This window comes from Streptomyces sp. NPDC043853 (genome assembly GCF_056436025.1).
On sequence record NZ_JBWKDJ010000007.1, the window covers coordinates 1 to 56,663 of the forward strand.

Below are 56,663 nucleotides of genomic sequence, written 5' to 3' on the forward strand. Positions count from 1 at the left end.
CCCGCGGAGCGGGTCCCCATGCGCTGCGCGCATGGGAGAGAACCGAGGCGCGTTGCGCCTCGGCGGGCTCGCTTGCGAGCCCAGTGCCGGCCCAAGGGCCGGGGTCCGGCGCGTTGCGCCGGACGGTTCGGGACTCCGCTTCGCTCCATCCCGAACAGAGGCTGCTCTGCAGCCTCAAGGGCCCGCGCACAGCGCAGGGCTGACCCCGTGTCACGGGGTCAGCGGCCTTCGGCCGTTGGGGTGTCCGCTCCGCTCCCACCCCCGGGTCCTTCCGGCTTCGCCTCCAGGACTTGCCCGCTAGCTGCGGGGAGGGTGGCTGGAGTGGTTGGCTGTGCGCGGATCGTCGTTCCGACCGGGTCTGAGAAGGCGGAGCCTGCGCGGGGGTACAGGACCCGCCTTCTCCGGGATCAGCTCTCGCCGCGCATCAGCTCCACGATCACTGACCACAAAGCGCGGGCGCTCAGTGCCACAGCAATTCGCTTCGCCATCTCCGCAGCCAGCCGACTCCGGCGAGATGACTTCCGGTCATCACTCATGCCTGTCCTCCTCCCTGTTCGAGGGCCGTCCCGCCCTTCGAGGCGGGACGTCCCTCCCCCCGTCGGAGAGAGCAGACAACTGCCAGCCTAGTCCGGGGTGTTGGTCCTGTGGAAGCCCGGCGTCACGGGGGAGAGCCAGTCACTGCGTTTGGTCGGTTGGCCCTCCGCTTCGCTGCGGTCAACCGACAGCGCTGCCCGCTGTGCAAGCGTCGCCCTGCCTGCACAGCGGGTGGGGCGACGGTCGGTCCGCTGCGCTTCCGGGTGGGGTCCGTCGACTGCGGGCCAGGCCGGCTGCAGGGGCATTCGGGTTGGGCCCTGGTACATGCTGCATCGTGTGATGCAGCATGTACCATTGGCAGAAATAGGTGATGTGGTCTTGGGAGCTTGGGACGGTTATGGGGAATGCGAGGGCCTACCCGGTCTATCGGAATCTGCTCGGCGACGTAGAAGCGGTCATTGCCGTAGCCGAGCTTTTGGTCCGGTGCGGGGATCTGCGGGCTGATGCGACCGTGGACCTGGATGCCGAGCTGTCTCGGGTGGACGACGTGCGGTGTACCGCAGGGCTGTTCCCGCACACCTTGTTCCCGCACACCCTGTTCTGGGGAGGCGATTCCTATCTTCGGGGTCCGGAACTGCCGCAGGACGATGCCGTGCTGGCTTCTCTGCTGCCGCTGACGGTATCGGTAGAGGCGCGGGTTGCAAGCGACCTTCTCATAAGGGCGCCTGGGGTCCTGTCTCGCGCGACCTGGGGGCAGCTCGCATGGATGGCCCTGTCCTGGCCGGCAGTGCCTGAGCTCGACCTCGAACCCGAGCACGCGCGCACCGGCGTCCAAGCATGCTTCAACATCAACGCCAATCACGAGCCCGCCGACGGCCACACCGTCTACGCCCACGTACGCCCCTCCGAGGGCGAACGAGCACAGCACCTCGCCCAACAGATCCGCCACCACATCGTCGGCCCCTCCGAGCACGGCTGGTAACACGCCTCACGAAAGAAGAGCTGCTCCGTAACGGCATCGCGAAAGGCGTTTAGCAGTGATCCAGCTCCGAGAGCATCAGGTAGACCAGAAATCGGCGTTTCGACAATGGGTAGGATTCCCGGCAAGATCACTGGTGCCACCGCAGGGGGCCCGGGGAACGATCGTCTCCGCGACCGGGTCCGGCAAGACGATCACAGCAGCCGCAAGCGCGCTGGAGTCCTTCCCGGACGGCCGGATCCTCGTCACCGTCCCCACCCTGGACCTCCTCGCGCAGACCGCCCAGGCATGGCGGCTGGTGGGCCACCGGGCCCCGATGATCGCTGTCTGCTCCCTGGAGAACGACCCGGTCCTGAACGAGTTGGGGGTGCGCACCACCACCAACCCCATCCAGCTCGCCCTGTGGGCCGCGTCCGGGCCGGTCGTCGTGTTCGCTACGTACGCCACCCTCGTGGACCGCGAGGACCTCGACGCACCCGAGGGCCAGCGCAAGGTCCGCGGGCCCCTGGAGGCCGCACTGGCGGGCGGGGAGCGGCTCTACGGGCAGCGGATGGCGGGCTTCGACCTCGCGATCGTCGACGAGGCTCACAGCACTGCCGGTGATCTCGGGCGGCCGTGGGCGGCCATCCACGACAACGCCAGGATCCCGGCGGACTTCCGGCTCTACCTCACCGCGACCCCGCGGATCCTCGCGGCGGCCTGGCCGCAAAAGGGCACTGGGGGCCAGGAGGTGGAGATCGCGAGCATGGCCGACGACCCGGACGGCACCTACGGGGCCTGGCTGGCCGAGCTCGGGCTGTCCGAGGCGATCGAGCGGGGGATCCTCGCCGGCTTCGAAATCGACGTCCTGGAGATCCACGACCCCTCCCCCGTCCTCGGCGAGTCCGAGGAAGCGCAGCGGGGCCGGCGCCTGGCGCTGCTGCAGGCCGCCCTCCTCGAGCACGCCGCGGCGTACAACCTGCGTACGGTCATGACGTTCCACCAGAAGGTGGAGGAGGCGGCCGCGTTCGCGGAGAAGCTGCCGGAGACGGCCGCCGAGCTGTACGTCACCGACGCCTCCGACGCCGACCTGGCGGCCGCGGAGAAGCTGCCGAAGTCCTCGATCGACGCCGAGTTCTACGAGCTGGAGGCCGGCCGGCACGTCCCGCCGGACCGGGTCTGGTCGGCCTGGCTGTGCGGCGACCACCTCGTCACCGAGCGCCGCGAGGTCCTGCGGCAGTTCGCCAACGGCATCGACGCGAACAACCGGCGCGTGCACCGGGCGTTCCTCGCCTCCGTACGCGTCCTCGGCGAAGGCGTCGACATCACCGGCGAACGGGGCGTGGAGGCGATCTGCTTCGCCGACACCCGTGGCTCCCAGGTCGAAATCGTCCAGAACATCGGCCGGGCCCTCCGACTCAGCAAGGACGGCTCCACCAAGGTCGCGCGGATCATCGTGCCCGTCTTCCTGAAACCGAACGAGGACCCGGCCGACATGGTCGCCAGCTCCAGCTTCCGCCCTCTTGTAGCCGTCCTCCAGGGCCTCCGCAGCCATGACGACCGCCTCGTCGAGCAGCTCGCCTCCCGCGCCCTCACCAGCGGCAAGCGCAAGGTCCACCTCCGGCGCGACGAGGACGGACGGATCATCGGGACCGGCGGCGAAGGTGACGGCAAGGACCAGGAGGACGACACCGACGCGGCCGCGGAGTCGGCGCTGCTGCATTTCTCCAGCCCGCGCGACGCCGCCACAATCGCCGCGTTCCTGCGCACCCGCGTCTACCGACCCGAATCCCTGGTGTGGCTGGAGGGCTACCAGGCCCTCATCCGGTGGCGGGCCGAGAACGAGATCACCGGCCTTCACGCCGTCCCGTACGACACCGAGACCGAGGTCGGCGTCACCAAGGCGTTCCCCCTCGGCCGGTGGGTGCACCAACAGCGCAAAGCCCTGCGCACCGGGGAACTCGAGGACCGGCGCAAGGAACTGCTGGACGCCCCGGAGGCCGGGATGGTCTGGGAGCCGGGCGAGGAGGCGTGGGAGGCCAAGCTCGCCGTGCTGAGGTCCTACCGGAAGGCCACCGGACACCTTGCACCCCGGCAGGACGCCATGTGGGGCGAGGACGACGAGATGGTGCCCATCGGCCAGTACATGGCCAACCTCCGCCGCAAGGGCGCCAAGAACGGACTCGGGAAGAACCAGGACACCGCCACGACCCGGGCCGCGCAGCTCGCCGCGATCGACAAGGACTGGAACTGCCCCTGGCCACTCGACTGGCAGCGCCACCACCGCGTCCTGGCAGACCTGGTCGACGCCGACGGCCAGCTGCCCGACATCGCCCCCGGCATGCTGATGGACGGCGACGACATCGGCCGGTGGCTCCAGCAGCAGAAGCAGCCGGCCACCTGGGCGCGGCTGCTGCCCGAACAGCAGGCACGGCTGACCGCACTGGGCGTAGGACCCGCCCAGGCGCCGCCTCCGGCCCCGGCGGCCGGGCGTGCGGCGAAGGGACCGAGCAAGGCGCAGCAGGCGTTCCAGCGGGGCCTGGCAGCCCTCGCGCAGTGGGTCGAGCGGGAAGGCGCCCACCGGCCGGTACCCCGCTCCCATGGCGAGGAGGTCACGGTCGAGGGCGAAGCGGAGCCGGTTGTGGTGAAGCTAGGGGTGTGGGTCTCGAACACCAAGTCCCGGCGCGACAAGCTCACCGCCGACCAGCTCGCCGCCCTCGCGCAGCTGGGGGTGGACTGGGCGTAACAGGTTGCCCGGCTCGTCGTTGAGCGGGGAGGTCAGCGAAGTGAAGGCCCCGGGACGTCATCACCCCTGGGGCTTCCGCCCCGGCAGTCTCCCTGCGCTTTCCTGGCGAGCCCGCTCCTCGTCGTCCTCCAGCAGGGTCGTCACCCCGCCCTGCGGGCACCCGCGCGAAGGCCACCGGCTTCGAAGTGGCAGCGCCTGGTTCGGCTACAGCACCATCAGCACCCGCTCCCGAACCCCCATGCCACCACTCAGCGCACACCCCTGACCGAACCTGCCCGTCGTCACGCAACGTCACAGATCAGGGATCTGAACACAGCTACCCGGCTTGAGCGCGCGGTGATCGCGGTGTGTGCCTGGCGCGGCGGTGCCAGCGGGCAGCCCACTGGGCGATCAGTCTCACGTACCGGCGTTCTTCTTCTCCGCGGTCATCACTGCCCCGAGCTTGTGCTGGGTGTCACGGAGAATCTGGTGCAGTTCCGTCGTGGATTTGCCCCAGTCAAGCTCGACGCGCTGCCAGAGCTCAGACGCCTCGCCTTCGTAGGCCCTGGCGAGCTTGTGGAGGAGGGACGTCACGGCGTCGAGCTCCATCCGCAGCCCCTGGGCTGTGGTCTGGAAGTCGGCCTGGGTGGACTGCAGCTGTGCGTAGGTGACTCGGATGGTCATCGGTTTCCCCTGGGTGTCTGGACGGCGGGTGATGTCAGCCGAGCCGGCTGATGATGTCGGAGATGCTGGACTGCGTGTCCAGCTCCGGTCGGCTGTAAGTCACGCCGGCCGCTCCAGGTGCTCACTGACCGTGGTGAGGCACTGGTGAACCCTCTGGCTGTTGGCGTGGATCTGCTCGGCGAGGCTGTGGAACGCAGTGGCGGAGTCGCCCTCCCACAGGTCTCCGATGCCGTGAACCGAGCCCTGCAGGTGAGCGAACATGCCCTTGATGGTCTGCGAGGACACGTCCAGCTTCCGCGCGATGCTGGACAGTTCCTCGCAAGAAAGCGCGTATCCGGCCATTGCCGTCGTCCTCCTGTGCAGGCCGATGGAAGGGCTCGGGACGCCCCAACTTCCCGGCCCGGCGCCGAAAGGCACCAAGGAGACCCTATTCCGGCAGAAACCTCCTGCTCCAACCATGATCACCCGTTCGGCATGGATACCAGCCTTTCGCGTGACCGTGCGGGCGCCCGTCATGAGAGAGGCGGCTCCCGGGCCGGCCCGGCCCCGCCTGCTTTTCGCTGTTGGGCCGGAAGGCCGGCCCGTGCGCGCGATCCGCCAACGGTGCCCCGGCCCGCTCGCCGGCTGGGGAGTTCATCCGGACGGATCGGCCGGGTTCGCAGGCCGGCCAGGACAGCTCCGCGTACGGGCTTCCGGTCTTCACGCGCCGGTAGATGGCTTTCACCCGCGTCAGGGCGTCCTCATGCGAGGGCCGAAGAAAGACCGGCGTATCCCCGCGGCGCCCAAGCGCCGCCGCTCGTCAGGCCGGCGCAACAGCCGGTCCACGGCGGCCGCCAGCGCCACGGGTCGCCCGGAGGAAGCAGCACAGCCGCCTCAACGCGTCCGGTCTGGGCCCTGATACCCGGCAGATCGCTGGCCACGACGAGGACGCCAGCCGCCATCGCTTCCAGGAGCCGGTCAGCTGCTGTCGGAGCGTGTCCTTCTCCGCGGCGACGTACATGGCGTGCTCCTGGCCCTGCGGTGCGGTCGAGGCGGACCCAGTCGGGCATCTCGCGCACGAGGGCGTCCGCGCTCGGCCAGGCCGGCGGAACGTGGACTTCGCGGACGGTGTCGATCAGGTCGGGCAAGCGGCCCTCTCGCCGGGCCTGAGCCAGCTGCGCGGAAAGCTTGCGGTACATCGGCGGCGTGTGCGGCAGCACGCCCTCGGCAGCGAGGCGGTACATCACCTGCCTGAGCGTGACCTTCGTGGGCAGCCGCTCGGCAGTCCCGCGCGGGTCGGTGCGCTGGAACAGGCTCAGCATCGAGCCGGTTCTGGGGTCAGGAGGCGGGTGCTGACGCCCGCGCGATCCGGGCGAGGGTCGTGCGCATGCCGTGGCGGTTCACGGCGATCCGGCGCTCAGGGGTGGTGCCGGCAAAGACGGTGCCGAGGAGGTCGGTGAAGCGCGAGCCGCGCCCGGTACGCAGGTCTTCCCAGGTCTCAGTGACGCGAGTGCCCGTCCCTTCAGCGGCGAAGCGATAGCCCCAGCGGGCGATCGGCAGCCCGAAGACCCCAACGTCGAATGTGAACTCTTCGCCGATGCGCGCGGCCGATACTCGGCCCGTTGTGAACCAGACGAACGGTCCACGCCGGTTAAGACCGACGAAGCGCGTGCCGGTGCGCGCAGGAGTCCGTGCCCACACCCGGCGACACTCCGGGCTCCAGCGGCGCATGTCGGGAAGGTGCGCCACCAGCCGATAGACGACCTCGGGCGCGGCGTCCACCACAACGGACTCCTCAAGATGCCGCTGACGCCCCATCGGTGCCCTCCCTGCTACTCCACCCGAGCTTACTCGCGGGTAGGGTACGCGACCTCCAGCCGTCGCGTGTTCTGCCGGCCTGGGAAGCCGATCACGGCGGCTTCCGCCCGACGTCCGCGCGCCCTCCCGCCGCGCCGCCACCCGGCCGCACAAGGAAGGGCCGCCACCCGGGCGGGTGACGGCCCTTGCATACGTCGCTGCGGCCCCCTTTACGGGGCAGGGGTGAACTCCACCTCCGTGCCGCCGCAGCCGGCCGCGATGTCCAGCAGCCGGACCCGCTCCGCCTCATCGGCCGCCAGGCCCCAGCGGAGCTTGGTCGCGGTCCACTCCGCCCCGTACCGGCACAACGCCTCCGGCGACGGCGGAAGCCACTCCGCCGGGTCCTGGTCAGCCTTGCTGCGGTTCGAGCGGGCCGTGACCGCCACCAGCGAGGCCGCCTGGCCCTGGTCGTTGGCGTACGCCTCCCGGCGCGCCGCCGTCCACGCCGAGGCCCCCGAGTCCCACGCCTCCGCCAGCGGCACCATGTGTTATCCGCACCCTGTTTTTGCTGCCGCTGACATCTGTGACGTGGCGTGGTGGACCGTGTCCTTCCTGTGAGCGCTGCGCTATCCGGTATAGCGGAGAGGTGCCGCTGACAGCGATCACAGATGGGGTGATGGTGGCAAGTACGCAGCGGTTGGTCACGGGGGAAAGGTGTGACGTGGACGGTCATCGGCGAGGACTACCGTGTCGCGGTGCCGGTTGAGCAGTACCTGGAGTACCTGAGATCGAGGGACTGCTCACCCAACACCCTCAAGAGCTACGCGCGGGGCCTCGCCCTGTGGTGGTCGTTTCTGGAGCGGCGGGCGTAGGCGTGGGACGCGATTGGAATTACTGAACTCGGCACCTTCGTCGGACAGTTGCGTCGCGGGAGTGTGGCTGAGGATGTGGTGCCGCTCCATGAGGGTACGAAGGCGGCCGACGCGACCGTGGCGAGCCGGGCTCGCGCGGTCATGGGCTTCTACCGCTATCACGCTGCTCGCGGGGTCGAGGTCGCGGGACGGCTGTACGAGACGGTGAAGGCCCGGCCGGGAGGCTACCTGCCGTTCCTGGAGCACGTGGCGCGCAAAACCGGACGGCGTTCGAGCGTGGTCAAGATCCGTGTACGTGCGAAACCGGTGCCGGTGCTGCTGCCCGACCAGATGTCAACGCTCCGCGAGGCGGAGGCGACCTGGAACTCGTCGGGCGCGGTCTGGTCGGGCGAACTGCGATACCGCCTGCTGTGGACCCTGCTGGAGGAGACCGGGCTGCGTCTTGGCGAGGCCCTCGGCCTGCGGCACCGCGACTGGAAGACCGGCACGGGTACGACCGCGCAGTCGAGGTCGTCCACCGTGAGGACCACCCGCACGGCCTACGAGCCAAGAGCGGCCACCGCCGCGTCTTCATAGGCTCGGCTTTGGACCGCCTTTACGGCGACTGGGTCTGGGCCCTGTACGAGGCCGGCGCCGACGTCGAACTGGACGATTGGGACGACGCGTACATCTTCTGCAACGTGCACCGCGGACGCCGGTTCGCGCCGCTCAGGGCGGAGAGCGTCTACAAGCACCTGGCTGCGCGGAAGCAGCAAGTCCCCGGCCTGCCACCGGACATGACACCGCACTGGTACCGGCACACCCATGCCACAGCCCTGCTGCTGTCGGGCGTTCCCATGCACGTGGTCAGCCGACGGCTCGGCCACGCCGACATCCAGACCACGATCAACACGTACGCCCATGTGACCGAGGACGCCGAGCTGCGCGCGTGTGCGGACTGGCAGAAGGTCACGCAAGCCTGGGAAAAGCCGTCATGAAAGCTGAGCCAATCGTTCACCTGGTAGCCGAGACGGCGGCCGTTCCCTCGCCGCGTACTCCGGAACGTGAGCGGCAGGACAAGCGAGACCCGCGCCTGTCCGTGGCCCGGTTCTTCAGCGAGGAGAAGGCGCGGCGCCAGTGGGAGAGTCTGCCGGAGGAGCACCGGCAGGACCATTTCGACTCGGCCAACATGCCAGAGGACTACGGCGAGACTTTCACCAAGCGGACCAGCGACCGGGAGAAGGGCTGGTATTCCCAGGCGATCAGCTTCCGCGGTCTACCCGAGCCCATGATCTGGGAACTGGCCTGGTGCGTCCATCAGCAAGTTGCCGAGGGATACGACATCACCACAGTGCGGTTCCAGGAACTCAGGCGGGGCTTGGTCCTCGCGATCGCGTACGGCGGGCCGCAGGCACGTTCCGCGAGGTCGCTGACGGCACTCTCCCACGAGGAGTGGGCACGCGAAGTGCAGAGTGCGGTCATGCGAACCGACCCGTCACGGAACGCGAGTCTCGTCACGCATGTGCTGAACAGCGTCAAGCATCTCCAGGACCGCCTGGCCCATGCCTACCACGACGGCGAATGGTGGCGGCTGGACGTGTGGAACCCCGGTCTGGATCGGCGCATCCCGCAGCGCGAGCACGAGCCCTGGGGCCGGTCCGTGGCCAACTTCAGCCAGCTCACGACGGACTGGTTCCGGGAGGCCGCGAAGTGGTGGCTGTCGGTGCAGCTGTCAACGGAGCGGTACGTGTGGTCGTCGGTCAAGAGTCGCCTCGACCGCCTGAAGTGGTTCCAGTGGTACATCGACCAGGCCGGCTGCTCCGGCCCTCAGCTCGTCGAATCCCGGATCAGCTCCGGACCTGGTTGCGCGGATTCGTGGACTCCCTCAACAGTCACATCGCGATGACCGGCCCGAACAAGGGCGGCCAGCTCTCCAAGAACAGCCGCCGCAGCACGCTGGTGACCATCGAGGCCTTCTACCGGTGGATGTACGACAACCGTGCCGAGGCCGTCACGGTGCTCGGAGACCGGCGCTGGGGCGGGCTCGGTATGCACCACTGCGTGCTGTTCCGGCTTGAGGACAAGCCACGGCTCACGAACCGGCCACCTGACGACATGGCGCTGGACGACGAGGTGATCAGCAAGATTGCCGCAGGTTCCGAAGTGCTCGCAGCCCCCGCGGCCGGGGGCGGACTCGACGACCGGCAGACCTTCCACGCGCTCATGCTGCTGATTCGGACCGGCCGACGCATGAACGAGGTCCTGATGATGGAGTTTGAACCGTTGCTACCGCTCCTGTCACCGGGCAAGCAGGAGAACAAAGAGGCGGACGGTTTCGTTGCTCGGCTCGCCTATCAGCAGACGAAGATCACCGGTGGTGACCCGCCGACAATCCCGGTCGACCAGGAGATCGTCGACATCATCCGCCTCCAGCAAGAGTGGGCCCGCGAGTTCATCACCGCCCAAGGCGCCCCGGCGGGAACGGACCCGCGCTATCTCTTCTTGCAGACCAAGAACAACCGGCTCGGGAAAAGGCCGTACGCTTCGGCAACCTTCCACAGCCGACTCGGCGCGCTGACCAAGACTCTGGCCATCACCGACAGCGTCGGCCGCCCCGTCACGATCTCCAAGACCCACACTTTCCGGCACACACGGGCGACGGACCTGATCAACGCCGGCGTCCCGATCCACGTCGTCATGCGCTACCTGGGACACATCACCCCGGCCATGACCATGCACTACGCCAAGACCTTGTCAGTGACGGCCGAGCGCGAATTCCTCCGCTACAAGAAGGTCACGGCCGACGGCCGGACCGCCGAGATGAACCCGAGCGACCTCTACGACCTCCTCCACCTCGACCATCGCGCGGACCGAGTGCTGCCCAACGGCTGGTGCATGCTGCCGCCCCGGCAGGTCTGCACCAAGGGCAACGCGTGCCTGACCTGCGACAAGTTCGTCACCGATGCCAGTCACCGGGACGAACTCCAGCACCAACTTGCCCAGACCGAGGCGCTGGTCGCACGCCGCCAGACGCAGTTCACCGCCCGCCATGGAGAGCCGATGGGCGAGGACAACATCTGGCTCGCCGGCCGCCTCGGCGAGACCCGCGCCCTGGCCAAGGTCCTCGTCGCCCTGAACCAGGTCAGCGTCCACGAGGACGGACAGCTCCGGGCGGTGCGCGGAGCCGGCGCGGCCGACCGCCCCGAGCCGTCATCCACGGCCTCACAGAAGGAACCGACCACATGACACCACTGCCCGATCACCTCCGCCAGGCCACCCGCGCCCGCACTCAGGAGGCAGAGAAGCGGGCCCGCACCGCCCTCACCGAGCTGGCCAAGGCGGACAAGCCGGTCACCTTCACCACAGTGGCCCGCCAGGCCGGTGTGAGCACCGACTTCCTCTATCGGAGCCCGGACCTACGCACCCAGATCGAGCGGCACCGTGCCAAGGCCGGGCCGGCTCCAGTTGGGCCCGAAGTCCCTCAGGGCAGCTCATCGACATCGGCGGCCGTCAGGGCGCTCAGCGCCCGCCTCACCCAACAGCGGCAGATCCACCACGAGGAGGTGACGAAGCTCCGCGAGGCCTTGGAAGTCGCGCAGGGCGAGAACCTGGAGCTGCGCCGGCGCCTGGCCCGTCACGAAAACGATTGAGTGATGGTAGCCCTGGGTGAGGGTCAGCCCACGGACGCACTCCAGCCAGCTCCGGCCGCGACGAGCAAGGCGCCCTCGTGCAAGTCGAGGCTACAGGCAGTAGTGGGCTTCCCCACCTGGACGAGCGGGCCGGGCCCCTGGAACGCGCCGGCCTGGAGGCGGAAGGAGTTCGGCTCGGTGCAGCCGACAGTGCGCAGTCGCCAAGGTCCCGAAGAGCTCTTGTCAGTGTTGGGCGGCAGGGCGAGTTGGAGCTGCGCGGCGGCCGGGCGCTCTGTCTGGTATTCGGTGTGTGCCGCCGTCCAGGTGGCCATGACGAGGGCGGCCTGCGCGGGCGTACCGCACACGGGCTGGCTGTCGGTGAGGGAGGAGACGGTTCGTTCGGGAGCCCGGGGCAGCTCGATGATGTCCGGGCGGCCTGCGCGTTCCCTGAGAGCACCGGCGAACCAGCGGGTGAGTTCCGGGCCGCCCTGGCCGGCCCAGGCGCGGATCACGTCACGGAAGGCCGCCTCACGGCGGCGGGCGCCACGCCGCGACCCCGCGGCCAGGATCCCTTCACCCGCTCCCGAGAAGGCGCGGCACAGCTTGAGCACAGGGACGCGATCGGCACGGGCGGCGTAGCGCACCGAGCGGAGCTCCAGCATGGCCTGGTGCAGGAGTGCAGCGGCAGCGTACGCGTCGGAGCCCAGCTCTCCGCTCGGCGGCCGACGCAGACGGTTCGGCCCGCCGGTACGGGGAGGAGTGAGCGCGTCTGCGCGTCGGCCGGCAGCTGACAGGTGCCATGAGCGATCGTCCAGCCGATACTCGCCGCCAGCGGAGCGGAGCCGGCCGCCCGAGCCCAGGGAAATCCCGATCTCCCGGATTCCGGGGTCCAGGATCGCTCCCCGCGTGTCGGAGAGGTCGAAGGCGATGTCAGTGACGTCATCCAGCCACACGTCCAGCAGGGCAGGTGGCGCGGACTCGTCGACAGTGAACTTGCGGTCGGTGACCAACTGGAGATATGCAGTCAGGCGAGTACCGGCCCGCTCTACCTGCAGGTGGCGGACGGACGCCGTCGCCAGATCGTAGTCGGGGACCAGCTCGTCCACGCTCTGGCGAGTGAGCCGGAACTGCGGTGCCATGACATGGCCGAGGGAGTCGCGGCCTGGCATGTGCGGCTTGGCCGGTGGCAGGAGCGATTCGATGTCGTACCCGGCCATCGCCGCCTGCTCTGTCATCCACACACGCCGCCGCTCGCCGAGACCGGCCATCCACTCCAGAACGGTCGTCGCCCGCCTCTCACGTTCACCGGCACGGGACGTGCTCGCAGCCCAGAACAGCGGAAACAGGTTGTTGTCCCACACATCCGATGCCGCGCGAATGGCTTCCCGGTCGAACAGGCGGACGTCTGCCGCAGCCTCCGCCATCTGCTCCAGTGAGCGGTCCAGCAGTGCTGCCAGCACGGACATGGCCGACGCGGAACGCATGGGCGAGCACGGTGCATCGGACGCTGGAGGGGCAGGTATGACCACATCGTGATCGTCGCACATCCTTGGATGCGCTCATGGAAATACGTCAACGGCATGCCGCTGACGTGGTGAGCAGCTTGAGCTCGAGCTCATGTCGTCGCAGGCGCGGATACCATGTGGTCGATGTCCAGCTTGCCTGCGTCGGTCACGGAGACCTCGTCGTAGTAGGACACCCACATACCCCCACTCAGCGCGCAGCCCGGACCGATCCCGGGGTGGTCAACCGCCTCGGCCAGCAGCACCTCCTTGGGTCGGGTACTGCTGGAGAGAGGTTGCCGGGCCCCGCGTGGTTCGTGCGACTGGTGCCCTGCAGGAGCAGCGGTCGTGGGGTGAACCGGGGCGGAAGAAGAAGTGGAGCTGGAAAGAGCCGGGTCGGGCTGAGGACCCGGAGGGGCTTCCTGCCAGACCATGTCGTCGGTGGTGGCGACGACCGGGTTCTCGCCCAGGGGGGCGGCCGCGGGAAGTTCGTGGTGGCCACGCCGGAAGCGGTGCCGGCGGCGTCGGCGGCGGCGTCGGCCGTGAACGCGGCGCTTCGGACCGCGGCCGCCGCATCCGAACCCGCCGTGGACGCCCGCCTGGCGGCGGCAGCGGCGTTGCCGGCGACTGCCGCCGTCTTGCGCGCGCCAGCGACCGCATCGCGCGCGGTCTGGGCGGCCTGGCGCGCGGCAGTGGCCTGGTCCGCGTTCTTGGGAGCACCCGACTCCAGAGCCTTGGTGGCCTCCCGCCTGACGGCAGCACCGCTGTTGTCCATGACGGGGAACACCGCCGCCCGCAGATCCGTGTCCAATGCCTGGGCGTAACCGTCACGCAGGTAGGCGGAGATCGCCGCATCCCCTGCGGACAAAGCCGCGTCGGCCGACTCGCGGACCGACTTGTCCGCGTAAGGAAGGGCACTGAGGACGGCGAAGCGGTCGTCGTCCGCTTTGGAGACGGGCAACTCATTCGCGAGGAAGGCGGCGACAGCGGCCGGAGGGCCGGCAAGGGCGAGGGCAGCGGCCTCGCGGACCGCCCGCCCACCCGTCTTGTCCGCCCACACGGCCTTGCCCCGATCGGTGTCGGGCAGGCCGTTGCCCGCGGCAGGGTCGCCCTCGGCCGCCGAGGCGGGGCCGGCGGTCAGGGTGAAGATGGACGGCAGGGCGGAGACAGCGGCCGTACCGGCCATGGTGGTGAGCATCCGGCGCCTGCTCCAGAACGAAGGCGAGCTGGGCAACGCCTCAAGCACAGCCTGCCCAAACAGCACCGGGGCCGCGATCAGGCCGAACTCGCCGCCGAGACCCGCCGCTTCTTCTATAGGCGCCAGCGTCAGCCGCACATCGTCCGCGACTACTTCGGCGGCCCGCACGTACGCTACGTCCTGGACGAGAACCCCATGAATTTCTGATCAATACGCCCGGGTGTCACCTGCCCTTATCGGTGCGGGCCGCCCCGGTGGTTCAGCGCCCAGGTCAGCTCGCGGTTGCCTGCACGGGCCGCGTCGAGTTCGGCCTGCGTCTCTTCCAGCTTCGCCGACACCTCGATGTTCGCCTGTTCCAGGCAGGTGGCTTGGCGCCGGACCTCCTCGTGGTCGGCCTGGGCGCCCAGTCCCGACTCACGCCACACGTGCTCGCCCATGAGTTCCGACAGCCTCCTTTCCAGGTGCCGGATCTGCGTGAGGAGCCAGGTGTTACGGGCGTGCGCGTTGGCGAGGTCGGTGTGGAGGGAGGCCAGGCTGACGGGCGGCCACCGGATGTGTCAGCGGCCGGCTGGAGCTCGGCGGCGTGGATCAGCGCGAGCAGGTCGGTGGCGGTAGAGGAAGGTGCGGTCCGCCCCGGCCTGCCGGGCGATGCCGCTCGCGCCGATCGCGGTGCTGTTCTGGGTGGCTTGCTGGATGGCGTTCTTCACGCGTTGGCGGCGGCGGTCACTGCCGGCGCGGCGGCCGTCGACCATGGCGGTGTTCATGCGGTCCTCGTGGTGTGAATGTGAGGTCACCGAGATCGGCTTGGACCCGATCGATCAGCCGGCGCACCCTGCAATGCCTGCTCGAAGGGCTGCTGCCGCCAGTTCCCTGCCTGGACCGGTCGGGCCGGTCACGCGGGGGCTACAGCACTATCCTGCCGTCGGGAAAACCGCAATGCGACTGTCATACCGGCCCCGTAGAGTCCGCCTGTTCACAGGGGAGGGACTCTAGTTCGATGAAGGTCAGCAGAACGGCCCGTGCGGCCATCACCATAGGGCTCGTAGGGATTACCGCTGGATGCGCACGGGGCGGATCCGGGACGGAAGACACAGCCGCGGCAAAGTGGGGCGGGACGACCAGCTACGGATCCGCCGAGCAGCTGCCTGAACGCATGGCTCCGGACGGTACGGCGATAGTGGTCGGGAATCCCGCAGCCCGTTCGACGGTGCAGGTCTATGAGGACCCGCGCTGCCCCGTCGTCGAGGAGTACGAGCAGACCGGCGGCGCAGAACTCCAGGAGCTCCTGCTCGAGGGGGAGATCAAGGCCGAGTACACCCTCGCCTCCTTCAAGGACAACCGGCTCGGCGGCGACGGCTCGAAGCAGGCCGTGAACGCATTGCGCGCCGCGCTGGAGAAGGGGAAGTTCGTCGAATACCACAAGGTGCTCTTCGAGAACCAGCCCGCCGTCGAGAGCAGCGGCGGGTTCACCGCCGAACGTCTGCTCAAGCTTGCCGAGGAAGTCCCCGGACTCCGCGACGAGGCCTTCGACCAGGCCGTCAGGACAATGAAGTACCGCTCGTACGTCACCGCCTCCCAGGAGGCCTACCGGCAGACCGGCGACGATCCGATCGGCCCCGGCACACCCACGATCGTCATCAACGGCCACACCATCGACCGCGGTCTCTACGGCGCCAACTTCGATGGAGACCTGTTCCGCATTCTGGTGACAGACCTCCACGAAAAGCCCTGGACGTGGAACGCGGCCTACAAGCCTCTGAGGGAGAAGGACGCCTGAACACCCACACCCCAGCAGCGCACGGCGCCTGTGGAGGTGATGGCGGAGGGGGGAACGCCCCCACGATCCTTCCCTCCCAGCACGATCCGGGCCCGCCCGGGGTCGCTGCAGAGCACCGTGCGGGTGGCGCTGCCCGACATACGCGCGAGTCGCACGCACGTTCCCGCGCCGGGCCGTGTGAAATGCGAGGTACCGGGGCTGCCGGACAGGGTATGCGGCGGCTCCACCCCGCCTTGCCACCCTGGATACCCATGGGGCGCCACGTACTCCGCCAGGCAGCCGCTGCCGCGCTATCCACCACGGGACAGTTCCTCGCCACCGGGCCGGACGCCCGAGCAGCTCAGCACCAGCCCACCGAGCTGTGCTCGATCGGGCAGACCATCCCCCTCTCGATGAACGCCTTCGGCACGAGTTCCTGAAACCCCAGGCGTACACGGGCGGGGGAGGCTGTTCGCCTCCGGCCGGGAGCCCTGCGCTTCGCTCCGGGCTTCCGCGGGGTCCGCTGCGCTCCCCCTGCGGGTCCCCATCCCCCGCAGCGGGATGGGGACTTGGGGCCTCTGCGGTTGGCTCCGGGGTGGTGGGCGGCGCCGGCATGGGGATCGGGAGGTGCTTGCCGCGATCGTGTTCGTGGCCACGTCCGGCTACACCTGGCAGCAACTGCCCACCGCGTCTTTCGGGCCGTCCGGGGCGACCGCCCACCGACGGTTTTCCGAGTGGTCGAGGGCCCGGGTGTGGGCCAAGCTCCACCGCCTGGTCCTCGACGAACTCGGCGCCCGCGGCGATCTGGACTGGTCCCGCTGCGCCATCGACTCGGTCAACATGAGGGCCTTGAAAAGGGGGACCTGACAGGTCCGAATCCTGTCGACAAGGGCAAGTACGGATCGAAGATCCACTTGATCACCGAACGGACTGGTCTGCCCATATCCATCGGTATTTCCGGGGCAAATCTGCACGGCAGTCAGGCCCTGATCCCACTGGTCAACGGCATACCACCGATCCGCTCCCGCCGGGGACGCCGACACCGAAAGCCCGGCAAGCTCCATGCCGACAAGGGCTACGACTACGCCCACCTGCGGAAATGGTTACGAGGACGCGGCATCACCCACCGCATCGCGCGCCGGGGAATCGAGTCCTCACAGCGACTGGGCCGTCACCGCTGAACCATCGAACGCACGATGTCGTGGCTCGCCGGCTGTCGCCGCCTCCACCGCCGCTACGAGCGCAAGGCCGACCGCTTCCTCGCCTTCACCAGCATCGCCTGCACCCTCATCTGCTACCGCAGAATCCAAATGAGATGACCTCTTACTGATCTTTTCGTAAGTTCGTTGGGTGTGGTGGGTGGATGGGTGAGAGTCTTCTGTCGTGTCGTCTCAACCATCGTCCACGGTTTCTGGGTGGTCTGTTCCTCCTTTGTCGAGGCCGCAGTTGGCGGAGGCTCGGCGAGTCCGTGCGGCCGATTTGTTCGGGCAGGGCCGCTCGAACGCCGAGATCGCGGGGATGGTGGGGGTCCATGCCGAAAGTGTGCGTCGGTGGAGACGCGCATGGGAGAACGGCGGAGCTCAGGCGATGCGGCGGCGGCCGGCATCCGGCCGCCGGCCGAAGTTGGGCGATGCCCAGGTGGAAGAGGTGCGGGCCGCGTTGAAGCGGGGCGCCCAGGCCCACGGCTTCGAGGCCGATCTGTGGACGTTGGAACGGGTCGGTGTGGTGGTCGAGCGTGTGACGGGGGTGTCCCTCTCACGGGCGTCGGTGTGGCGACTGCTGACCGGCCGGCTCGGATGGAGCCTGCAACGGCCCGAGCGGCGGGCGGTTGAGCGGGACGAGTCGGAGATCGCCCGCTGGATCGCGCATGAGTGGCCGCGCATCAAAAAGGGGCCGTGAACACACGTGCCTGGATCGTGTTCCTCGACGAATCAGGCGTCTCGCTCCTCCCGCAGATCCGCCGCACCTACGCGCCCCGGGGCCGCACCCCGCTCTTACGGCACCGCCTGAACTGGAAGCGCGCGTCGATGGCCGGGGCACTGGGCTACCACTCCACCGACCCCGACCGTGGGGCCCGCCTTTGCTTTCACCTCAAGCCCGGCAGCTACGACACCGCCGGGCTCATCAAGGTCCTGGAACAGATGAAGGTCTTCTACCGCGGCGAAAACGTGGTCCTCGTGTGGGACGGCCTGTCCGCTCACTGGAGCCGGGCGATGCGGGCGTGGGTCACCGAACAGGACTGGCTCACCCTGGAGCGATTACCCGCCTACGCTCCCGAGCTGAACCCGGTGGAGCTGCTGTGGTCCTCACTCAAGAAGCGCGAGCTCGCCAACCTCGCCGGCGACCACCTCGCGGACGTCGCCGACGCCACCGAACAAGGCATCCAACGCATCAACACAAACCCCCAACTGCCGTGGTCATTCCTCACCCACACCGGCCTGACCATCCACCCACCACACCCACCGAACTTACGAAAAGATCAGTAGTGACGACCCTTGCCCGCTGCATTGCGGCCCGCTATGGGGCGGGGTCAACTCCACGTCGGCCGCCGCAGCCAGCCGCGATGTCCAGCAGCCGCTCCCGCTCCGCCTCATCCACCGCCAGGCCCCACCGGAGCTTCGTCGCCGTCCACTCCGACCCATACCGGCACAACGCATCCGCCGACGGCGGCAACCACTCCGCCGGATCCTGATCCGCCTTACTGCGGCTCGAACGCGCCGACACCGCCACCAGACTGGCGCCTGCGCCACGCCCCACCACTCCGGCGCCCGTGCGGCACTGCGGCCTGCGCCGTCTCAACGGCGAGCGGCACGACCACCCGGCCCACCAAGCGGCGCCCGGGCCAGCGGCGCGGGGCCGGCTCCCCGACGGGCCTGGACGACTTGGAGGCCTCGTCCGCCGACTCCGTCCATCGGCACCGTGCCCCCTCCGCGGCCGCCGTCCCGGGGCCGGCGATCTTCGGCAGGCCCACCCGTAATGCCGACCACAGCGCGCGCCCAGCCATCCGGCGAGGACAGTTCGGTGTCGTGCCCGTCGGCCAGGGCACGCCACGCGGACCGGCCGCCGCGTCCAGGTGGGCCAGGCATCGGCCGTGCGGGCAGGGGCACGTGGCGGTGCCGCGGACCCAGCCCGCGTGGCGGAGGCAGCAGGCGGTGCGGAGTCCGGAGGGCGGAGAAAAAAGTCTTGGATCCGGCTGGACGGATTTCGCGGGCATGCGCCCAGCCTGTTTCTGTCGCTCCCGACCGGCACCTGGCCGCGCGAACGGATGAGGCAGCAGATCACGACCGCCTGCGGACAGCCGCACCGGTGGCTTCGACCGCGGAGTACGTTCGGAGGTACGGGGTGCGGCCTTGGCCACCGGTCGTCGTGGAACAGTCGGCGGACAAGCTCCGGCGTGCTGGAGGCGGAGGCGGGCGGTCCGGGCTGCGGGCGCGGGAGTTGGCCGGGCGGCTGGGCCTGGAAGCGGTGCCGGCGAAGGTCGCGGGGTGCGGTCGGAGGGGAAGTGGTTGGTGGAGCGGGGCTGGCTGGCCGAGGAGCGGCCCGGGGTGTTCACGCCGAGGCGGGCTGCCGGGTGAGGTTTCGGCTCCGGTGGCGGGGCGAGGCGGCGTCCCATGAGCGTGGTCATCGACCACAGGACGGCGGCTTCGCTGCTTTCGGGCCGGGTCTCGTAGTCCCGGGCAAGGCGCCGCGAGCGCATCAGCCAGCTCAGCGTCCTCTCCACCACCCACCTGCGTGGAAGCACCACGAACCACTCATGTCGTCGGCGCGTTTGACGATCTGAGGGGTGAGCCGCCCTGGACGTCCCCTTGGCACGCACTTCTTTTCGTACGACCGTCTCCAATGGTGCGACGCGAGGGGAGAAGGCCGGATTCCGGGGTGATGCGGACGTCCGGGTCCGTCAGACGAGGTGGATCGTGAAGCGCCTCACGACCTTGGGGGTTGTGGCGATCGTGTCGGAGTGGACCCAGCCGCGAGCCTTCTTGTACTCCCCGGTGCCGCCAGTGATCGCGTTGTCGAAGGGACCCTGGTCGAGGTAGTTGAAGTACACTCCCTCCACGATGAGCTGGCCGCCCGGGAGGATGTAGGTCACGGCGCACTGCTGCGCTTCATCGGCGCCGCCCCGGGTGGTGGTGCAGGCGCCGTGGGTCTCGCCGACCTTGTTGCCCGCCTCGTCGAGGAGGTCCGAGCGGACGACGGCTCGATCGCCCTGCGAGACGCTGCCGGGGGTGACGGGGAAGCGGGTCAGCTGCTGCACCTCGGCCAGGACTGTGATGGTCCGGTCCTTGTCCCCGGCCTGGGCGGAACCGGTGTCCGTCGCGGCGGCCGCGACGGGGGTGCAGGCGAGGAGGGTGACCAGCGTGGCCGTGCCGAGGCAGGCCGCTCTGATGGGGCGCATCATGCGACTCCTGAGGTTGATGTTCGGGAATGACCGGATGGCGAACTTCCATCCGATTCCGTTCGATTCCCTTCATATCCTCGACTCCGCCGCGCCGCGGAGCACCCCGGCACGAACCACCGGCACATCCAGCCGGTCGGACCAAAGTCAGGCGGCGGAGCTCGGCACGAAGCCGAACGGCAGCTCCAGGCGATGCCGGGCCATGAGCTCCTCGTCGGCGACGATCCCGCCCGTCGGCCCGTCGGCCCGTCGGTGGCGATGGCGCCCTCGCTGAGGACGGCCAAGCGCGGGCAGAGCTCCAGGGCGTGCGGCTGGTCGTGGGTGACCCCGGTCGGGCGCTCCCCGGCGTCTCCCGGAGCCACGCTAATAAATGAGCAGCCGCTTATCTGCCGCCCGACCTGCCTCGGCTGCGAACCCTGGTGACCTACCTGCGCGGCGAACTCCGGCCGCGCGGAGCAGGCCCTCGCCGTCGCCGAGGAGCGCGAAGCCCTCGCCGCCCGGCGGCTGCCGCCCAAGGAACCGCCCGCGTAGCTGATCGAGCGCGGAATCGGCACCGGCCGGCCCCCTGTCCGCCTGCACACCGGACACTGCTGGGACACCGGCAAGCGCTGCTCCCCCGCCACCCCCGAGCAGATCCGGCAGCTCCTCGCCCAGGGCATCCCCGCGTGTATCCACTGCCGCCCCGACACCACTACCCGCCGGACGCCGAGGGCGGACGCCGCGTCCGCGTCGACGGTGAGATCCTCGGCCGCGCCCTCGGCCCCGGCGATCTTCTGGAGTTCCTGCGGCGGGCCGGCCTGTGGCGCGGCGGCGGGCCGGCTGTGTGGAGTGCGGACACCGACGGAGCCTGAGCGCAGCAGTACGGCCGCCACGTGGCGAGGCGGTTACGCGCGGACGGCATCGCTGGGGCGCGTATCGAGTCGTGATCATCGGGTGGTCCTGGTGAGGTCTTTGATCCAGATCATCGAGGCGTGCAGGTGGCGGCGGCGAGGTAGCTGTCGGGAGTCTTGTCGTATCGGGTGTCTCACCGTCCCAGTTCCGGCCTCCTGGTACGTCACGCTCTGGGGCGGGTGAGGCAGGTGGAGCCGACGTGAGCCGACCGGTGCACTGGGACATGGCCCGGCACCGGGCTCAGGTTCCGGGGAGGATACGGCGCGTTTCGTAGGCCCACATCGCGATCTCGACCCGGTTGCGGGCGCCGAGTTTGGCCATCAGGCTGGCCAGATGCGTCTTCACCGTGCTGAGGCTGATGTGCAGTGCATCGGCGATCTCGGTGTTGGTCAGCCCGCGAGCGACGGCGAGGAGCACCTGCTCCTCGCGGGCGGTGACGGGGGAGACCGGCTGGGCCACGGGCCGGCCGGCGGGCAGGTCCGCGAATGCCTGGAGCAGACGGACGGTGACGCTGGGCGCGATGAGCGCCTCACCGTCGGACGCCGACCGTACGGCCTGCGCCAGAAGGTCCGGTCCGGTGTCCTTGAGGAGGAATCCGCGGGCGCCGGCACGCAGTGAGCCGTAGACGTACTCGTCGAGGTCGAACGTGGTGATGACGACCACGACCAGCGGGTCGGCGACGCCCGGGCCGGCGACCAGCCGGGTGGCCTCGAGCCCGTCGAGTACAGGCATGCGGATGTCGAACAGGCAGACGTCGGGGCGCAGTTCGCGGGCCAGACGTACCGCTTCGTGTCCGTCCGCGGCCTCGCCGACCACCTCGATGCCGGGCTGGGCGTTCAGCATGATCCGCAACCCGGTGCGGATGATCGTCTGGTCATCAGCGACGAGGACGCGAATGGACACCGCTCTCGTTCCTCGCTCTCGGCAGTTCGGCTTCGACATGCCAGCCCCGGTCGGTACCCGGGCCGGCTCGTAGTGTGCCGCCGAGCAGGGTCGCGCGCTCGCGCAGTCCGGTAAGTCCGTATCCGTCGCGACCCCGGCCGGTGCGCCGGCCGTCGTCGCGCACGCTCACCCGTACCGTGTGCCGTTCCGCGGCGACCCGAACGACGAGCTCGGTCGCGTCGACCGCATGGCGCAGCGCGTTGGTCACCGACTCCTGCACGATCCGGTAGACGGCCGCGTCCACGGCCGGGGGCAGCGCGTCCAGTTCGCCGTCGAGCCCCAGGTCGACCCTGAGGCGGCCACCCGGGGTGCGCACCAGGCGCTCCAGATCGGCGACTCCGGCAGGGGGCGCCAGCTCGGCGCCGACCCCGCGGTCGCGCAGCGCGGCGACCATGGCGCGCATTTCCTCCAGCGTGCGCGCCCCTTCCTCCTCGACCCCCTCCAGCGCCTCGACGGCGGCGGACGGGTCGGCGCCCGCGAGCACCCGGCCCGCCTGGGCGATGATCACCATGGCCGACACGTGGTGGGCCACCGTGTCGTGCAGTTCCCGGGCGAGCTGCTCGCGCTCGCGGGAGCGCAGCTGCTCCAACTGCCGCTCGCGAGCGGTCACCCGGAACCGCACGGCAGCCCCGAGCACGCCGGGCAGCAGCAGGAAGACGAAGCCCACGACCTTTTCGACGACCGGGGTCTCGTCCATGACGACACACAGCGCGCCGGCCGCGAGGATCACCGCGCCGCCCAGCACGATCTCGCGTCCCGATCCCCACCGGGGCAGCGCGTACACCAGCACGAGCACGACCGCGCCGGTGTACAGGCCGAAGGGCTCGCTCGGTGCGGCGACGAGCGAGGCCACCGGAGGCAGGACCACCGAGCCGAACGCCAGCGTCACCATCGCCAGCGGGCGGGTCCGGCGCCACAGGGGCAGCAGGCACAGCCATACGGCGAACACCACCGCCACCGGCCGCCACACGACGTTCTCGCGCAGGGTGGCCTCCAGCGCCACACCGGCAAGGCCCGCGGCGAGCAACGCCCAGTCCCGCCATACCCGGGCGGGCGCGCCGGGCGGCCGGGGTTCGGTCCACAGGGTTCGCAGGTCGTCTCGGATCACGGTTCTCAGCCTAGGGACCGCGGCGTGCCGCGCATCGGCCGAAAGGACGGTTCGTCACTCCGCCCCGGGGCCGACGGATCCGCGGCCCGCGGGCCGATGCCGCGGAGCGCCGTGGCGACGAGCCTCGGCATCGGCGGCCGTACAAGGACGGCCGACGAGGTGGTTGGAGGACCCGATGCTCTCGAAAGCCCTGTTGCGCGTGGGCGCAAGCGCCGCCCGCCATCCCTGGCGGGTGATCGCGGCATGGCTGATCGCCGTCACACTCGCCGTCCTCGCCGCGATCGCCTTCGGCGGGCGGAACGCGGACTCGATGACCGCTCCGGGGCTGGACTCCCAACGGGCCGCGGAACTGATCGAGCGGGCCGGCACCGGCCAGGAGGGGATGACCGCCCAAGTGGTCGTCACCCCCCTCGACGGCGGTGCGACGTTCTTCGACCACGGCAGCGCGCGCACCGCTCTCACGCGGCTGCAGACCGAGGTGAAGCGGCTGCCGCACGTGCTCGGCACGAGCGACCCGGCGGGGGCGCTCGACACGGGCGGGGACACCGCCGTGCGCGGCGGCCTTGTCTCGGCCGACGGGCGGATCGCAGTCGTCCGGGTGCAGTACCCCGACCAGAGCCGGCTGTCGGCCGAAGACCTCGACGCCCTCGTCGATCTCGGCGACCGGCTGCGCGCCGAGCTGCCGCTGCGCATCGAGATGGGCGGGAACCTCTTCTACGCCTTCTCCGACCCCGACGGCGGCGCGAGCGAGCTGATCGGCCTCCTCGCCGCGGCCGCGATCCTGTTCCTGGCGTTCGGTTCGCTCGTCGCCGCCGCCCTGCCGATCGGCATGGCGGTCTTCGGGCTGACCATCGGAGTCGCCACGATGACGGTACTGGCGGGGGTGACGGACGTCCCGACCTTCGCCCCCGTCCTGGGCAGCATGGTCGGGCTCGGAGTGGGCATCGACTACGCGCTGTTCGTGCTCGCCAGGCACCGGGAGTACCTCGCGTGCGGGCTCGATCCGCAGGCGGCGGCGGGGCGAGCGGTGGCAACGGCGGGGCGGCCGGTGGTCTTCGCCGGCGGCACCGTCGTCGTGTCGATCCTCGGCCTGGCGGTCGCGAACGTGCCGTTCATGACGGTGGGCGGGGTTGCCGTCTCGATCGTCGTCCTGACGATGGTGCTCGCGTCGGTGACGCTGCTGCCGGCCTTCCTCGGCGCGGCGGGCCCGCGTCTGGGGCGGGCCGGCCGGATCGGCCGGGCTCTGCAGACCAGGATGCCGGGCCGACTCGCACGGCGGCAGGACCCGGCGGCAGGCGCCGCCCACGCCGCCGGGTGGCGGCGCTGGATCGGGCACGTCAGCCGGCACCCGGTACCGTACGCGGTCGGCGCGGCGGGGCTGCTGCTGACGGCGACGCTGCCCGTGCTCGGCCTGCGCGTCGGCCTGCCCGACGACGGCTCAATGCCTCAGAGCCGGACCGAGCGCCGCGCGTACGACCTCGTCGCCGAGGGATTCGGCCCGGGCACCAACGGTCCCCTCGTCATCGCCGCGGACCCCACCGGTGATCCGGGAGTGCTGGACCGACTCGTCGCAACGGTCGCGGCGGATCCGGGCATCGCATCCGTCGCGCCGACGCACATCGATCGGGCCACCGGCATCGCGACCCTCGTGGTGTTCCCGACCACCAGCCCTCAGGAGAAGGCCACGGCCGACACCATCGCCCGGCTGCGCACCGACGTGCTGCCCACGGCGATCGGGCACGGCCCGGCCAGGGCCCACGTCGGCGGCGCCGCCGCGAGCCTGTCCGATGTGGGCCAACGCACCAGCCAGCGCCTGCCGGTGTTCGTCGCCGCCGTGCTGGCGATGTCGTTCCTGCTGCTGATGCTGGTCTTCCGCTCGATACTCGTACCGCTCAAGGCGGTACTGCTGAATCTGCTGAGCATCGGCGCGGCCTACGGCATCATGGTCGCGGTCTTCCAGTGGGGCTGGGGAGGCGCACTCATCGGGCTGGAAGCGACGGTTCCGATCGTGTCGTTCATCCCGATGTTCCTCTTCGCCATCCTGTTCGGCCTGTCGATGGACTACGAGGTGTTCCTCCTCTCCCGCGTACGCGAGGAGTACCTGCGCACCGGCGACAACGGCACGGCGATCGTCGAGGGCGTCTCGCGCACCGCCCGGATCATCACCTCGGCCGCCCTCATCATGGTGGCGGTCTTCCTGTCCTTCGCCGTCGCCGAGGACCCCTCCACCAAAATGTTCGGGCTCGGCCTGGCCACCGCGATCTTCATCGACGCCACGGTCGTACGCATGGTGCTGGTACCGGCGACCATGACACTCCTCGGCCGGACCAACTGGTGGCTGCCGAAGTGGCTGGACCGGATGCTTCCCCGCGGCCCGGTCGGCACCGACGACACCGACGCGGAATCCACGGGTGAAGCCCCGCGTCCACGGCTGGTTGACCGTTGACTCAACTCCTGCCCGCCCTTGGCGTCCGGCACCTCAGCTCGTCACCGAGGGGCGTATCGAGTCGTGATCACCGGGTGGTCCTGGTGAGGTCCTTGATCCAGATCATCGAGGCGCGCAGGTGGAGACCGGCGAGGTAGCGGTCGGGAGTCCTGTCGTATCGGGTGGCGATGCCTCGCCATGCTGTGAGCTTGTTGATCAGGCGTTCGACGATGTTCCGCTCCTTGGAGAGATCGGCGTCGTGGCTGACGGGTCGGCCACCTCTGGAGCCCTTCTCCTTCCGGTTGGCGGCCTGGTCCTCCTTCTCCGGGATGACCGCCTTGATACGGCGTTTGCGCAGGTGGGCGCGGTTTCCGCGGGACGAGTACGCCTTGTCCCCGGCGACCGCGTCCGGCCGGATGCGGGGTCGGCCGACGGGCCCGCGTACCCGTACCTTCTTCAGGGCGGGGATGAACTGCGGGCTGTCCGCTGCCTGGCCTGTGGTCAGGATGAACGCCGGCGGGCGGCACTTGCGGTCGGCGGCGAGGTGGACCTCTCTGGTCTGCCCGCCTCTGGAACGTCCGAGGAGGGCGGCCTTCAGCCGGAGTTTCCGCCGACGCCGGGTGCGTCGTCGTTCTTCCAGCGCGGGATCACTTTCGGCCTCTTGCCCGTTTTGCTCTTCGAGGCCGCCCCCTTTGACCTGGTCTTCTCCTCCTCGGCCGCGGCTTTCTCCAGGGCGGTGACGACGTCCTCGTCGAGGTGCATCCCGGCCGCGTCGAGGTGCATCCCGGCCGCGCCGTGGTGGGCTCGGGCGGTGGTGGAGCCGATGCTGACCAGGGACAGGTCCACCTCACCCCGCTTCGCGGCTTCCGTGATCAGGCCCTCCAGCAGGGCCTCGAAGGCGCCGGCGTCACGCCACTGCCGGAAGCGGTTGCGGACGGTCGACCAGGCGCCGAACTCCGTCGGCATCTCCCGCCACTGCCCGCCCGTCTTGAACCGCCAGATCACGCCCTCGAACTGCTGCCGCAGTCGCTCGGGGTACGGGCCGTACTCGCCGATCGGCAGGTACGGCTCGATGAACTACCAATCCGGATCGGTCAGTTGCACTCGCGTCACGAAAGACCGTCGATCGGACCGGACCGTGCCACGAAGGCACATCCCGCAAATTGATCACGACTCGATACGCGCCCTAGACCGACCGGCCTGCACAACACGCAGGCGGAAAGGCAGCCCGACCAATCGACGCCCAAGGCACCTTCGATGAGGCACGATCATCGGAGCCGCCCACGGCGCCTTCGCGGCCAGGCGGCGGCGCGGCTGCGGGCGGCGGGCCGGCGCTGCAACCCCTCGAAGGACAGCCGGCCCGCTTCGGCGTCCCAGACGAGCAGTTCGCCATCGAGTACCAGGCCGGCGGGCAGCTGCCGCTCGGCGGCGGCCACCGGGTCCGGGAAACGGTCCTGGATGAGATACCCGCGGCGGGTCTGCACCAGCCCCCCTCCCACCCGGCTCGGTCGGGGTGAGTGCCTGTTCCACATCCCAGGTCGTGGCCGGCGGCGATACCCTCGGAGTGGAGCCCTTTGGTCCACGTTCGCCCCCGTCAACGGGGATTCTGGGACGCGGTGGTGGCGGTGACCGCCACACGTTTCAACAGCAGGCTCATCGACAGGGAACAGGCACTCAAAGGCATCCCTGGGCCAGACGTACCAAGCCTCACCCGAACAGGTCAGCGTAATCGGGCGCCCCTCCATCCTCCGTGCCAGGCTCGATGAGTCCCTCCCACACACAAGAGCGGAGCACCCTCATGGGCATCAAGGACGAGATGCAGGCGAAGGCCCAGCAGGCCAAGGAGAAGATGCAAGCCCAGCAAGACGAAGCGCAGAAGCGAGGCCAGTCGGAGCAGGATCGCCTGAGGCAGCGCGCCGACGAGGCCCGGCATCAGGGCCAGCGGAGTTACGACGATATTCAGGATGAACTGGACGACCGCACCTGACGCCTCAAGCGACAGACTCGGGCCCGCGGCCCCCATCCGGGACGCGGGTCCGGACCCGCGTCCCATGGGCTGGGCCACACACCCCAGAATGCCGTTCGGGGAGCGGTCACTGCGACCGCTCCCCGAACGCGTCGTGTGGATGATCTCCCCAAAACCGGGCCCCTACCTGCAATTTGACGACCACCCCTTCCTCTCGTTGAAGCCTGCTTGCTGCCGCGGGTGTCGGACCAGGCTCTCGCGGGGGCTGGTCGCAGGTCACCAGCCCCTGCTGGAGGGTGTCGGGCAGGTTGAGGCCCTCGTGGTGAGGATCCGCACGAAGGCTTCTACGCGGGGCGGTAGTCCAGGGTGTACAGGGCATCGTCGAGGTTGAAGGTCAGGGTTCCCCTGTCCCCCTCGATGGTGTCGCTGCCGAGGTGATCGTCGGCGTCCGGGAATTCCTTGTCATACAGCGCGATCGTGTCGCCCGGCTGAGCGAGGCGGTTGACCGGCCGGGTCGTCGGGGCGTTGTGATCGCAGTCGATGGTGTCGGTGGAGCTCCAGACCGTGGTGCCGTTGATCTGGAGGTAGATCTCGTCTCCACCCGTCACGTCGTGGGTTTCGTAGCAGGTGAGCTCGGTCAGATTGACGGCCGCGGCCATGCTGTCGGGCCTGGCTGCGGCGGTCGTGGGGCCGGTGAGGGTGGCGGTGAGCGCGATGGCGCCGGCGAGGGCCGCCGCAGCCCTGCCGAGTGAATGGATCTTGTTCATGACCGGCTAACGACCTGGTCACGCATCGGTGACTACAAGGATGGGGGACCGGACCATGGGGCAATCTTCGGTGAGAGCGCTCAACCTTCGGTGAGACCGGACAGTGAGCGGGCGCGCCCAGCCCAGCGTGCCTGTTGCCAGGCCCGTAGCGTCACGCGAAGGCGTCACGGCGTGGCGCCTCCTGAACGCGAAAGCCTCTGGCGACAGGCCCGGGTGCGGCACCTCGGTGAGCAATGCAGGGCATCGATGCGCTTGCGGTTGCCGCCCGGGGCCTCGCCGGTGAACCACCGGCTCTTGCAATAGGGCACCGCTCCCGCGGCCGGTGATACGGGCGGCCTTCCGCAGAGCGGCCGCGAACTCGACGTTGCTCCGCCACCACTCCTCGCGCTCACGCTTCCACCGCCACGCCTTCGTGCGACAGGCCGCTCGCCCGTCTCGGCCCTCGCCGACGGGGGGCAGCCCGTCGGCGGCTATGTCTCTCCGCGCGGTCGAGTAGATCCACGCGCGGCCGACCGGTCAGAGACCAAGCCTCTCTGCGGCCATGCGCGTGCCGCGCACCCGGGCCTCGATCTTGGCGAAGGCCACGTCGCGGGAGGTGGACGTGTCGTCGGCCCAGGGGGCGAAGCCGGCGTCGTCGCAGGTGCCCAGGCGCTCGACCGGGATGTGATCGGCCGCCATCAGCACGCGGTCGCGCACCTCTTCCGCGCTCTCGACCCGGGGGTCGATCGGGTCGGTCACGCCGATGAAGATCCGCTGGTCGTGGTCCGAGTGGTCCCGAGCAACACGCAGGGCGCGCTCCGGGTCCGGCTCGCTCGCCATCTGGAGGTAGAAGTTCCCGGCCTTCAACTTGAACAGGTCGGGCAGCAGCTCGGTGTAGTCCACGTCAAGGCTGTGGGTGGAGTCCTGGTCCGCGCCCGGGCAGACGTGGATGCCGAGGCGGGCCCGGTCGCTCACGCTGAAACGGCCGAGGACCTCGTTGTCGAGTGCGATGAAGTCCCTGAGCATGCCCTTGCTCGGGTCCAGCTTCAGCGTCAGCCGAGACAGCGAGCAGTCCAGCTGCACACCGGCCGCGCCCGCTTCCAGACACGCGCGGATCTCGGACTCCGCCTCGTCGGCGAGGTCGCTGAGGAAGGTCTCGCGGGAGTAGCCGGAGACTCCGTCGTTCGGGTGCAGCAGGCTCAGCGCGGACGGCGCGACCACGGTCTGCTTCACCGGGCGGCTCGTGTGCTGCTTGGCCTTCAGCAGATACGACTCCGCACGGACCTTGTACCGGAAGGGCCCGGAGGTCAGCCTGGGCAGCTGCCGGGTGTGGCCGTCGGCGAACGGGATGACGACGCCGTCCGGGGTGAGGGTCGTCAGGCCGTTCAGCGGATAGGTGAGGGAGCTGGGCTTGGTCTGCTCGCCGTCCACGAGGACGGGGCTACCGGTCGCCTCCAGCTTCTGGATCGTCTCTTTGACGGCCCGCTCCGGGTCCTGGCTCACATAGGGGGGCCGGGGGATGCTGCCGATGGGCTCGGTGGGGATGCTCATGCCCGCGAACTTAGGGGCCCCGCCCGCCCCTCGGCCGGGGCGCGCGGGCCGGGTCACCGGAATCGGGGGCGGCCCGGCCGCCGGATTGACCAGGGGTCCTCGGGACTCGCGCCCTCGCCGGACCGTAGCCGGGCCTCGGGCCTGTCCGGCACCGTTTCGCCGAGAACCAAGTGAGGCGAGGAGCGACCCCGGCCGCTTTCAAGAATCGCCATCACAGACGGGGGCCGAGACGCTCACATCTGCAGGCACCGTAATCTTGTCGTGGGCAAGCAGCCAAGCCACGATGGCCAGCCGGTCGGGCTGCGGGTGCACGTCCGTACCCTCGGCCGGGGCGACAGCGTACAACCATCCGCATGGCTGGTGGGTCTCCCTTCGGAGCGTCGAGCCGCACCTCGGGCAACGAAGCCTGCAGGGATGTGCCGCCGGTCCTTCAAGGTCATCGTCTCAGCCAGTCCAGTGCGCGGGGGAACAGAAAAATGAGACTCAGCTCTGCCATGCGGTTCGGCAACGTCCAGCCGGGTTCGCGGGGAACCTCGCGGCCGCCCGGGCCTACTACGAGCAGCACGGCACCCTGGCCGCCTCAGGGCACGCAACCGCCCGGCGGACACCCGGCGAACCGTTCCGGCAGGCACGCCCGGCCCGCCCGGCCCGCCGGGGCCCAGGCCCGGGAGCACCGCTGGGACATCGACGTACTGCGGATCGTGTGCTCGGTGGCGGTCATCGCCATCCACACCGCCGGCTACCTGCTGACCGCCGTGAAGCACGACCCGGACCGCGGCCTGGCCTCCTACTGGCTGGGCACCGGCCTGGACGGGCTGACCCGCTTCGCCGTTCCGCTGTTCTTCGCGATGGCCGGCTGGGCCGTGCTGGTCGGATCGCCGCCCCACTCCGCCACGGTGCTGCGCAAGCGGCTGGTCCGCGTGTTCGTGCCGATGGTCGTCTGGACCGTGTTCTACCTGGTGTGGGCCGCGTACGTGGACGACACCCCGGGCATCGCCGACCTCACCCGGGACGCCCTGTTCGGGTCGATCCGCCCGGCGTACCACCTCTGGTACCTCTACTCCTACATTCCGCTGATCGTGCTGCTCGGGCTGGCCGCGCTGCTCCGCTCGGGCGCCCGCCCGTGGGGTGCGGCGATCGCGGTCATGCTGCTGGGCGCGGCCCCGTACGCGCTCGGCGACCTGTCCACCGCCACCGGCTGGCACTTCCCCGCCTGGAAGTGGCAGTTCGCGGCCTACCAGGCCGGATACGCGGTGCTCGGCGCTCTCCTGCTGAGCATCCCGCGGCTACGCGGGCGGCTCTGGTGGGTGGCGGCCGTCGTCCTGCTGACGCCCGCGGTGGCCGTCTACCAGGACCAGGTGAAGTTCCCGGTGCCCTACGGCTCGCTACTGGTCGCCGCGCTGTCGGCGGCGGTCCTGATGTCCCTGCTCCACATCCGGGTCCCCGAGCGGCTCCGTCCGTGGGTCAGCAAGCTGTCCGCCGCCTCCTTCGGCGCCTACCTGGTGCACCTGGTGATCCTGCGGCCGGTGTCCGACCAACTGCTGTCCCCCGGACACGGCTGGGCCGCGGCGATCGGCGCCACCCTCGCCTGCGTCTTGATCACCTCCGTGGTGGCCTTCGGACTCACCATGCTCTGGCAGAGGGCCAAGCTGGAACGCCTGCTGGGTTAGTACTGCAACGGACCGTTGCAGTACTAAGAGGACGTCGCCGATGTGCTCCAGCTGGAGGCGGTCGGAGTGGGCCAGGCCCTTGATGCCCACCCCGCACCGGCAGGAACCCATCCGGTACGCCTCTCCATCGTGTAGTCCGCACCGGGGACGGCGGCGGTGCGGACCGCGCCCATCGGGTGGACCCCACCGCCGGGCGGTGCACCGCACCGCACCAGGTGCGCGCTGCGGTTGCGGGCCTATCACACACCCCCTTGACCAGGCCTGATCGGCGGCCGGAACCTGCTGTGTCAAGGAGAAACGTGCCAGTGGCAAACCTGGTCAAGGGGGTGGGGCGCGTCGGCCCGTGCAGTGCGGGTGCGGCACACCGGGTGCAGGCGAGAGTGCCGCGCAGCGTTGGATGGTGCGCACCGCAGTGGACTCCCGGTACCGGTCGCCGATCCCCTACCCGACCTCCACTTGGCCAGCTCCGCCTTGCTCGCCTCCTGTTCGGCTTGGGCGTGGGTTCCTGTTGGGGGCAGGTCCGGCTGCTGCACTGGAGGCGGCGGGGGAGTGGACCGCGACTTCTCCTCGATTCTTGTGCTGGTCTGGAGGACAGCAGGTTTGCTGGGATGCTGGGGCCAGGCGGTGATGAGTCAGTCCTCAACGGGTCTGGCAGCCCCTCACCGGCTGACCGTGTGCACGCACGGCATTTCGATCGGATGCGGCGGCCCGTCGCCGCGAAGCGCGTGGTCCTGGATGGGGTGGGTGAGGGGCCGTAGGGCGGGTTGTGGATCAGTAGAGGCCGAGGTACTTCTGCCAGCCGGTGGTGATCTTTACGGGGGGCTGGAAGGTGCCGGTGCCGGTGCCGTCGTGGCGCCAGATATTGCCGGTGCTGTCCCGTGCGATGAGGTCAGCGCGGCCGTCACCGCCGAGGTCGCCGATGCCGACGAGCGCGTTGTAGGCGCTCCCCCAGTTGGCGGCGATCTCGACGGGTGCGGCGAACTTGCCGGCGCCGATCCCGTTCATGCGCCACAGGCGGTTGGCATTGTCGTGGAGCAGCAGCTCGCCGTACCCGTCACCGTTGAGGTCGCCGGCGCCAGTGATCCTCTTGTAGCTCTGGTAGGAGCCGGGGATCTGCACGCGCGGTGCCAGCAGCCCTTCCTTGGTCTGGGCGTGAAGATGTACCGCCCCGGTGGATGCCTCCCGGGTGATGACGTCTGCGCGTCCGTCGCCGGTGACGTCGCCAGGGGAGATCATGATGTTGTAGGCGTTCCAGCCGGTCCCGATGAGCTTGCTGGGGGTTGTCGGGCTGATGCCGGCGGAGGCAAAGCAGTCAGGCGTGTACCGGCGCAGTTCGCCCTTGCTGTCGCGGGCGAGCAGGTCGTTGCAGCGGTCACCGTTCATGTCGCCGATGGAGGCGAACACGGTCCCGGCGCGCCAGCCACTGCCGCTGCGGACCGGCCCGAAGGCCCCCGTGAGTTTGTCGCCGTAGAGCATGTGCAGGGTCCTTTTGCCGTCCGCTTCAGCTGTCAGCGCGAAAACGTCGCCGATGCCGTCCGGATGGCCCTCGGATCCGTGGTCGTGCGGAGCGGGGCGCATGCCGTAGATCCAGCTGGACAGAGTCGCCACGGTGACCTCACTGGCAGATCCGTAGGGCACGGCCGTGAGGGTCGAGGTGTAGCCGCCGTTCACCACGTCCGTGCCGGCCGTGGTCTTGCCGTCCCATGTTGTCTTGATCCGGCCGGGAGTGGAGCCGCCGGAAAGGGTGCGCAGAGTCCTGCCCAGTGGGTCGGTGAAGGTGATCTTCCACGAAACGACGGGCTGGTTCAGGAGGATGTCCCACCGCGCGGGGTGATCCTTGCCGATGGTGCTGCCAGCCCCGCCGGCCACCCATCTGAGCACCGGCAGGGCCACGCCGGCGGACCGTACATGGACCTTCTCGTCCGTGCCGACCCAGGCGACGAGGTTGGTGGCCTCGTCCACGGTCCACCGCACACGCCGGTCCCATCCGGGGCCGGCAGCCTGGACCGAGGAGGCCAGCACCCTGCTGGTACCGGCGATGGCGTCGGAGAGGACCAGCGTCTTCGCGGCGTGGTCGTGGTGCAGCGTGAAACCGTCGCCGAGCAGGACGTCCCCGGACGGCGCCGGCCTGGAGGTCTTGCTGTCCATGTTGTAGACACCGGCCGGACCGGTTGCGCCGCAGCTCCAGTACACCCACCGGTTCCGTGCCTGCAGCTCCTTGGGGACACAGGGTGCCCCTGTCTCGTGCGTCCACGGTCCGCGCTGCGACCCCAGACCGTGGAGCTCGATCCGGCCCGGACTGGAGGTGGTGGTGAACACCGCGTCGTACAGCACTGCGGCGGACCCGACGGAACGCTTCTGCAGCGTCCCCTGCCCGAACCGAGACACGTACTGTACGGGCTTCGCACCGCCGGTGTTGAACACCGCAACCCCGTCGCCGACATCGACCACAGAGCCGCCCTTGGCGGCATCGAACGAGAGCTCATCACCCGAGCCAAGGGCCTTGAGCCGGTCCTCACCGTTCGGCCCGCGCGAATGGATGACCACACCTCCCGACCCGGTGTTCCCCCACAACGGCGTGCAGTCCACCGCCGCGGCAGGGCACGGCCCGTCCGCGTTCGCTCCCGTGGCCCGCGCCGACGCGCTGAGCCCCCCATCGGCCCCCGCCGTGATCTGCCACACGCTCGTACGGTCAACCGCACTGGCCGCGCTCACGTCCTCGGCCACCTGCAGCTCACCACGGTGCAGGGAAATGCCCGTCTTCCGGAACCCCAGGCCGGTCCCGCCCTCCTTGGGAGCATCAAGTAGCAGCTCGCTGACCGGTGCGACACCGACAGTAGGCAAAACCACAGGCCCGGCTACAGCAGGGAAACCGCCGGCACCGGCGAGGAGCCCCAAACACAGCGCCGCGGGGAACACCCCGCGGCTCGGGATACGACGAAGCAACCAGACCTCCGGAGCAGAATGCTTGAGTAGAAGCAGGAACGCCCCTGAAACACAGTCAGCTCCCGCCTGCCCGCGTCCCGCAGTGCCCCACTGTCATAAGCGAACGTGAGCATATATCCAGTTCCGGCCAGGACTCGTCCCCGCCCAGAGCCGGACCATCGGCAGCCAGCAGGCGACCTGAGGGTCTGGGTCGGCTCCCCGTGTCTGATGGGGCATAAGCAAGAACGCGGGGCTACAGTCCGGCTGACGGCCTCCGGCCCCCCATGGCACTCAGATGGGCACCCTGGCCGATCCCGCCCCCCTTCCTGCCGGGCGGTCCTGGCACGCGACCGAGGCGGACCTGCCGCTCCTGGTGAAGGGGAGCGAGGAGTTCGACCGGGAGTGCGGCATCCCATCCACCCCTCCAGGGACGCCCTGCGCGCCTGGATCTCGTACGGCGGGCTTCTGCTCTGGGAGTACGCCGGCGCCCCGGTGGCCATGGCGGCCCTCGTCCGCCCGATCGCCAGTATCTCCCGCCCGCTGCCCTGGCGTGACGATCAGGGACAGCGGGCGGCAGCGGCGCCGTTTCTGCTGCCGGGTCCCTCTGGGGGTGCCTTCATCGGGCTCCGCACCGGCCCTGTGGACTGGCCGGAACTGATGCTGACGCACCGCTCAGTGCTGCTGCCGAGGCGGGCCGAGTGGTGTCGGACGGGCGTGTGCGGGCTCAGTCGGCTGCTGTCAGTTCCGTGTCGATCTCCGTGGTCGAGCGCAGGTGGACGGCCCGGGCGAACAGGTCCCGGATGTCGCTGTGCTGTCCGTACGGGAAGCGGATGTGCCAGTGCGTGACGACGTGCTCCAGCAGGTCGAAGCGGCCCGAGCCGGCGATCGTCGACGCTGCCAGCAGACTCTGCCGGACACCGAGCGTGCTGGTCGGCGGGTCCTGGTAGTTGCTCTGCCGCACGGCCATCAGGGCCTGCATCGCCAGCACGGGCTCGCAGGACGTGTAGAAGTCCGCGTTGCCGGTCCACTGCGGCAGCTCGGTTCCGGAGTCCGGGGTCCAGTCCGCGAAGTCGGCGCGCAGCCCGGGAAGTACCGGTACCGGCTGCTCGCGCGGACCGAACGGGCGGCCGGCCAGCACGGCCGCGGTGGAGGAGGCGTCCAGGGACCTCGCCCACGCGAACTCGCCGCGCACCAGACGGGCGTTGAGCCAGGGATCGTCCTGGGCGAGCAGCTCCGGGATGAGGACGTCGTCGTACAGGTCCAGGGGACCCCGGCCGAACGGGTCGGACGGATTCTTGACCCGGGGGGCGTCCAGCAGCGCGTCCCACACGAGCCGGTCTCCGTGCCGCACCAAGGCCCGGAGGGTGTCGGCGTTCCGGGTGGTCCTGACCAGTACGACGCGGGTGGGGACATCGAGCCGGCCCACGACGGAGTCCACGACCTCGCCGGGGGCGAGCGCGAGGAGGGCGGCCGGCGCCCCGTGGAGGACGGCCGCCCGGCCCAGGGGGTCCTGCGGGTCTGCGGTCGCTGCGTCGAGCAGCTCGGGCAGGGTTCCGTCGAAGCCTGCGGTGAGCAGGCGCACGGCGTGCGCCCAGGGTCCGGGGGATCCGCCCAGTCGGCCGCGTACCAGCTCTGCTGCCTCATCCGGCCCGGGACCGGCGAGGAAGTCGGCGGCCGGCACCACGTCGAGCGGCGCACCGCCCTCGCAAAGCCGGGCGGCGGTGTGCAGGAGCTGCGGCAGGGGGCCCGAGAAGTAGGGGGTGAGGCGCCGCAGCGCGAGCCAGAGCCGCGCCTCGGCCGCCGGAGCTCCTGCGCCCGCTTGCCGCAGGAACTCCGCGAGGAGTCGACCGAGCGGTTCGCGGGGAGCGTGGGGAAGCAGGCGTTGAACGGGGCGTGCGTGGCGGAGTACGTCCTCGGGGGTCACCGCGGGCGCCCATCCGGGCTGGGGGCAGGATCCGCGCACGGCCGTGCCGCTCGCGTTGGACGAGAACAGGGGCGGGAGGAAGATGCCTTCCCTCAGCGCTGCGACGCCGATGGCCCGCTCGGCGTAGAGCCGCAACAGATCGAGTCCGTTGGGATCGAAGCCGGCGGTCAGGGCGGTGACGACGTCCGGCGGGCAGTCGGCGCGGGCCAGCAGGACCCCGTACAGTTCGCGCGCCCGCCGCCGGTGGTGGCGCATCGCGGGGTCGGCGAGGCGGCTGCGGACGAGGTCCCAGTCGACCCGGTACCAGGGGTCGCGGGTGATGTCCCGGCTCGCGGCGGCGAGTTCGGCCAGTGCGTACAGCCGGATCTGATAGGAGGTCGGGTCGCATGGCAGGCGCAGGCGCCACACGCGCAGTGCCTCGTCCAGGTGGTCGTCACCCTGCTCCCGATGCGCCGACGCGGCCGTGCGCAGCGGCTGCGCCGACCCCTCGGCCAGCGCGGCGGCGAATGCCTCCTGCACATCCTGGTCCCGGATGCCGTTGCTCCGCTCGTCCAGCAGGGTGCGCAGCTCGTCGGCCCGGCCCGATTCCCACAGCCGTATGCCGGCGACCAGTTGCTGGTACGCGGTCAGCAGCTGCTCCCCGTTTTCGGCCGAGGCCCGAAGCGCCTGGGCGACGAGGCCGGGTTCGCGGGAGTCGTAGCAGAGCCGGAGCAGATCGGCCTCCCACGGCACGGCCGGCGGGGCGGCGATGAGGGCGTGCACGGCAGGGGTCCGCGGCAGCGGGTCCTCGGCGTCGGGCCCGAAGGGACGGCCCTCCAGGAGGGCCAGCCGGGTCGAGGGGGCCAGCCGGTATCCCCGGTCCGGGTCGGCGCCGGCGAGGCCGGTGAGCAGCCACTGGTTGATCTGCGGGTCGTCCCGGAGCAGGAAGGCTCGCTCGATGTCGGCCTCGCGTTCACCGCTGCGGTGTTCCAGGCTGTACTCCCCGCCGAACAGGGATCGCCACACCTCCCGGTCGGCGGTGTCGATCAGTGGCTGAACGAGGCGTCTTCCACTGTTTCCACGGCTCAGCAGGTGCAAGGGCCAGGGGGCGATGCGGGCGAGGAGACGTGGTCCCAGATCACCCGGCGCGAGTTCGATCAGCCATGCGATGCTGCTCTTCGGGTCGACGCGTGCGCCCGCCGTCCCACCCGTGGTGGCGTGCCGCGCGGCGGCATCGAGCAGGGTCGGCAGATCGCCCGTGAAGCCCTCCGCGAGCAGCTCGAACGCGCTCTCCCATGCCCGTTCGTCGGTGCCCAGCCGCGCCTGGACCCGGCGGGCCACCTCCGGCAGCGGCCTGCTGTTGCTGTGGATCCGGAGGAACTCGGGAGGCGCTGCCAGCCACTCCCGCTCGACGCGCCCGGCCGCCACCGCGGCCTGCCCGCTGCCGACCGCGGCGGAGATTTCGGGGCCGAGGCCCTCGCGTGCGGCGACGAGCGCGGCCTGATGGCTGGTCAGCCCCAAGCGATCGAGGAGGATCGTCACCTCGTCGGCCCCGCCGTGCCCCGCGACCCAGTCCCCGAAGCCCTCGGGCGGGGCGTACCACCGCTCGTGCAGGATGTCCGCCCGTTCCTGCGGCCCGAGTGCTTCGGCCACGTGCGCCGCGGCGTGACGTCCGGCGTGCCGGAACAGAGAGAGAAAGGTTTCGCCGCGTTCTTCGGCCATGGATGTGCTCACGTCACCGCACGCTACTCCTGGAGAGATCGGGTGGATCAAGGGGTGGCCGACTGGCCGACTGGCCGACTGGCCGACTGGCCGACTGGCCGACTGGCCGACTGGCGGCGGATACCGGGGACCGTGCCTGGTTCCTCAGCGCAGGGTCGAGGCTTCAGCCGTGTGCACTTCGCGGGGCTCCGAGAGAACAGGGTCTGCGGGTGTGTAGATGCTGAGGTTGATGCGGGCTCCGGGGGCGGCGACGGGTTCGGCAAGGCAGGTCGTGAGCTTGCCGGGTCCGTGGACGGCGTGGCGGACGGGGAGCTCGGAGCCGTCGAAGTAGGGGATGGGAGCCGTGGCGTGCTCTCGGTAGAGCGGTCCGGTCACGGGGTCGTTGCGGACCTCGTACGCGAGGCGGCCGAGCGCCGGGTTCTCCGGGCGCAGCTCCACGCTGTGCTTGAGGTGGGGCATCATGGCCGGCACCCAGTGCGTCTCCCAGTGCATCAGGACGTCGGTGCGGGCCTCGGGGTCCAGGAGCATCCAGCGCATGATGTTGGCGGGGGCTTGTCCGCGGGGGAAGAAGCGTCGGAAGTCCTCGTTGTGGGCGACGAGGTTCCATTCGGCGTCGTTGACGAACGCCAAGGCACCGTGGATGTGGTTGGTGACCCGCTGCCACGCTCCTGCTATGGACGTCCCCGAGCTGCCGTACAGGGTGTGGGGCGGGCTCTCCTTGCGGGTGATCAGCCACAGGAACGCCCACTCCTGCTCGTCCAGCCCCAGCGTCCTGGCGACCGAGGTGAGGAGATCGGCGGCGGGGCTGGAGAGCTGACCGTTCTCGAACCGGTTGTACGTGCCCGGGGTCCTCGTGAGCAGCACGTCCATCTGCTCCTGACTCAGGCCGGCAGCCCGCCGACCGGGACCGGGTCCTCGCTCCGGGAACCCCATCCTCACAGGGTCGATCGCGGCTCGGCGCGCCTGAAGGACCTTCTTGAGGCGGCCTCGGTCACTGGCCGACGGCTTCATCCGGAACCTTCCACTCGGGCTGTGCCCGGGCAGCAGCCGGGGCGGCCCAATTATCTGCACTGGCAGACCCTGGAAAGGACGGTGGCACCGCGCGAGACTCGAGCTGCCCGTTGCCCGTTGCCCGTTGCGCGTTGCGCGTTGCGCGTTGCGCCGCCGTGGGGCGCATTGCCCAGCACGTCGGTCCGGACCGACCGGCCCCCTGGGGTCGGGAGGTCCGGCAGGCACCACTTCCGCTCGCCGGCGCCCGGTACCGGAACACGTCCACGTGTCCCCGAGCGCCCGTTCTCCGACCGGAACGTGCCAGGGGCCGACAGACGAACCTCGTGGAGATCACCTTCATGTTTCCGAGACCACGCCGACGATATGTGCCCGCTGTTGTCCCCGTGCTGATGCTCGGCGCGCTCCTGTCGCCGGCGGCGACCGCGAGCGCCTCCCCCGCAGCACCCGGGGTTCCGGAGCCTGCCCGGATCAACCTGGTTCTCGACCTGTCCGGGTCGATGAACGAGAACGACGCCGGCGGCCAGACCCGCCTCGCCGCCGCCAAACAGGCGGTCACCCGGATCATCGAGACCGCCCCTGAGCAGGCCCCGCTGGGACTGCGCGTCTACGGCGCCACGTATCCCGGGCAGGAGAAGAAGCAAGGCTGCGCCGACACGCAGCAGGTGCTGCCGGTCACTCCGATGGACCGGGCGGCGCGGGCCGGCGCCAAGCGGCGGGTCGCGGACTTCAAGGCGGTCGGGTTCACACCGATCGGCGTCTCGCTCCGCGAAGCCGCCAAGGACCTCGGTACGAGCGGCAAGCGCCGCATCGTCCTGGTCTCGGACGGTGACGACACCTGTGCGCCGCCGCCTCCGTGCGAGGTGGCGCGCGAGCTCAAGGCGCAGGGCGTCGACCTCGCCGTGGACGTGGTCGGGTTCCGGACGCCCTCCTCGGCACGTGCGCAGCTGAAGTGCATCGCCGACGTGACCGGCGGGTCGTACGCGGACGCCGACGACGCCGACTCGCTGACCAGCAATCTGGGCACCCTGTTCCGCAAGGCCTGGCGCACCTACCACGCCACCGGAAAGCCGGTCGAGGGCTCCCGCAACGGCTGCCAGGATGCTCCGCTGGTCGCGCCCGGCCAGTACCTGGACGAGTTCACCGGGGGGCGCGACCTCTATTACAAGGTCAAGAAGCGGCCGGACCAGCGGCTCCAGGTGAGTGCCACCGCCGTCGCCGAGGAGGGGTACTCGCGCGGTTCCATCATCACCGTCGCTGCCGGGCCTCCGGGCGACGGCAAACCCCGCGCATGGCTGCGGGAGTTCGAGCAGTCGATGGGGTGGGCGAACATCATCTCCGCCGGAGGCCGCAGCAGGCCCGGATCGGGCAATGAGACGCCGGCGCCGGACGACACCGGCTGCATCGTGGTGGAGAACCAGGTGACCGGGTCCGGCGACAAGCCGATGCCCGTCGAGCTTCTCGTCGGCATCGCCGACAAGACGACCCAGGGGGCCGGCGCGCGGATTCCCGAGCCCCGCACCGGGGCCGACGCCGAGGGCGGCTTCTCCTTCAACAGCGCCACCCCGATCGGACCGGGCACCCATCGGCAGTCCATCGCGGTCGGTGAGGCGCCCTTCTGGCGGGTGGAGCTGAAGGCGGGCCAGAAACTGACGGTCAAGGCCGGTGTGGACATCCCGGCCGACTTCCCCGGCTCCGCCACCACCGGGTGGGGCGTCGCCGTGTACAACGCCCAGCGTGAGTCGACGCTGTGCAACGAGGACCACCGCGCCACCGAGCTCTTCGCGGGCAGGACCGGACGCGTCGAGCGGGTCTGCGGGCCCTGGGACATCACCGAGCAGGACGACGCGAAAAGCCCGGACTCCAAGGGATACGACGTACCCGGCACTTACTACATCCAGGCGCAGGTCGCCGAGCCGGACGACAAGGCGAAGGGCATCGTCGTACCGATTTCACTGACCGTGAGCGTCTCCGGCACACCGCGCCCCGGGAACGGCCCGGTGTTCTTCTTCGGTGACGGCGCCGCCCAGGGTCCCTCGCCGTCCGGTGCGAACGGGAACGAGTACGGGAAGGGGAAGGGGAACGGGAACGGCGAGCAGGGCGGGACCGGCGGCACAACGGCTGCCGTGAAGGACGGGGACTCGCTCGTGGGCGAGCTCGTGCTGCCGGCCGGTGTCGGCGCCGGGGTGCTGATGCTCGGCGGCATCGCCTTCTACGCCCTCAGGCGACGCAGGGCGGCCTGACACCCGCGCTCGTCCAGGTGGAACGAGCGGCGTCGGCACGGGCGTCAGGGAAGTCTTGACAAGTCGGCGGCGGCAAGATTTCCCTGACGCATTTGATCTTGAATTCCAAGGGTCACATCAAGCTGACCGATGATCACTGATGAGGAAACGAGCAATGACGCTTCGAACGATGCGCGGTGTGGCCATGGGTCTCCCGCTTGCACTGGCACTGGCACTGGCGGGTTGCTCGGACGGAAGTACCGCTCGTGACGGTCAGGGCGCCGGTGACAGCCGCGCCGCCGACGCCCCGCTCGATCCCTCTCAGCTGGCCCAGGCCATCCCGAGCAAACTCGCCGCCCCGAAGGGGTGGACCGCTGATTCTCCACTCGTCAGGGACGGGAGCAAGGCGCAGGAGCTCTGCCAGCGGGCGTCCCGTTTCAGCTGTGCCGGGCTCACCTCCATGGGGAACAGCCGTTATCGCATGGACAGCCAGAGCGAAACGCTCGTGGACTTCGAAGTCCTCGCCTACGACTCCGTCGACAACGCCAAGACGGGCATGAAGTCGCTGGTCGCCGACGTCCGCGACGGAAAGTCCGACGAGCTCAAACCGCTGACCGTCGACGCGGGCGCCGACGAGACGGATGCCTATGCGGATGGGGACCGCCCGGGCGTGGTGCTGCGTGTGGGTACCGTCGTGGCCTTCGTGTTCGGCGATTCCCTGCCCAAGGATCACGACCTGCAGTCGTTCGCCAAGCTGCAGGTCCAGCGCATCAACACCGCTGCCACGGGCAAGAACCCTGATGCCTAGCGCCTGTTGTGAAGGTGGCGGGAGATACACGGGGTGTCGTTCAGAGACCGTGGATGGCCTCGGCCAGGTCGGATCCGTAGGAGGCCCAGCAGATCACCGAACCGTCGCCGTCGAGCTGCCCCATGAACCACTCACCGTCGTCCCTCACGAGGCACAGTTCGTGGAACGCGAGAATCACATCGGGCTGGAGCGGTTCGTAGTCGTCCTGACCGGCGGCCTCGACGACCACGAGTCGATCGCAGGAGAGCGGGGCGGCGCTCGGGTCTCCGGAGAGAGCGCGCACGCGTTCGATCGTCCATCCGGCGGGGAGTCCTGAGTTCACCGGCGCATGGTCTCAACCGGATGCCCGTCACAGCCACTCGTCAAGGACTGCGACCAGCACGGTCGCTTCGCCCCGACCGCCAAATGGTGCAACCAGTTCCGGATCTGGGTCGCTTCGGTCGCTCCGCAGACTGCTTCTCGGCGACGGTTGAACTCTGACCCTCTGACGGCGTATCAAAAGTGACCCACGTCGCGTGCGCCACCGCCGCCGAGGAACCCGTTCCGCCACTTGGCGACGATGCCCCGGTTCACACCCAACCAGGTGGCGACCGAGAGGTTCGGTCCGCCATCCGCGCACCCCAGACCGATCCTCGCCCACAGGGCCAGCCCCTGCGCGGCCGTCCGGCGCTTGACCCAGTTGTTCAACATCTGCCGCTCGGTCTCGCTCAGGACCAGCGGCTCTCCAGCCTGCTGTCACCCACAACCCACAGCAGACCGAACCCAACCGGCACCCGTCAGCCAGACCCGCGAATTGGTGCGCAGAACGAATCACGTGGTGAGGAAGCACCTCACAACCGGATCACTGGCAGGTTGTGCGCCCGCCCGGTGGCCAGGTCGATGCGGTTCCCCCGCATCCGTGGCTCGAACTGCACCCGGCGTCCCTGGTGGTCGACGTAGGCGATGACCGGCACCCACATCTCGGGGTCGGTGTTAGGCCGGCGTGGCGGGCGTGGCGGTTCTGGTGGTCTTGGGGGTCTTGGGGGTCTTGGAGGTCCTCGTGGTCGTCGGGTGCGGGGAAGCCCGCAGAGGCCCGGGGCCGGCTCCGAAGGTGCTGCGGCGCGGACCTCAGGCGGTCGCCGCCCGCTTCTCCGCGCCACCGGGATACGGCTGCGCGGTGTGCTGGTGGCGCTGTGCCCAGCGGACGGCGAGTGGCGCGGCCAGGCCCGTCAGGGCGAACATCGCTCCCACGACGTACCAGCCGGGGCGGCCCCAGGTGATGCACAGGGAGATGAGGAGGGCGGGCCCGACTGCCTCGGCCAGGCCAGCGCCGAGTCCGAAGACGCCGAGGTACTGGCCGGTTGCGTGCTTCGGTGCGAGGGCGAAGGAGATCTCGAATCCTGCCGCCGAGTGCCAGAGTTCACCGATCGTGTGGACGGCGACTCCGGCCAGCAGGAGGGTGGCCGCAGCCCAAGCCGGCAGGTCGGCGGACAGCGAGATCAGCACGCACGCCAGGAGGAAGGCGAATCCCGAGCGCCGGTAGGCGAGGGCTCCGGCCGTGGGGGTTCCGATGTCGCGGCTGGCTCGCATCTGGCAGGTGACGACCACGACGGTGTTCAGCAGCATGGTGCCCGAGATCAGCCAGTGCGGGGCGTCGGTGGCCGCGACCAGCCACAGGGGGATGGCGACGGTGAGCACCTTGAACTGGATGGCCATGATGCCGTCCAGCACGGTCAGCGCGAGGTAGGGCCGGTCGCGCAGGGCGATCCAGCGCGGACCGCCCGCGGCCGGCTCGGGCTCGAAAGGGCACAGGCGGAACAGGATCAACGCGGAGGCGGCGAAGGCGAGCGCGTTGCCGATGACCAGCAGCTGGTAGGCGCTGTGGGTGCCCACCTGCACGGCCCAGCCCGCCAGCACCGCGCCCAGGGAGATGCCGAGGTTCGTCACGGCGCGCAGGTACGCGCGGAACTCCTGCGGCCGGACCCCTCCGTAGTGGCGGATGATCGGGCTGCGTGCGGCCAGCCCTGCCCCCTTCGCCCCGGTGGCCGCACACACCGCGAGCACGAACGGCCAGAAGCTGTCCGCGAGCAGGAAGCCGGCCGTGGCCAGTGCCTGTACGACGAGCGTGGCCGCGTAGACCCCGCGTGCACCGCGCCGGTCCGCCAGGTGCCCCACGGCGATGCCGACGGCCAGCGAGAAGACCCCGGCGATGCCGAGTCCGAGGCCCACCTCGGCTGCCGGAAGCCGGACGGCCTGGGTGAAGTAGAGCACTCCCGCGGTGAGGTAGAGGCCGCTGCCGAGGGTGTAGACGAAGTTCGAGGCGGCGATGATGCGCTGCGGTCCGGAGTCCGGCAGCAGGTGGGGCATGGTGTGCTCCGCATCCTGGGCAGGCGACGAGGTTCGGCCACTCAGATCTATTGCAAGTCGTATGCAATAGCAAGAGGTTTGTAACAATGGGTCCGGCCGGCTCGGCCGAGCAGCGTCTGGCCGGTCGGATGGGGTGCCTGCCGGCTTCCCCGCATGCGGGTGGTGCTGCCCGGGAGCCGGTGGGACACCGCCGTCTGCTTCGCCGCCACCTTCATCTGGTCAGCGGGATGTTCCGGAGGAAAGACGCTGGCCGGCCTTCTCGAAGGTGCCCAGCCCGTTGGCGTCCAGGTACTCCACGCGCATCCGGCCGTCGGTGAAGGTCACCCCGGTGCGGCCGACCGCGTTCTCTCCGGCCGTCTCAAAGCTGAAGGTGTTCCCGTCGTAGTGGGTGAGCGGGTAGTTCTGCGGCTTCGGCCCCAGGTGCAGGACCAGGCCGCCGCCCGGGCCGGCGGTGACGGTGGCCCGCCCGTAGAACGGGTTGGTGTACGTACCGACGTACGCGCCGTCCGCGCGGGCCGGCTTCGCGTTGGCGGGCGGCTTGGCGTAGTCCGTGTCCGAGCCGCCCTCGTTGAGCTGCTCTTCGTAGGCCTTGGCCACCAAGGGCAGCCAGTCCCGGGTGGGCTTGCCGTGCTCGGCGGTGTCGAAGAAGTTGAGGGCGATGGCGTCGGGGAGGCCCGAGGGGGCGCCGTTGGTGAGCACCACGATGGCGAGCTTCTCGGCGGGGACCAGTGTGGCGTTGGTGTTGGCGCCGAGTGCGAAGGCGCCGGAGTGGCTCAGGCGCAGCCGGCCGTGCTCGTCGTAGCGCACGTTCCAGCCCAGGCCGTAGTAGCCGGGCTGGGCGTTCGGCTCGGCGGCGGGTTGGCTGATGATGTGCGGGACGTGGGTCTGGGCCAGGCCCTCGCTGTTGATGACCTGCCGGCCGTCGATCTTTCCGGCGCCCATCTGGAGGCGCAGCCAGCGGGCCATGTCCCGGGCGTTGGAGCTGACGCCGCCGGCCGCGGTCTGCGCGTCGGCGTCGCGGACGTAGAGCGGCTTCCAGGTGCCGTCGGCGGTCTTGACGTGGGTCAGGGCACGGTCGGCGGCGTTCTCGTAGTCGCTGAAGCGGGAGCTGGTGTGCGTCATCCCGGCGGGCTTGTACAGCAGGTCGTCGGAGAGCTTGTCCCAGGGCACGCCCTTGGCCTTGGCGACGGCCTCGGCAGCCGCGGTGAAGCCGAAGTTCGTGTACGCGTAGCTGGTGCGGAACGGGCTGAGGGGCTCGTAGCGCAGGTGGGACAGGATGTACGACTGGTCGTAGCCCAGGTCCTCCAGGAGGTCGCCGGAGTGGTCGGGCAGGCCCGAGCGGTGCGAGAGCAGGTCGGCCGCCGTGACGTGCGAGCTGACCCAGGGGTCCTTGAGGACGATGCCCTTGAGCGGATCGTCGAAGCCGTCGGCGCCGATGGCCTGCGCCACGACGGTGGTGGCCACCGGCTTGGAGACCGAGGCCAGTTGGAAGACGGTGTCCGGACCGACCTTCTCCCCCGGGGCGGCGGTGCTGCGGACGCCGAAGCCCTTGAGGTAGACGACCTTGTCGTCGTGGACCACGGCCACCGAGACACCCGGCACCCCGGTGCGCCGCATGCCTTCCTGCACCTGCGTGTCCAGCTTGTCCAGGGCCGCCCTCACGTCGAAGCTGCCGGGGCTCGGCGACGGTGCGGCGGCGACGGTCCCGGCTGCCAGGGCGAGCCCGGCGGCCACTGCCAGCCCCCTGCGCTTGCTGTTACGTCGCATACGTCCATTGAACGCCGGTCCCGCGTCGGGCGCCGGGGGAGCCCGGGGTACGCAAACGCCGGCGGGGCCGCGCTCGCGGTCCCACTACGTGGTGGGCTGGGCTCGAAATTCGAACACACGCTCCAATCGGTGCGTGAACCCGTTCCGCTTCACCGACGATCTGGTGGTGTGACTGAGCACTGGGTCTGTCCAACGAGCATGGGAGTTGTCGTGCTGGGTGTTCCGTATGGCCGGCAGGGTGGCGCCCGCGTGGGCTGAGCCAGGTGTTCCCCGTTCGTCCCTCTACCGAGAAGGGGGCGTTGTCGGTGGGGGCTGGCACGGTGTGTGCATGACGGATAGCGAGCGTGCCCGTATGACGCGGATCCTGAGCGGGTTGCCGGCAGCGGCCCGAGAACTGCTGTTGAGGACGGACTGGGAGTCTCTCCAGCACGCCTACGGCTCCGGCGAGGACATACCAGTCTCCCTGTGTTCCCTCGTGGACGAAGATTCCGAGGTCCGGTCGGAGGCGTTGGCCGCGTTGGACACGGGCGTGTTGCACCAGGGCTCGCTGTACACCGTCACCGCGCCCGCGGCGCTGTTCGTCGCCGCGATCCTCGACCACCCCGTGGGCCTCGCCGAGCACGAGGGGCACTTCCCGTGGGACAACGGGCCGCCGCGCAGCTTGCGGGCCGCCCTGCTCGTCTGGCTGGGGCAGGTTGCCGAGTCTGCCGCCTACGGGGAGGATCCGGTGCGGGACCGAACCGACTGGCAGTGGGCGCCCTGGCACGACGGGACGCGACGCGAGCACGACCCGGACGAGCTCGCCGCACTGCAGGCGTGCCGGGAGATACGCCCCACCCTGTACGACGCCGTCGAGCCCTTCCTCTCCTCTCCCGATCCCCACGTCCGCGAGGCCGCGCTCGGCGCCGCAGTGCCGCTCCTCGTCGCCCCGGGGCTCGCCGACCGGGTGCCTCGGGCCGCCACGCTGCTGCGGGCACGGCTGGGCCCCGTGGCGGGGCGGCGGGAGCGAGCGAGTGTGGCGCGGGCGCTCGGCGTGTGGGGGATGGACACCTCCGACCTGCTCGCCGACTCCGACCCGGCCGTGCGGGTCTGCGCCGCGCTCGGTCCCGCCCAGGTTGATCGGCCACGCGCTCTCGCCGTCCTCCTCGACGCCCTGCGGGACCCGCGAACGACGGACGGCTGGTTCCCCGAGCCACTGCCCGGGCTCGACGGGTGGTTCCGGTTCACCGTGCTGCGCTCCGCGCTCGCCCTGGCCGAAACCTTCGAGGAGGTGGCACCGGTGGCGGTCGCCATCGTGGCCGCCGGCGGCACGTCGGTCACCGACCACGAACGCGGGCCGATCCTGCTCAGAGCCTTTGCTGGTGGCTACGCCCCGACCCACCCGCTCACCCCCACCCAACGCAACCTTTTGCGGGCCTTCGTGGACACCGACGAGGCGACGGGCGGCATCGCCGGAAACGTGTTGTGGTTCCGCGCGGCCGGGCTGCCCGAGAACCGGGAGGGCATCGCTGCGTTGCTGTGACCTTGCCCGCCACCGCACCCGCACCCGCACCCGCACCCGCACCCGCACCCGCACCCATGACGCTCCCCGCCTGAGGTTGAGCATCGAAGTTGTCCGCCCGGGCCATCCACGGTGCACGGTCACAGGTGGCACTCCAAGCCGCGTGGCTGCCGACCCATGACGCGCCGGCGCAGGATCCGGCCGATGTCGGCGCGACCGAGCTGCGTCGGCGGCTGATCGGTCTGTCGTGCCTTCTGCACACCCATCCGTTCTGGGCTTCGTCCGGTTACCGCCCTGCGAGCGGATTCGAGCTGCGCCTTCGGACGCGGGCACGCACCTGAGCAGCCGCGGCATGAGCGCCTGGCAGCCCGCTCCCTGCGCTGCGGAACAGTTCCCCGACGGTCTGATCGTTCTGCATCAACGGTGGACCGGCTCTTCAACCACCTGGTCGGCTGGAGTGGCCGTCGAGGGCTAGGAGCTGCGGGCGCACGAGGGTCCCGGTGAGGGCCTCGAACGTGTCGCGGCGGCGGTTTACCCACCAGGCCGCGGCCCCGGCCGCCCGCTCGGCTCGAAGAAACGACAGCCCGCCACCCGCTGCGACGTCGGACGAGTCCTCGCCACCTGTGAGTCCTCCACCCGACCCGCACACCACAAGGTCGGCACCGAACCCCGACGCAGCTCAGAACCGAGTACAGCCGGATGAATCTCCGAGCCGACAGCATGGAGATCGTGCGACGATTCGTTGGCCAACAGAGCCACGAGCGGGGATGAAGGGACGATGGAGTACATCAACCTGAATGCACGGATCGGCAACCTGTCGGGCGTCATATCCCCTACTCGATACCTGGAGCATCTGCCCTCGCTGGCTGACGATCTGCCGGTCGGGGCCCGGGGCTTCGCGACTGCCCCGGAGCACCACGACTTCTCCAGCAAGCGGTGTGTGAAGGACCTGGAGGTCCAGCACATCCGCGGTGTCGGAGCTGATGACCAGCAGATGGAGATCCAGTTCCGGCACAACTGCTGGAAGCACGACGAAGACCTGGTCATCCGCTACACAGGCGTCTCCAGCTTCGATGCCGGAAGCGTCGAGGGCAACGACTGGGCAGACCTCGGGACCGTGATCCTCGACGAGGTCCTGCCCCACCAGAACGGCTGCAGCCACGAGATCGCGTTCCGGAACGGCTCACTCTCCGTTGTCTGCCGTGACCTCGTCGCGAGCTGGACCGAGGCTGACTGCCCCAACGGTCCTTAGACCAGTAAGTCCTCACCACGCACAGCCAACTCCTCCGCCGAGGTTGCTCAGCAAGCCGGCAGCAGAAGCCGGCCGCGTCGCGGGCGGCCGCGACCACGTCGGCGACATCCACCTGCTCTCGAACATCGCCAAGGCCCATCCGCGCGTGAAAAGGTCCTGGGCCGGCACCGGCTACCGGACCAAGGCCATCGAGCACGGCGCCACCCTCGGCATCGACGTCGAGATCGCCCGCCGGGGACCCCGACCAAAGGGGCTTCAAGGTCATCCCGCGGCGCTGGGTCGGCGAGCGGACCTTCGGCCGGGGCGGCTGCAGACGTCGTAGGCCATGGAGCCGAGGGAGAGCACCACCAGCGGCCATACGAGCGGGGAGTCAGCGGGCACGGCGCCGGTCAGGAGAGCCGTGGTTAATGTGGAGGCCGCCAAAACCAGACCCGTGGTCGAAGAGGCTCTCCGCCGGTCCTGGAACGCATGCGCGGCCACGGGCTGCCCGAAGTGCGGCGTCGGGCCCGGACGGTACTGCCGGGACCGTACAGCCGGGGTTTGGTACGTAACCCGCTTTCACAGGCCACGGCAGGACGCCTCCGACGTCTCCCAGATCCTCGGCCCAGTTGGGATCCGCGGCCTAAGCTGGGCCCGGCGGAGGGGGCCGTTCGTCTGGGACAACCGCTCCGTCCCCGAGCTCTGACGGCCCGTGCACGGCGGATGCGCGCCCACGCGTGATGGTGCCTGCCCGAGTGTGCTCGCCGGCCACACCTAAGAGGCCGCACCGGTCCGAGGGTGGTCGACCGTGTGTTCTCTGGGACATGGCGCGGCGAGGCGAGGGTGCCCTAAGACTGGTGGGTCCTGCTCGACATGGCCGCTCCCACGCGCCTGTGCCGCCCGGTCTCCTCGCCCCGGACCCCGATGCCGCCGTCACGCCTGCACGTGCGTGAGGCGACCGCGCCGTCCGGCCGTGCCTGCGAGGGAGCGGGCCGCTGCCGCGATGTGGCCGATCCCGGCGAGGGCTGCGCAGACCCGGGGACGCACCGGTGCCCCGGCGGGAACTTTCCCGCCGGGGCACCGGTGCCATGTGCGCTTAATCCCGTTTTCATCAGTCCCAGCAGAATTGCCAGGTCCCGCTTCGAGCCTGCAGTTCCGCATAGGTCGTCGTGTCGTGCCCGTCGTGGCAGTACGCGTACTGCTCGATTGCAGCCTTCGCCACCTCAACTCGTGCTTGCGGAGGCCGGGCAACATCGACCATCAGCACTCCACTTGCCATGTACAGCAGCTCCGCCCCGAAACGGGCGTTCCAGGTATGCAGGAACGCCACGTGATCGGAAGCCAACATCATGCGACCGCCCGGCCCGTGGGACCAGTTGCGTGCGCGCGGATACGTCAGCAGAACGCTCGGCACCAAATAACCAGCTTGAGCTTCGACCAAGCACAGCCAGCGCGGATAGAAGTCCTTGCGTGGGCTGGAAACCCTAGGCTCCAAATTGATGGAACCGGCCAACTGGTCGGCATCAAAGTCGGCCCTCCACTCGGCCGCCTCTTCCTCGTCCGCGAACCTCAGACACTCCGCCAGCGCAGCCTCTTCGATTTCAGTGACGATCTCCTGCGGTGCAGTGAGCGCCCGGCCATCGAAGATCTGCTGCTCCTGGTGACGGGGGTCCACTAGGTCGGAGGGGTGTCCTGTGGTCAATACTGGGTGCCATCTCGAGTCGTAGCAGGCGGCGAGTAGCTGCCGCCACAGACTTTCAGCCTCCATCGGTGCGACTGGACGCCCCAGAACCCACTGCCCCGACGGCGCAAGAGCCTCCTCGATCACAATCGACGGATCTGGGGAACCCGCCCCCCGTAGGAGTTCTACTGCTTCGCTCTTCTCCATGCCCTGGCTCCTTTGCCCCCTGTTCCCAGCGCTATTCGTAGCGCTTGGTCTTATCGAATCCCTCGCCCATAATACGCACCGACTTCAGGCCGAGTGTTGTCTTGGTTGTGAATTCTCGCCTGCCAATGTCTTTGAAAACCGTCTCCGCTAACCGTTTCCGATGCCACCATCCAGCATCTCCGGGCCGCTATCGAGCAGGTGAATCCGGGCTGAGTAGCCGGAGCGGTAAAGCCCGACTGTACCTGTCAGCGCCCGCTCCGAGTCACCTGCTCGGCGTAGACTTCTGCACAGCCTGCCGAGAGCGACGTACAGCTGCGGGGAGGCCGGGGGGTGACGGACCGTCGACCCGGTCTCTCCACTACTGGATGACGGTCCGGTGGGAGGCGCCAATGCCCGGTGCCGCAGATGACCCGAAGCCCGAAGGCGAAGGGTCCGGACGGAACCGGGACGAGGCCCAGAGCACGAGGCGTGAACTGGTGGCCAAGTTGCTGGTCGAGGTGATTCTCCTCGATACGGCCAAGGAGGTCGCCAGCCGGCTGTACGACCTGATCGGCAGCTGGCTGTAAACGCGTGCGCCCCCCGTCGGTTGCAGCCGACGAGAGGCGCGAGTGCGGGATGAGTCCCGGGCGGTCGCTGTCAGCTTTCGCAGGCGAGGCAGCGGCCGCTTTCTCATTGAGTGTTGCCGCGCCCCGATGACATTGCACATCAGAGCACGAATAAGCAACACCCCCACCTTAGCGCACTGCGTTGTGCGCTACTCCCGGATCTGCCGCTGTCATGACAGTAGACATGCAGGTCAGGGCTTCGTACTTGACCAGGTGGCCCATCTAGGCCGCACCGATCCGGCCAACCGGATCGTGCTGAGCAGCGCGTGGCTCCTCGCCGACCAGCCCCGGTGCGCAGATGTGCACCGGGGCTGCGGTACAGCGGGCACGGCACCGCACGGCGGAGGCATGCCCGCCCGGGGACCTCAGTGTGGGGTCGCCCCGGCAGCGATCTGCTCGCGGACCTCTGCGGCGCCGACCACGATCAGCAGGGTGGCGGGCCCCCCGGACCCGCGCCGGACAGTGACGCTGCCGCGCCCCTGCGGCAGGTCTGTCGACGCCTCGCCGCGGTACTCGATCACCATCGCGTTCCTGCCGCACGACATTGACGCCCATACGGCACCGCCGGAACCGGACACGGTGTTGTACGGACCCGCCGGGTAGCGGGAGTCGGCCGCGGTGTCCCGCGGCCACGCCGAACCCAGTTGGACGGGCGGCTCCTGTGGGGAGCCGCCGTCGGGCGCGGCCCTGAACCCGCAGCCGTCCTCTCCGGCGTAGGCGAGCAGGCGTCGAGAGCCGACGTTCACCTCGGCGAGGACTCTCGGCCCCGGGCCCGTGAGAGAGGTGCCGAGCTCCGCGAGGGGGTCGCCGGCCACGTCCGCGGCCGGCGCTGTACGGAGCGGGACGGACGCGTCCTGCGGCCGCCCGGACGGGCGGCCTCCGCCCTCGCCGCCGTCGCAACCTGCAAGCAGCAATGTCAGCGCGGCCAGGACCACGGGTCGAATCTTGTACACGAAGTCACGCCACCCCATTATTGCGTCGTTACGACAGCCACTGATTGAAGCAAACCCCCACGGGCTTGTACGCGTACACCTTCTTCTTGGTGGGGATGCTCGGCTGAAGCCCTTCCCACACATCCCCCATGTAAACGTTGTAGAGCGGGAATGCCTGTACGGTGCCGAACTTGCCCGAGGGGACTTCGTATCGCGTTTCGTTCTTTACCGTGTAACTTTTCGTGACGTCCCAGCCGACACCGTACGAGACGCACTTGGCGTCGATTTTGGTTTCCCTTTTAACGGTCGCAGCGACGCCCCTGTGAGAACGAGAGTCGTCTTTCCGCGACCGCTCGACTGCTGAATCACATCGGTCCCACAGCTCTGGCCCAGATCCTGGACGTTGCGCAGCTGCTGGAAGGCGGTGGCACCGAAGGACGGGGTGACGGCTAACGTGCCGGCCTGCGCAGGCGCCCCGCCTTCGGTCAGCTTGACAACGGTGTTGGGGCCAGGCTGGAAGAACTTGCCGTCACTCGATATCGAAGAAGCGGGAATGCCATGGATCGGCGATTCCGCGGCGTGCGAAACCCCTCCGCCGGCACTGATGGAAAGCAGGGCCGCGCAGGAGACGGTAACGGCCGAGGCAATTGAGCGCCGGGACAAGCTGGTGGTTACGTCTACTCCTCAAACTTCCGAGAATCTTTCAATTCGCACCGCGCTCATGGCTCCAAAGCGAGGGGCGATGCTTTCCCAGAATCCTGTGGGCTTGAGTTGTGATGATCAACCACATCGGCTCACATGTGTCCGGCGTCACATGGAAACCTCAAATGTGCCTCAATTTCAGTCCGCATCCTGATGACTTCAAGCCGTGTCGGGATAATTCTCGCCAGAAGCGCCCCTGAGGCTGGGGGCGCTATTTCGGACACCGGATCCGATTTTCTGGCGGATTGCTTTCGGGTGAAAAAGAGACGCCCCCGACCCCGGGGGCGTCCCGGCGCAGACCGAACGGCTCGCCGGTCGTCCCGTCAGGATTCCTCGATCGTGAAACGGCCCTCGGTAAAGGGGATGCGGAGCGCTGCTTGGCCGGCCGGGCCGGCGGCCGCGGCGTCCTCCAGCGCCAGGCGGGCCTGCGGGGTGGCCGGGTGATCGCGCCAGTACGGGTGGCCGGAGACCGCCAGGCCCGCGCGGGCCAGCTCGCCCGCCAGGGCGGTGCGCAGAGCGGGATCGCCGACCATGCGGTTGTGGAGGCTGATCTGGGCCTGCTTGAGCCGGACCAGGTCTTCAGGGAAGTCCACGGAGATCACCTCGTTCCACGATCACTCGTCTGCCAACCGCGGCTAGTAAAGCAACTGCATTGGCCAGCGAAGGCCCCAGACCCCACCGGTCCGGTCGAGGACCCGTCGGTGGTCAAGCGGACGACTTTGGGCGGTTGGATGCCCTCGCCACGGCCAGTACTGAAGGTCTCGCCGCCCAATCACCCGGCTCGACCGGCTCTCCCGCTCAGTGCTCCACCTGGTGACCCTCGGCGCCGACCTGCGCGAGCGGGGTATCGGGCTGCACGTGAGGCGGATCGCTGACGCGCCCGACGAGGACCGGCGAGGACTGACTGCGCTGTTCTGGTCGAACATCAACCCGTACGGCACCTTCCGCCTCGACATGGACAATCGGCTCGACCTGCTGCCTGCCCTGGTGCCCGGGCCGCGCCGCGCGGCGGATGACGGCGTTCAAGCAGCAGGCTCGGCATCCGGCCGCTGAACCGGAGCGACACCGCCGCCCGCGTCGTGACCACCCGCAACCTTCCATGGACGCGATCCAGGCGGGAGCATCCTGGTGACGGTGGACGGGGGTGGCAGACCATGGGGCGTGGACGGGGTGCGTGGGCCGGGTCGGCGGTAGCGGGAGGGGCCGCATTGGTGGCGGCTGTGCTGGGGCCGGTGGCCAACTACGCCAGTGCCGCGGTGCCTGGCTGGGCGGCGCAGGCGTGGGTGATCTGGCCGGTGTTCGCCGTATTGGTGGCGGTCAGCGTCGGGCTGTTGCTGTGGGGCCGGCATCTGGATGCCGCCGCAAGGCCCCCGGCGCGGCTGGCACCGGTGAGCCGACTGGCCCGAGGCCAGCAGGCTTCGTTACGCCCCCCGCATGTTCAGCGCGTGCGGGGGCGTGAGGGAGAACTCGCCGTGCTGGCGGGCATGCTTCGGCGGCCACAAGGCCGGTTCGCGGTGCTGTGCGCGGTCGGCGGGATGGGCAAGACAACGGTGGCCGCGCAACTGGCCACCCAGGCCGAGGCGGCGGGCTGGCGAGTGTTTTGGGTGCGCTGGCGCGACGGCGCCGAGCTGGCGCAGCAGATGGTGCAGGTGGCGCTGGCCTGCGGCCTGCCAGAGGCAGAGCTGGAGGCCGCGCGAGCGGGGCAGGCGAGCCTGCCGGATGTGGTCTGGCGACAGTTGGGCCGGGTGCGGCGGTGGCTGCTGGTGGTGGACAACGCCGACGAGCCGCACGAGATCGGCCCGGCAGGGGAGCCGGTGGCCGACTACCGCGGCTGGATCCGTCCGCACGGCCGGGGTCTGCTGGTGGTGACCAGCCGGGATGGCAGCGAGCAGACCTGGGGTCCGTGCGCACGGCTGCTGCCGCTGGAGCCGCTGCCGGTGCGACCTGCGGGGCAGGTCCTGCTGGACGCTGCTCCCGCGGCCGGCACTGCCGAGCAGGCCCGGGAGCTGGCGGCGCGACTGGGGGGGCTGCCACTGGCGTTGCACGCGGCTGGCACCTATCTGGCCGGACCCACCAGCCGCTACCGCACCTTTGCCGCCTACCGCCAGGCCCTGGAACAGGAACTGCGGTTCTTGTTGGGAGCGGCGCACCCGAATGCCTCCCATCCGCAGGTCGCCCGCGCCGTGGTGCGGCATACCTGGGAGGTGTCCTTGGACCAGCTCGCCGGGGAGGGCAACGCTTTGGCCCGCCCCTTGTTGCGACTGCTGGCCCTGCTGGCTCAGGCCCCAGTCCCACTGTCCCTGATCACCCCGGACCTGCTATCCGTCGTCACCGGACACGACGTCACCGCGGTGACCCTGGAGGCCGCGTTCGCCGGCCTGCACCGCTACGGTCTCCTCGGCCTGCCCCACTCTCCCGGCAGCACCGGCCCGGCGTCGGGCGGCAGTGAGGGGGCGCAGGTGGTGCTGCATCCCCTGATCCGAGAGATCAACGCTGTCGCCCTCACGGCCGAGACCTCCGAGCTCGCCGTGTGGCACCGGGCCCTTGCCGAGCGGCTGACCACGGCCGTGCACGAGGCCGACCAGCGCGGGCGCGCTGGTTGGCCTGCAGCCGTGCTCCTCGCCCCCCACCTGCCTCTGCTGCTCGACTACGCGGACCCGCGCACCGCCACACACCACCGCACCACTCTCAACGCCCTGGCGCAGGCGCTGCAGAAGGCCGGCGCTTTCGGTGCGGCGCGCCTGCTGGATGAACGGGTCCTCGACGTCGCGACCCGCATGCTGGGCCCCGAGCACCCCGATACCTTGACCAGCCGCAACAACCTGGGCAATGCCTTGTTCGGACTGGGAGAGCCGGCCGAGGCAATACGCCTGCTGCGGCAGACCCTGGAGGACCGCGCCCGCATCCTGGGCCCCGTGCACCCCGACACCTTAACCAGCCGCAATGACCTCGCATGCGCTTTGGACGGGACGGGTGAGCATGCCGAGGCGGTGGATCTGCTGCGGCAGACCCTCAACGACCGTACCCGTGTCCTGGGCCCCGAGCATCCGCATACGCTGGCCAGCCGGGACAGCCTCGGTCTCGCCCTGGACGGAATGGGCGAGCACGCACAAGCAGTGCGCATGCACCGGCGCACCCTGGAGGACCGCACCCGCATCCTGGGCCCCGAGCACCACCTCACCCTGCTCAGCCGCCACAACCTCGCCAGCGCCCTGACCAGGGCGGGTGAGCAGACGGAAGCGATACAGCTGCTGCGGCAGGCGCTCAACGACCACGCCCGCATTCTGGGTCCCGAGCATCCGCACACGCTGGCCAGCCGGGACAGCCTCGGTCTCGCCCTGGACGGAATGGGCGAGCACGCACAAGCAGTGCGCATGCACCGGCAGACCCTGGAGGACCGCACCCGCATCCTGGGCCCCGAGCACCCGGACACCCTTGCCAGTCGCCACAACCTCGCTCTCGCTTTGACCAGTGCAGGTGAGCAGGCCGAGGCGATACAGCTGCTGCGCCGAACCCTCGATGACCGCGTCCGCATCCTGGGCGACGAGCACAGGTATACCTTGAGCACCGGCAACGCGCTGGAGGCAGCGCTAGCCATGTCCACCCAACGGCCACAGAGCCGGTGGTGGCACTGGCCGCGGCGCAGGAACGCCGCAGCCAGTGGCGGTTGAGCAGGCCCCGTATCCCCGAGCCGCCGCCAAGCGTCAAGTAGCACTCTGTAATTACTGTTGCATTGTGTGAGCGTCCCCGATCGTCAGATTGACGCCCTGCTGCGGGCCGGCGTCGAGCGCGACA

47 protein-coding genes and 7 pseudogenes are annotated in these 56,663 nt (G+C 69.7%); 25 read left to right on the top strand and 29 right to left on the bottom strand.

The annotated features are described in order from the left end of the window. The first annotated feature begins 1,321 nt into the window (after window positions 1-1,321). Together AC067U_RS19190 and AC067U_RS19195 are read left to right on the top strand one after the other, a co-directional pair. A complete protein-coding gene (locus AC067U_RS19190) occupies window positions 1,322-1,516 on the top strand; it encodes a hypothetical protein (protein WP_478830922.1) in 195 nt (64 codons plus the stop codon). A 55-nt stretch (window positions 1,517-1,571) separates the two neighbouring features. Continuing rightward, on the top strand, window positions 1,572-4,238 hold the full coding sequence (locus tag AC067U_RS19195) for a helicase associated domain-containing protein (protein WP_478830923.1): 2,667 nt from the start codon (window positions 1,572-1,574) through the stop codon (window positions 4,236-4,238). Window positions 4,239-4,634: 396 nt separating this feature from the next. Here AC067U_RS19195 and AC067U_RS19200 read toward each other — a convergent pair whose 3' ends face one another. The 5 genes and pseudogenes from AC067U_RS19200 to AC067U_RS19220 all read right to left on the bottom strand — a co-directional run. Further along, on the bottom strand, window positions 4,635-4,901 hold the full coding sequence (locus AC067U_RS19200; RefSeq protein ID WP_478830924.1) for a WXG100 family type VII secretion target: 267 nt from the start codon (window positions 4,899-4,901) through the stop codon (window positions 4,635-4,637). 99 nt (window positions 4,902-5,000) lie between these two features. Then, complete coding sequence (locus AC067U_RS19205) at window positions 5,001-5,243, bottom strand: WXG100 family type VII secretion target (protein ID WP_478830925.1); 243 nt, start codon at window positions 5,241-5,243, stop codon at window positions 5,001-5,003. Between the two features lie 398 nt (window positions 5,244-5,641). Then, window positions 5,642-6,202: a hypothetical protein gene (locus AC067U_RS19210; protein ID WP_478830926.1), complete on the bottom strand. Its 561-nt coding sequence runs from the start codon at window positions 6,200-6,202 to the stop codon at window positions 5,642-5,644. A 16-nt stretch (window positions 6,203-6,218) separates the two neighbouring features. Next, complete coding sequence (locus tag AC067U_RS19215) at window positions 6,219-6,698, bottom strand: SRPBCC family protein (RefSeq protein ID WP_478830927.1); 480 nt, start codon at window positions 6,696-6,698, stop codon at window positions 6,219-6,221. A 209-nt stretch (window positions 6,699-6,907) separates the two neighbouring features. Next, window positions 6,908-7,225: pseudogene (locus AC067U_RS19220) on the bottom strand (HNH endonuclease family protein); the annotation flags it as partial. Between the two features lie 168 nt (window positions 7,226-7,393). On the opposite strand from AC067U_RS19220, the gene AC067U_RS19225 reads away from it, so the two are divergent. The 6 genes from AC067U_RS19225 (at window position 7,394) to AC067U_RS19250 (ending at window position 11,178) form a co-directional block, all read left to right on the top strand. After that, window positions 7,394-7,549 carry a site-specific integrase gene (locus AC067U_RS19225; RefSeq protein ID WP_478830928.1) on the top strand — a complete coding sequence of 52 codons (156 nt, stop codon included), beginning with the start codon at window positions 7,394-7,396 and terminating at the stop codon, window positions 7,547-7,549. Between the two features lie 78 nt (window positions 7,550-7,627). After that, the gene (locus AC067U_RS19230; protein ID WP_478830929.1) at window positions 7,628-8,125 is read left to right on the top strand and encodes a hypothetical protein; all 498 of its coding nucleotides are present in this window, start codon (window positions 7,628-7,630) and stop codon (window positions 8,123-8,125) included. An 8-nt stretch (window positions 8,126-8,133) separates the two neighbouring features. After that, window positions 8,134-8,526: a tyrosine-type recombinase/integrase gene (locus AC067U_RS19235; protein ID WP_478830930.1), complete on the top strand. Its 393-nt coding sequence runs from the start codon at window positions 8,134-8,136 to the stop codon at window positions 8,524-8,526. Next, a complete protein-coding gene (locus tag AC067U_RS19240; RefSeq protein ID WP_478830931.1) occupies window positions 8,523-9,434 on the top strand; it encodes a hypothetical protein in 912 nt (303 codons plus the stop codon). The genes AC067U_RS19235 and AC067U_RS19240 overlap by 4 nt, the downstream gene beginning before the upstream one ends. Continuing rightward, entirely contained in the window at window positions 9,404-10,774 is a 1,371-nt protein-coding gene (locus AC067U_RS19245) for a tyrosine-type recombinase/integrase (protein ID WP_478830932.1), read from the top strand. Before AC067U_RS19240 ends, AC067U_RS19245 begins: the two co-directional genes overlap by 31 nt. Continuing rightward, window positions 10,771-11,178: a DUF6262 family protein gene (locus AC067U_RS19250; protein WP_478830933.1), complete on the top strand. Its 408-nt coding sequence runs from the start codon at window positions 10,771-10,773 to the stop codon at window positions 11,176-11,178. Before AC067U_RS19245 ends, AC067U_RS19250 begins: the two co-directional genes overlap by 4 nt. Before the next feature lie 23 nt (window positions 11,179-11,201). On the opposite strand, the gene AC067U_RS19255 is transcribed toward AC067U_RS19250, so the two are convergent. The 4 genes from AC067U_RS19255 to AC067U_RS19270 form a co-directional block, all read right to left on the bottom strand. Beyond that, the gene (locus AC067U_RS19255; RefSeq protein WP_478830934.1) at window positions 11,202-12,623 is read right to left on the bottom strand and encodes a hypothetical protein; all 1,422 of its coding nucleotides are present in this window, start codon (window positions 12,621-12,623) and stop codon (window positions 11,202-11,204) included. A gap of 247 nt (window positions 12,624-12,870) precedes the next feature. Continuing rightward, window positions 12,871-14,025: a hypothetical protein gene (locus AC067U_RS19260; protein WP_478830935.1), complete on the bottom strand. Its 1,155-nt coding sequence runs from the start codon at window positions 14,023-14,025 to the stop codon at window positions 12,871-12,873. Between the two features lie 65 nt (window positions 14,026-14,090). After that, window positions 14,091-14,294, bottom strand: coding sequence for a hypothetical protein (locus AC067U_RS19265; RefSeq protein WP_478830936.1), 204 nt, complete (start codon window positions 14,292-14,294; stop codon window positions 14,091-14,093). 120 nt (window positions 14,295-14,414) lie between these two features. Then, a complete protein-coding gene (locus tag AC067U_RS19270; RefSeq protein ID WP_478830937.1) occupies window positions 14,415-14,621 on the bottom strand; it encodes a hypothetical protein in 207 nt (68 codons plus the stop codon). Between the two features lie 233 nt (window positions 14,622-14,854). On the opposite strand from AC067U_RS19270, the gene AC067U_RS19275 reads away from it, so the two are divergent. The 5 genes and pseudogenes from AC067U_RS19275 to AC067U_RS19295 all read left to right on the top strand — a co-directional run bounded on the left by AC067U_RS19275 (window position 14,855) and on the right by AC067U_RS19295 (window position 18,099). Next, entirely contained in the window at window positions 14,855-15,634 is a 780-nt protein-coding gene (locus AC067U_RS19275; RefSeq protein WP_478830938.1) for a DsbA family protein, read from the top strand. A gap of 251 nt (window positions 15,635-15,885) precedes the next feature. Beyond that, window positions 15,886-16,053, top strand: a complete 168-nt coding sequence (locus AC067U_RS19280; protein WP_478830939.1) for a hypothetical protein — start codon at window positions 15,886-15,888, stop codon at window positions 16,051-16,053. Window positions 16,054-16,204: 151 nt separating this feature from the next. Further along, window positions 16,205-16,932: pseudogene (locus AC067U_RS19285) on the top strand (IS5 family transposase); the annotation flags it as partial. 64 nt (window positions 16,933-16,996) lie between these two features. Further along, window positions 16,997-17,512, top strand: coding sequence for a winged helix-turn-helix domain-containing protein (locus tag AC067U_RS19290; protein WP_478830940.1), 516 nt, complete (start codon window positions 16,997-16,999; stop codon window positions 17,510-17,512). Continuing rightward, window positions 17,509-18,099 carry an IS630 family transposase gene (locus tag AC067U_RS19295; RefSeq protein WP_478830941.1) on the top strand — a complete coding sequence of 197 codons (591 nt, stop codon included), beginning with the start codon at window positions 17,509-17,511 and terminating at the stop codon, window positions 18,097-18,099. The genes AC067U_RS19290 and AC067U_RS19295 overlap by 4 nt, the downstream gene beginning before the upstream one ends. 1,094 nt (window positions 18,100-19,193) lie before the next feature. Here AC067U_RS19295 and AC067U_RS19300 read toward each other — a convergent pair. The 3 genes and pseudogenes from AC067U_RS19300 to AC067U_RS19310 form a co-directional block, all read right to left on the bottom strand. Beyond that, a pseudogene (locus tag AC067U_RS19300) lies at window positions 19,194-19,361 on the bottom strand (IS5 family transposase); the annotation flags it as partial. A 150-nt stretch (window positions 19,362-19,511) separates the two neighbouring features. After that, window positions 19,512-20,009 (bottom strand): allene oxide cyclase barrel-like domain-containing protein, encoded by a 498-nt coding sequence (locus AC067U_RS19305; RefSeq protein WP_478830942.1) that lies wholly within the window; start codon window positions 20,007-20,009, stop codon window positions 19,512-19,514. A 147-nt stretch (window positions 20,010-20,156) separates the two neighbouring features. After that, window positions 20,157-20,335, bottom strand: a pseudogene (locus AC067U_RS19310) (cobalt ABC transporter ATP-binding protein); the annotation flags it as partial. A gap of 247 nt (window positions 20,336-20,582) precedes the next feature. On the opposite strand from AC067U_RS19310, the pseudogene AC067U_RS19315 reads away from it, so the two are divergent. After that, window positions 20,583-20,639 (top strand): annotated as a pseudogene (locus AC067U_RS19315) (DUF6233 domain-containing protein); the annotation flags it as partial. A gap of 35 nt (window positions 20,640-20,674) precedes the next feature. After that, a complete protein-coding gene (locus AC067U_RS19320; RefSeq protein WP_478830943.1) occupies window positions 20,675-20,860 on the top strand; it encodes a hypothetical protein in 186 nt (61 codons plus the stop codon). Window positions 20,861-21,140: 280 nt separating this feature from the next. On the opposite strand, the gene AC067U_RS19325 is transcribed toward AC067U_RS19320, so the two are convergent. Together AC067U_RS19325 and AC067U_RS19330 are read right to left on the bottom strand one after the other, a co-directional pair. After that, window positions 21,141-21,803, bottom strand: a complete 663-nt coding sequence (locus AC067U_RS19325) for a response regulator (protein WP_478830944.1) — start codon at window positions 21,801-21,803, stop codon at window positions 21,141-21,143. After that, the gene (locus AC067U_RS19330) at window positions 21,778-22,950 is read right to left on the bottom strand and encodes a sensor histidine kinase (protein WP_478830945.1); all 1,173 of its coding nucleotides are present in this window, start codon (window positions 22,948-22,950) and stop codon (window positions 21,778-21,780) included. The genes AC067U_RS19325 and AC067U_RS19330 overlap by 26 nt, the downstream gene beginning before the upstream one ends. A gap of 175 nt (window positions 22,951-23,125) precedes the next feature. Here AC067U_RS19330 and AC067U_RS19335 point away from each other — a divergent pair, with 175 nt between their 5' ends. Continuing rightward, window positions 23,126-25,396 (top strand): MMPL family transporter, encoded by a 2,271-nt coding sequence (locus AC067U_RS19335; RefSeq protein ID WP_478830946.1) that lies wholly within the window; start codon window positions 23,126-23,128, stop codon window positions 25,394-25,396. Window positions 25,397-25,463: 67 nt separating this feature from the next. Here the strand turns inward: AC067U_RS19335 and AC067U_RS19340 are convergent. Next, window positions 25,464-26,449, bottom strand: a pseudogene (locus AC067U_RS19340) (IS5 family transposase). Window positions 26,450-26,643: 194 nt separating this feature from the next. After that, complete coding sequence (locus tag AC067U_RS19345; RefSeq protein WP_478830947.1) at window positions 26,644-26,859, bottom strand: hypothetical protein; 216 nt, start codon at window positions 26,857-26,859, stop codon at window positions 26,644-26,646. Window positions 26,860-27,173: 314 nt separating this feature from the next. Here AC067U_RS19345 and AC067U_RS19350 point away from each other — a divergent pair, with 314 nt between their 5' ends. Further along, window positions 27,174-27,362 carry a hypothetical protein gene (locus AC067U_RS19350; protein ID WP_478830948.1) on the top strand — a complete coding sequence of 63 codons (189 nt, stop codon included), beginning with the start codon at window positions 27,174-27,176 and terminating at the stop codon, window positions 27,360-27,362. 323 nt (window positions 27,363-27,685) lie between these two features. Here AC067U_RS19350 and AC067U_RS19355 read toward each other — a convergent pair whose 3' ends face one another. Next, the gene (locus AC067U_RS19355) at window positions 27,686-28,108 is read right to left on the bottom strand and encodes a hypothetical protein (protein WP_478830949.1); all 423 of its coding nucleotides are present in this window, start codon (window positions 28,106-28,108) and stop codon (window positions 27,686-27,688) included. Between the two features lie 516 nt (window positions 28,109-28,624). After that, the gene (locus tag AC067U_RS19360) at window positions 28,625-29,638 is read right to left on the bottom strand and encodes a uroporphyrinogen decarboxylase/cobalamine-independent methonine synthase family protein (protein ID WP_478830950.1); all 1,014 of its coding nucleotides are present in this window, start codon (window positions 29,636-29,638) and stop codon (window positions 28,625-28,627) included. A 476-nt stretch (window positions 29,639-30,114) separates the two neighbouring features. Between AC067U_RS19360 and AC067U_RS19365 the strand changes: the two genes are divergently transcribed. Continuing rightward, window positions 30,115-31,308: an acyltransferase gene (locus AC067U_RS19365; RefSeq protein ID WP_478830951.1), complete on the top strand. Its 1,194-nt coding sequence runs from the start codon at window positions 30,115-30,117 to the stop codon at window positions 31,306-31,308. A gap of 771 nt (window positions 31,309-32,079) precedes the next feature. On the opposite strand, the gene AC067U_RS19370 is transcribed toward AC067U_RS19365, so the two are convergent. The 3 genes from AC067U_RS19370 to AC067U_RS19380 all read right to left on the bottom strand — a co-directional run bounded on the left by AC067U_RS19370 (window position 32,080) and on the right by AC067U_RS19380 (window position 38,869). Beyond that, the gene (locus AC067U_RS19370) at window positions 32,080-34,254 is read right to left on the bottom strand and encodes an FG-GAP-like repeat-containing protein (protein WP_478830952.1); all 2,175 of its coding nucleotides are present in this window, start codon (window positions 34,252-34,254) and stop codon (window positions 32,080-32,082) included. A 703-nt stretch (window positions 34,255-34,957) separates the two neighbouring features. Further along, a complete protein-coding gene (locus AC067U_RS19375; RefSeq protein WP_478830953.1) occupies window positions 34,958-37,870 on the bottom strand; it encodes a hypothetical protein in 2,913 nt (970 codons plus the stop codon). A 132-nt stretch (window positions 37,871-38,002) separates the two neighbouring features. Continuing rightward, window positions 38,003-38,869, bottom strand: a complete 867-nt coding sequence (locus AC067U_RS19380; RefSeq protein WP_478830954.1) for an MmyB family transcriptional regulator — start codon at window positions 38,867-38,869, stop codon at window positions 38,003-38,005. 365 nt (window positions 38,870-39,234) lie between these two features. Here AC067U_RS19380 and AC067U_RS19385 point away from each other — a divergent pair, with 365 nt between their 5' ends. Together AC067U_RS19385 and AC067U_RS19390 are read left to right on the top strand one after the other, a co-directional pair. Then, window positions 39,235-41,109, top strand: coding sequence for a vWA domain-containing protein (locus AC067U_RS19385; protein WP_478830955.1), 1,875 nt, complete (start codon window positions 39,235-39,237; stop codon window positions 41,107-41,109). A 154-nt stretch (window positions 41,110-41,263) separates the two neighbouring features. After that, complete coding sequence (locus tag AC067U_RS19390; RefSeq protein WP_478830956.1) at window positions 41,264-41,896, top strand: hypothetical protein; 633 nt, start codon at window positions 41,264-41,266, stop codon at window positions 41,894-41,896. Between the two features lie 40 nt (window positions 41,897-41,936). On the opposite strand, the gene AC067U_RS19395 is transcribed toward AC067U_RS19390, so the two are convergent. The 5 genes from AC067U_RS19395 to AC067U_RS19415 all read right to left on the bottom strand — a co-directional run bounded on the left by AC067U_RS19395 (window position 41,937) and on the right by AC067U_RS19415 (window position 46,009). Further along, window positions 41,937-42,179 carry a hypothetical protein gene (locus AC067U_RS19395; protein WP_478830957.1) on the bottom strand — a complete coding sequence of 81 codons (243 nt, stop codon included), beginning with the start codon at window positions 42,177-42,179 and terminating at the stop codon, window positions 41,937-41,939. A gap of 212 nt (window positions 42,180-42,391) precedes the next feature. Beyond that, window positions 42,392-42,586 carry a hypothetical protein gene (locus AC067U_RS19400; protein ID WP_478830958.1) on the bottom strand — a complete coding sequence of 65 codons (195 nt, stop codon included), beginning with the start codon at window positions 42,584-42,586 and terminating at the stop codon, window positions 42,392-42,394. 140 nt (window positions 42,587-42,726) lie between these two features. After that, entirely contained in the window at window positions 42,727-42,855 is a 129-nt protein-coding gene (locus AC067U_RS19405) for a hypothetical protein (protein ID WP_478830959.1), read from the bottom strand. Between the two features lie 148 nt (window positions 42,856-43,003). Further along, complete coding sequence (locus tag AC067U_RS19410) at window positions 43,004-44,242, bottom strand: MFS transporter (protein ID WP_478830960.1); 1,239 nt, start codon at window positions 44,240-44,242, stop codon at window positions 43,004-43,006. Between the two features lie 219 nt (window positions 44,243-44,461). Further along, window positions 44,462-46,009 (bottom strand): serine hydrolase, encoded by a 1,548-nt coding sequence (locus tag AC067U_RS19415; protein ID WP_478830961.1) that lies wholly within the window; start codon window positions 46,007-46,009, stop codon window positions 44,462-44,464. Between the two features lie 328 nt (window positions 46,010-46,337). On the opposite strand from AC067U_RS19415, the gene AC067U_RS19420 reads away from it, so the two are divergent. The 3 genes and pseudogenes from AC067U_RS19420 to AC067U_RS19430 form a co-directional block, all read left to right on the top strand. After that, a complete protein-coding gene (locus tag AC067U_RS19420) occupies window positions 46,338-47,531 on the top strand; it encodes a HEAT repeat domain-containing protein (RefSeq protein ID WP_478830962.1) in 1,194 nt (397 codons plus the stop codon). Window positions 47,532-48,288: 757 nt separating this feature from the next. Beyond that, window positions 48,289-48,762: a hypothetical protein gene (locus AC067U_RS19425; RefSeq protein WP_478830963.1), complete on the top strand. Its 474-nt coding sequence runs from the start codon at window positions 48,289-48,291 to the stop codon at window positions 48,760-48,762. Between the two features lie 91 nt (window positions 48,763-48,853). Further along, a pseudogene (locus tag AC067U_RS19430) lies at window positions 48,854-49,061 on the top strand (IS5 family transposase); the annotation flags it as partial. Window positions 49,062-49,852: 791 nt separating this feature from the next. Here AC067U_RS19430 and AC067U_RS19435 read toward each other — a convergent pair. The 3 genes from AC067U_RS19435 to AC067U_RS19445 all read right to left on the bottom strand — a co-directional run bounded on the left by AC067U_RS19435 (window position 49,853) and on the right by AC067U_RS19445 (window position 53,461). Next, window positions 49,853-50,629 (bottom strand): DUF4253 domain-containing protein, encoded by a 777-nt coding sequence (locus AC067U_RS19435; RefSeq protein ID WP_478830964.1) that lies wholly within the window; start codon window positions 50,627-50,629, stop codon window positions 49,853-49,855. A gap of 970 nt (window positions 50,630-51,599) precedes the next feature. Further along, the gene (locus tag AC067U_RS19440) at window positions 51,600-52,187 is read right to left on the bottom strand and encodes a hypothetical protein (protein WP_478830965.1); all 588 of its coding nucleotides are present in this window, start codon (window positions 52,185-52,187) and stop codon (window positions 51,600-51,602) included. A 1,004-nt stretch (window positions 52,188-53,191) separates the two neighbouring features. Then, on the bottom strand, window positions 53,192-53,461 hold the full coding sequence (locus AC067U_RS19445; protein WP_478830966.1) for a hypothetical protein: 270 nt from the start codon (window positions 53,459-53,461) through the stop codon (window positions 53,192-53,194). 220 nt (window positions 53,462-53,681) lie between these two features. Between AC067U_RS19445 and AC067U_RS19450 the strand changes: the two genes are divergently transcribed. Further along, complete coding sequence (locus AC067U_RS19450) at window positions 53,682-53,921, top strand: hypothetical protein (protein WP_478830967.1); 240 nt, start codon at window positions 53,682-53,684, stop codon at window positions 53,919-53,921. 179 nt (window positions 53,922-54,100) lie between these two features. Further along, window positions 54,101-56,539: an FxSxx-COOH system tetratricopeptide repeat protein gene (fxsT, locus tag AC067U_RS19455; RefSeq protein ID WP_478830968.1), complete on the top strand. Its 2,439-nt coding sequence runs from the start codon at window positions 54,101-54,103 to the stop codon at window positions 56,537-56,539. The last annotated feature ends 124 nt before the right edge of the window (window positions 56,540-56,663 follow it).

What these genes read in the sequence shown, in the direction of transcription:
- AC067U_RS19200 (WP_478830924.1), bottom strand. Translation starts at nt 4,901, where the DNA reads ATGACCATCCGAGTCACCTACGCACAGCTGCAGTCCACCCAGGCCGAC.
- AC067U_RS19205 (WP_478830925.1), bottom strand. Translation starts at nt 5,243, where the DNA reads ATGGCCGGATACGCGCTTTCTTGCGAGGAACTGTCCAGCATCGCGCGG.
- AC067U_RS19210 (WP_478830926.1), bottom strand. Translation starts at nt 6,202, where the DNA reads ATGCTGAGCCTGTTCCAGCGCACCGACCCGCGCGGGACTGCCGAGCGG.
- AC067U_RS19215 (WP_478830927.1), bottom strand. Translation starts at nt 6,698, where the DNA reads ATGGGGCGTCAGCGGCATCTTGAGGAGTCCGTTGTGGTGGACGCCGCG.
- AC067U_RS19240 (WP_478830931.1), top strand. Translation starts at nt 8,523, where the DNA reads ATGAAAGCTGAGCCAATCGTTCACCTGGTAGCCGAGACGGCGGCCGTT.
- AC067U_RS19250 (WP_478830933.1), top strand. Translation starts at nt 10,771, where the DNA reads ATGACACCACTGCCCGATCACCTCCGCCAGGCCACCCGCGCCCGCACT.
- AC067U_RS19255 (WP_478830934.1), bottom strand. Translation starts at nt 12,623, where the DNA reads ATGTCCGTGCTGGCAGCACTGCTGGACCGCTCACTGGAGCAGATGGCG.
- AC067U_RS19265 (WP_478830936.1), bottom strand. Translation starts at nt 14,294, where the DNA reads ATGGGCGAGCACGTGTGGCGTGAGTCGGGACTGGGCGCCCAGGCCGAC.
- AC067U_RS19270 (WP_478830937.1), bottom strand. Translation starts at nt 14,621, where the DNA reads ATGAACACCGCCATGGTCGACGGCCGCCGCGCCGGCAGTGACCGCCGC.
- AC067U_RS19275 (WP_478830938.1), top strand. Translation starts at nt 14,855, where the DNA reads ATGAAGGTCAGCAGAACGGCCCGTGCGGCCATCACCATAGGGCTCGTA.
- AC067U_RS19280 (WP_478830939.1), top strand. Translation starts at nt 15,886, where the DNA reads ATGGGGCGCCACGTACTCCGCCAGGCAGCCGCTGCCGCGCTATCCACC.
- AC067U_RS19305 (WP_478830942.1), bottom strand. Translation starts at nt 20,009, where the DNA reads ATGCGCCCCATCAGAGCGGCCTGCCTCGGCACGGCCACGCTGGTCACC.
- AC067U_RS19335 (WP_478830946.1), top strand. Translation starts at nt 23,126, where the DNA reads ATGCTCTCGAAAGCCCTGTTGCGCGTGGGCGCAAGCGCCGCCCGCCAT.
- AC067U_RS19350 (WP_478830948.1), top strand. Translation starts at nt 27,174, where the DNA reads ATGGGCATCAAGGACGAGATGCAGGCGAAGGCCCAGCAGGCCAAGGAG.
- AC067U_RS19355 (WP_478830949.1), bottom strand. Translation starts at nt 28,108, where the DNA reads ATGAACAAGATCCATTCACTCGGCAGGGCTGCGGCGGCCCTCGCCGGC.
- AC067U_RS19360 (WP_478830950.1), bottom strand. Translation starts at nt 29,638, where the DNA reads ATGAGCATCCCCACCGAGCCCATCGGCAGCATCCCCCGGCCCCCCTAT.
- AC067U_RS19365 (WP_478830951.1), top strand. Translation starts at nt 30,115, where the DNA reads ATGAGACTCAGCTCTGCCATGCGGTTCGGCAACGTCCAGCCGGGTTCG.
- AC067U_RS19380 (WP_478830954.1), bottom strand. Translation starts at nt 38,869, where the DNA reads ATGAAGCCGTCGGCCAGTGACCGAGGCCGCCTCAAGAAGGTCCTTCAG.
- AC067U_RS19390 (WP_478830956.1), top strand. Translation starts at nt 41,264, where the DNA reads ATGACGCTTCGAACGATGCGCGGTGTGGCCATGGGTCTCCCGCTTGCA.
- AC067U_RS19400 (WP_478830958.1), bottom strand. Translation starts at nt 42,586, where the DNA reads ATGTTGAACAACTGGGTCAAGCGCCGGACGGCCGCGCAGGGGCTGGCC.
- AC067U_RS19405 (WP_478830959.1), bottom strand. Translation starts at nt 42,855, where the DNA reads ATGTGGGTGCCGGTCATCGCCTACGTCGACCACCAGGGACGCCGGGTG.
- AC067U_RS19410 (WP_478830960.1), bottom strand. Translation starts at nt 44,242, where the DNA reads ATGCCCCACCTGCTGCCGGACTCCGGACCGCAGCGCATCATCGCCGCC.
- AC067U_RS19415 (WP_478830961.1), bottom strand. Translation starts at nt 46,009, where the DNA reads ATGCGACGTAACAGCAAGCGCAGGGGGCTGGCAGTGGCCGCCGGGCTC.
- AC067U_RS19420 (WP_478830962.1), top strand. Translation starts at nt 46,338, where the DNA reads ATGACGGATAGCGAGCGTGCCCGTATGACGCGGATCCTGAGCGGGTTG.
- AC067U_RS19425 (WP_478830963.1), top strand. Translation starts at nt 48,289, where the DNA reads ATGGAGTACATCAACCTGAATGCACGGATCGGCAACCTGTCGGGCGTC.
- AC067U_RS19435 (WP_478830964.1), bottom strand. Translation starts at nt 50,629, where the DNA reads ATGGAGAAGAGCGAAGCAGTAGAACTCCTACGGGGGGCGGGTTCCCCA.